Origin of the sequence: Vibrio sp. 10N.286.51.B11 (assembly GCF_041469245.1) — a bacterium.
Taxonomy (GTDB): domain Bacteria; phylum Pseudomonadota; class Gammaproteobacteria; order Enterobacterales; family Vibrionaceae; genus Vibrio; species Vibrio crassostreae_C.
Genome location: NZ_JBFRKI010000032.1, coordinates 1 through 52,959, shown reverse-complemented (window position 1 = coordinate 52,959; position 52,959 = coordinate 1). Strand labels below are relative to the sequence as shown.

Below are 52,959 nucleotides of genomic sequence, written 5' to 3'. Positions count from 1 at the left end.
ATTTTCCGGATTGGTATTACTCAACATAAACAACACCCTAAACAACGCCCATAAAAAAACGCGAACATTGAGATTCAATATTCGCGCTTATTCGATTTCTATGACAGAAAGAACTTAACCCACGAGACGCCTTTTTATAAAGCGACTCATGTTCGTTGCTCTTTCAATATCTCAGAAAAGATTACTTCTGAGGAGCTGGCTTAGAACGGCTTCGAGACGGTTTGTTTGTCGAAGGTTTGTTGCTTGTCGGCTTATTTGACGACTTGCTTGGGCCGTAGCTACCGCCGTAACCAGACTTCTTAGGTTTGCCTGCAGGTTTACCCGCGTTGTTTGGCTTACCAGTACCGTTAGATTTACCCGCACCGCTTGGTTTGCTCAGAGTGTTCTGAGCACCTGCGTTATTTGCAGCAGGTTTATTGCCCGCACTACCGCGCTTAAAGTTGCTGCCGTTGTTTCTTACTGACTTATCTTCACCTGTCGCAGCTGAATTGTTTTCAGCCGGTTTCTTTCCAGATGTTGGTTTACGCTTTGGCGCCGAACCATTGCCAGCTACATGACGCTTGTTCTTACCTGCTGGCTTGTGCCCGCGAGCGTTATCACCAGAGCGTTGACCATCAGCATGCTCACGTGGCTGTTTTGCTTTCTTCTGTTTCTTAGGCTTGATTGGACGTGAATCCAAGCGAGACTCAGGTAACTTGTTTACTGGAGAGAAACCTTCCAGTTCACGACGCTCTAGCACTTGTTGAATAAGGCGTTCAATACCGAACAGCTCACCCACTTCATCCGCACAAACCAATGAAATCGCTTTACCTACTTCACCAGCACGGCCAGTACGACCGATACGGTGTACATAGTCTTCTGATACATGAGGAAGATCGAAGTTAACTACTTGAGGCAGTTGTGGGATATCGATACCACGAGCAGCGATATCAGTTGCAACAAGTACTCGTACCTTACCTGTTTTGAAGTTCTCTAAGGCTTTAGTACGTGCACCTTGGCTCTTGTTGCCATGAATAGGTGCAGCAGTGATGTCTTGCTCTTCAAGGAAGCGAGCAAGCTTATTAGCACCGTGTTTCGTCTTGCTGAACACCAACACTTGTCGCCAATCGTTATCTTTGATTAGCTTCGCTAGCATTGCGCTTTTTTTCTTTTTGTCTACTGGGTAGATGCTTTGCTCAACCGTTTTTGCCGTCGAGTTTGCAGGGCTTACTGAAATTTCAACAGGATTGTTCACTAAGCCTTTCGCTAAGCTGCGGATATCATCAGAGAACGTCGCTGAGAACAGTAGGTTCTGACGCTTCTTAGGCAAGAAAGCTAAGATCTTACGAATATCGCGGATGAAACCCATGTCTAGCATGCGGTCCGCTTCATCTAGCACTAGGATTTCTAGTTGGTCAAAACGCACTGCATTTTGGTTGTATAGGTCAAGTAGACGACCAGGTGTTGCCACCAACACGTCACTACCTTTACGCAGTTTTTGCATCTGAGGGTTAATCTTCACACCACCAAACACTACCGTCGAAGTCAGCGGTAAGTTAATACCGTACTTCACTACGCTGCCATTCACTTGCGCAGCAAGCTCACGAGTTGGCGTTAGCACGAGCGCACGAACTTGGTTCTGACGTACGCGAGTACCTTTCGATAACATTTCAAGAATAGGTAGCGTGAAGCCTGCAGTTTTACCTGTACCTGTTTGAGCAGCGGCCATAACATCTTTGCCCGTTAGGACAGCTGGCACGGCTTTCTCTTGTATTGGTGATGGCTTATCGTAACCTTGTGCTTCAATAGCTTTAAGGATCGGTTCAGAAAGGCCAAGGGAGGTAAAACTCATAGATTATTTTCTCAGTTGAATAACATTTAGTATGAGCAACACGTTAAAAAGTGCGTTGCTTCAGCTTTTGCTCATCAAATACATTGATACGGAGCAAAGCGCGATATTCTGAGGCTTTTCCCCCCATTCAGCAACTAAATTCTAATCGCAGCTAAAATTCAACCTAGATAACTTGTCGCTTCTGTTCGTACATTTTTTCATCAGCGGCTTTGAAGAGCGCATCGACATCATTGTAGTTGTTATTGTGAATAACCCAACCCACACTGATTCTGAGATAAATAGAGTGCGCGTCGTACACAACTGGTGCCGAGCATATCGCCTTTCGTAGTTTAGTCACGATCGACGATACGTGTTGATCATCGATAATGCGTGGCAACAAGACCAAGAACTCATCACCGCCTATCCTTGCGACGATATCTGAAACACGCAGCTCACTTCTGATGCGGTTAGCACACTCAATCAATACCTGATCGCCTGCCGCGTGACCATAAGTGTCGTTGATTGCTTTAAACCCATCGAGGTCGATATTTACAACAGCAAAGGTTCTCGCTCTCTGTTTTTGAGTGGTTTTGAAGGCCTGCTTGAGGCTATACATGAAGTATCGACGATTCGGCAACATCGTTAACTCATCATGCATAGAGCGGCTATCTGCAATGCGGTAAAGGCGATAAATAGTAAAGAAAGCAAACGCCAGCACTAATATTATGGAGTAGCCCACCAGCCTTACCGCTTGGATGCGATACCAAGGCTCATCCATCAATACATGTTCGTTACCGGAGAGAGCAAGGTACCAACCCCCGTATGGAAAACTCACCTGTTCAGTGGCAAACGCATTATCGAACACATCCTGAGTACCATAAAAGACAGCGCCATCTTTCCCTGAACTGTTTGCACCACGAATTGCTAATTCATACTTGTTCTCGATCTTGCCGATTCCAACATCTTCAAACAGCTCATCTAAACCGATAACAGCACTGGAGACACCCCAATAATCTTGATTAAAAGGCGGATCTCGGAAGATCGGAGTACGTGTAATAAGGGCTTGCCCACCTTGAAACAGCTCAAAAGGACCAGCAATAAAGGTGTTGCCAAAATTACGGGCTATCTCAACAGACTCCCATTGATTTGGGTGATCACGATAATTAATACCGAGAATCTGCTCATTACCTTCCATCGGGTAAACAAAATTTAGAATGTCGTCTTTGGCGAGTCCGATAAGTCGAATATGGAAGCCATCTTGAATGATATTCTCTGCAATCTTATCCCAATTTTTTACCTCTCCATCGGGGTTGATGGTCACTAAGGTCGAGAAATTATTGAGGATATACATATCTGACACGATCGCGGCTTCAATCCGAGAACGAATAATGGATAGTTGCTTTTTTGCCTCTGAATACGATTCGTTTTTAAGAAAAGTTAATTGCTTGGCATGAAAGAACTCAATTGCGCTTACTATCGCAAGAAAAAAAAGAAAAGCTACTACTCTGGCAGACCACTGCTTGCTAGAACCACTTGGCATTTACGAACCTCTAACACTATTGTTCTATATACTGCCTTATAACGGCTCATTTCTGGCTTATTGCTCCAGTATGCCGCTAAGTCATTAAAAATCCATACTAACGTCGACTATCTATCAAATATTGAGTGATCCATCACTTCAAACTTCTTTACTAAACGAATGGTTTAATCAAAAAGGGTTAGTGAACCTTATAAAGCTTACATTGTATTGACTCAACGCTTACATTAAAGGATTCATCAATGTTATTTTACATAGACTAATAATCAGCTTGGTACCTCACGACATGAAGTTAAAAACTATCACACTGTGTACATTGCTATCAGCCTCGGTTGCCGTTCACGCACAAGAAAACGTTCAAGCGCCAACCGCAGTGAACGTTCAATCCCAAGCAGATTCGCTCAATTCTCAAGAACAATCTTTCAAGCAATCTGCAGACCTAATTCGCACCACCTACGAAAGCCAGCTTTACACCCTGCCTGCATTCAAAGAAGGTCACTACGGGCTGCGCATGTATCGTCAAACATTAGACGATAAGTATTCAGCGGCGGTGTGGAGCGACATGGCTCGAGTGGCAAGCAAGCTCAGCACCCTGTCGAATGACGTTCAAACCATGGAACAAATCGTACTCTACTCAGAGAAGCGAGTTGCATCTTATATTGGTGATAACGATGAGCGCAGTATTCGACGCTACAACATCACCAAGCACATGCCTGAATACCTTTACCTTGGTGTTGACCTTCTAGGCTCTATGGCTCGTGCTAACGAATACGGTTTAGAACACAAGAACGATGCCAAGCTACGCGAAATCATTCGTCGCTATGACTTCTCACGATACGTGACCAATGAAGACATGGTGAAAGCGTGGGCCGCTCAATTAGCGAATCAGGTTTACTGGTTGCGCCAACTGGGTGAGCAGGATGTCGTTGATGAGTTTGTCGATACCTTCAAAAAAGCGTATCCAGACGATAAAGACAAAAAACTCTCAAGCCAGCAATTCGGCAATAAGATCTATGGTATGACACACGTCATCTTCGGCGACTCAGAATATTACCAACATCAAGTAAGCGAACAAGACCATCAATGGATCTACGATTACTTTAGAGAAAACATCGATACGATTCTGCTGCGTGCGAAAGAAGATGTGATTGCTGAGGTTGGATTAACCTTCTTATTGGCAGGTTTAGAAGATGAACCAGTTCTAGAGAAAACTCGACTCGCGATTCAAGCTTCAATCGATGAGAAACAAGGCATGATCCCTTCAATTACTGGCGATTTTGACCTTGAGTACGGTGAACACCGCAACGTATTAGCAATCATGCTACTCGATTGGCAGCAAGTGAATGAAGCGCCGACTTATGAAGGCAACCCTAAGGTGTTTACTAACATCCCTTACGGACTCATTAAAAACCAACCACCGAAGAACTAGCAACATACCTAGCCTAGGTTCATCATAGAACCCAAAAAGCCTTATACCTTTCAAGGCTGCGGCTTTTTGCTGTTTACTACGTCAGTACTCGTATCAAAAGTTGTTAATATCAAAACCTGCGTAAAGATAAAAACAAAGACGACATCAAGCTCCTGACACGGCTTTGTTCATCACTATCGTAAAATCCCCTTCTGCGTAGCCCTCCGTTAAAGAGACATCATCGCAGAGCGTTTTACAGAAACGATAGACACCTTGAGGGTGATAACTCATCAAGGTATTACGCGAAGGATACTGGCTTGAGTTGAGAAGATTAAAAATCACCGTCTGATTCGCCAGTTCATACATGCGAGTAATCATGTTTGTCAGATAATCAGAATCACGAGAGATGTAGTTCAGTGAACCACTAGCGATGACAATGTCGTGCGCCTCAAGGTTCATTTTGCTCATATCACCCGCCAAAAACTGACAACGATCTTCTGTGTAGTTTTGCTTCGCCTTCTTAAGAAAGCCTGCGTGTTGGTCAACGCCGGTATAAGATTGAATACGATAGATGCTGTCGAGCAGTTCAAACAGCTCGCCATAGCCGCAACCCAAATCTAAAACACTCTTCTTTTCGAAGTCCGCCGCACGAGCGATTACTTCAAAGCGACACAATTGACTCTCTTCGCTAGTCCAACCTAAAGCTTTAGCCTTGTCGCCATTCGAGCGGTTAGTTTGTTTCCGATGATAGCGATACACCTTCCAACGATCGAGCCAGTGCATTCAAATCAGCCCTACTTCAATGAACATCAGCACACCTTGATAAGATTAAGCTTTAGAACTTGAAGAAAAGAGCCCACCGATTTTATAACCGATCGCATAGCAAACCACGGCGACAGTAACAAACACCAATGCCGAGAAGAAATACGCTACAGACGCTGCGACACCAGCCCCCCACACCACGCTGAACACCAAACCGAGATAAGCCTCTTTTGGCCACTGGTAGATAGGAAACTGAGCGCCGCCAGCAATTAGGTAAACCATCGCAAACAAGCCAATGAAGGTAACAATAAGACCGATGAGAACGCGAATGTTCATGGAGAGACCCTTGATTAATTTAGCTTGGTTGCCATTGTTCCTAATCGAAAGCGGATATGCTTAGTCGGAACCGAATATTCTCAATCGAAATCGAATGTTCTTAATCGAAGCCGAATGTTATTAATCGCAACCTGATGATATTCAAGTATATCGGATAAAAGGAACTGGCTCTATTACTCTTCCGAGTGAGCTTTTACTCACGATAGACAAATCACAGTCGACGGCCAAAACCTGATTTCGCCTGATTAACAGGCACAAAAAAGCGGACACCCTCCTTACGTTAACTCCGTAAGTAAAGTGTCCGCTTTAACTGAATATAGCTTAAAGCAGGATGAAAATACCCGCTAAGCATGCACTCATTAGGTTTGCTAGCGTACCAGCAGCTACAGCTTTCAAACCTAAGTTTGCAACTTCAGCACGGCGCTCTGGTGCCATAACACCGATTGAACCTAACTGAATCGCGATAGAACCAATGTTAGCAAAGCCACATAGAGCAAAAGTCACGATCACTTGGCTGTGTTCAGATAACAGAGCTTTGTTCTCAACGAAGTCGATAAAAGCAACAAACTCGTTCATAACGATCTTCTGACCGATGTAAGAACCTGCCATCAATACTTCATCACTCGGGATACCGATCAGCCATGCAAGAGGCGAGAACAGGTAACCGAAGATAGCTTGCAGCGTAATGCCCGCAAAACCGAACGTTTCACCTAGGCTTTCTAGGCCAGTGTTGACCATCGCAATCACACTCACGAAGGCAACCAACATTGTACCAACCGCTACTGCAACCTTCATACCGTTCATCGCGCCGCTTGCCAATGCATCAATCACGTTGCTTTGGTCAGCTTTATCGAGCTCAATGTGGTCGTAGTCACTTGGTGTGCTGCGCTCAGGAACAATGATCTTCGCCATTAACAGGCTACCCGGAGCCGCCATAAAGCTTGCAGCGATAAGGTATTTAAGCTCAACACCAAGGCCAGCATAACCACCAAGTACACTACCCGCTACCGACGCCATACCACCTGCCATTACAGCAAACAGTTCCGAACGAGTCATAGACTTTAAAAAGGGACGAATAAGAAGAGGAGACTCACCCTGAGAAAGGAAGATATTACCTGTAGCAACCAGAGATTCAGCTTTACTTGTACCCAGCAGTTTTTGCACCGCTCCGCCCAAGATTTGAATCACTTTTTGCATAACGCCTAAGTAATAAAGCGCAGAAATCAAAGCACTGAAGAAGATAATGATTGGAAGCACGCGAACCGCGAAAATGAAGCCTTCAGTAGCAAGGTCACCGAAAAGGAATGCGATACCAACGTCTGCAAAACCAAGCAGGCTAGAAACACCATTACTTAGGCTTGTTAGCGCCAATTGTCCCCATGGGAAATACAAGACTAAGGCTGCAAAACCGATTTGAAGTAATAGTGCACGAGAGACCGTTTTCCAGTTAATTGAAGAACGACTTTCAGATAACAGGTACGCGCAAGCAATCAGTGCAAGAACACCGACAAAACCAAATAGAATATTCATAATGTGTCCTAGTAACCCTTAAAGAGTGAACATGAGCCAAGCAAATGACATCAAAGGAACAGGACAAAGAACCGCAAGCAAAACGCTACGCGATGAAGGAGCTAACAGGGTTAGCGAATGTAACAACGAGTTGTTCATGTAAAAAATCACCTTATACAAGCAGTGGAACGTAGCTGGTCCGGTCCGTGGGGTCATTCACATATCCATGTGACGGCTTGTATTGGCTAAGCACCGGCTTAAAACCGGAAAAGAAGTATAAACAGTTAAGTGAGACTTTCATCACATTTTTTGACGCAAACGATCGCGCGGTCATAAAGCGTACAAATCGAACTACTTCTCGCAATAATTAATTTTTCCAGCAAGAAATAATGCAAAAAAACCATCATTAAAATAAAAAGCCACAGAGTGTGGCTTTTTCAAAATATGAGATCAAAGTGGGAATAACTAGTTTAGCAGGGCACTTTTCACTTCAGCATCTCGGAATATCTCTTCAAAACGCTGTTTGTAGATCAGTTGCATCTCATTGATGATTGCACCACCATCAGGTACATCATTCTCGCCTTGGAAATTTTTGCTGAGTAGCTTATTACCAGCTTCATCATAGATAATCACATTAACGTTGTACCAAGAGTTATCCGTAAATGCGTGGAAGTCATACTTCCACTCATTCAAGACAAACATCATCGATTTGTTGTCGAATGCTTTCATCTGCTCAGCAACCTTGGTGATATCCTCTTCAGGCGTCGTCTCAACCGACTCAACAGCTACTTGCTGTTTTTTCAAGCCTGCGACCAATCTGTCAGTCAAAAATTGAGACATTGGCTGCTGTGTCGCCGTGTTGTAGGTATAAGGAATACCTAACGAACTGCGAATAATTCCCTCAAATTTTGGCTCTTTATCATGATCGAGAACGTATGGTCTCTTATCGATTACAGCGACGGTCAACGCTTTTTCCTGTGGAACTTCATTGAGTTGAGGCGCACTTTGTTCTGCTGTTAATACCGTTGCACAACCAGAAAGCCCTAACGATACTGCAGCGAGCAGTAAACTGACGAGTTTTTTCATAGATTTACCTATCTTATTGTTTTGAATAGGCTGTTCTAACAAAAATCGACTTAATGAGTAAACATTCATAAAATCAATATTTTACATAATTGTTATTTATATAAATTCGCTCACACATCGGGTTAAATTTATTGAGTCATCAGTCAATAACAAGGGTTTGTAACGGAACGTTATGAAATGAACAGATTATGTTCAAGCTATCAAGCAAAAGCACAAGGACATCGGCGCGTACTATGTTCTGGCACCAAAAATTGCGATGCCTCATGCTCGCCCTGAAGATGGTGTGAACGAAGCATCACTGCAAGTAACGGTATTCAAAAAGGGTGTTGATTTAGAGTCAGAAGACAACGGTGACGTTTACCTTTCGATTACTCTGGCGGCGATGGACTCAGATAGCCACATCCATACGATTATGGCGCTATCAGAGTTGTTCCAAAATGATAATGACATTGATGCCATCATCGCAGCGGAAACTGAGCAAGCGATCATCGAGATCTTAAAGCGATACTAATCTCGATCTAAAAATCCTGATAAGCCCCCATTAAAAAAAGCGATAGCCTCGGCTATCGCTTTTCTGTTTCTGGTGTTTAGTCATTTCGACCGAGTATGAGTTTAGGCGTCACACCTCGAAAGCATTCAGTGGCGTTAAAACGCGTACATTCGTTTGTCTGTCGATAATTCAAAGCAATATTGCGCGTGTTTATTAAGGCACTCAAACACTTCTCGATCCAACTTAAAGTTATCAACGTGGTCCCTCAAAATAGCGAGAGTCTCTTCTAACGTCATGCCTCCACGATAAGGTCGAGACTGAGTTAGCGCTTGAAACACATCCACCACAGCAACAATTCGACTGGGTTGATCCAACTCTTCCGCCGTTTTTCCCATTGGGTAACCCGAACCATCTAACCTTTCATGGTGATTAGATGCCCACTGACAAACCTGAGGTGAACTGAACAACTCCTGCAATGCGAATCGAGTGTCCGTTGCATGGCGTTTAATACAGCAATACTCTTCTTCAGTGAGTAAATCCGGCTTATGCAGAATGTCATTAGGGGTTTGCAGTTTACCGATATCATGGACTAACCCAGCCAGATAGAGTTTGCGCTGAGTGGTGTAGGAATAACCCAGCTGTTTGGCGAGGTATTCTGAAAGCTGCCCAACCTTTAAAGAGTGCTTAAAGGTAAACGAACTTTTGGTATCAACAACATTGGCGATAAACTCGGCAAAGGCCACCGTCTCATCCAGCGACATTTGCTGGGAGAAAAATGGCACAGGTTCAAAGTTATCCCTCATGTTCTCGATGTATGGAATCTCCATAGAAAACCAGAAGTCATCCAAATCAACCAACTCGCACATGTGTTGCACAAGGTTGGTTTCGAACATCTCATCCGCTTGTTCAGTCAAACGTTCAATGATGCTCGCTTTGCCATCTGGTGTTAGGTTTCCATAACGATCAGAAGAGGTTATGCCGTATAGATAATCGACTCTATCGGCAAGCATCACGATGGCAGCTAGTTCTCTTTCTAACTCGCCGATATGAATAGCCCTTAGCTCAGACCACGGAGTATGGTGATAAAGAACCGGCTTAGCAAATATAGAAAGAACTGGGCACTCTTTTAAGATTTGGTAGCCCTTTTGACAATGGTGATAGCTTGAGTCAGGTACAAACCCAGACGTTAAACTGAGCTGTTCATCAATTTGCGAGACACCACAGTCGTGAATCAAGCCTAACGAAAACGCGAGCTGCGCTTGCTCTTCTTCCCACCCCACACTCAGAGCACATCGATACGCGATATAGCCCACTCTCTGTCCATGATTTTTACTTTCGAAACCGACGTTATCAAGCGCCTTAGCAATACCGAATAGAGCCTTCCTTAAGTCCACGGTCACGTCCTGGCAATGTTGATTCATTATTTAAACCTAGCATTTTTATATTTTTTATATATTTAGGCCGCTAATACTAATGCATAGCTAATGATTATATACACAACTATTGTAAGGTTTAATGAGTTTCGTGATAGAACCAACGTATCACGAAAAATCCGTGCTACAAATGGTTGCATATTAAAAATCATGCGACATTATAGCCTGCCGACTAAGATTCGCTTAAATAAGCAGCCATAAGAAAAGGAAAGACATGTTTAAAACGGTTATCGACAACGAACTCTCCATCGCATTGGTTGAAGAGAGCTTCGCTTCTCACTACGCGGAAATCTCACAAAGCCAGAATGAGTACCTAAGTCAATGGCTCGTGTGGCCGCCACATTGTAAAACCGAGCAAGACTTTAGGATCTTCATCCAACGCTCGCTACACGATTATGCGGAAGGGAAAAGCATGACCTGTGCGATCGTGTATCAAGACAAGGTCGTCGGTAACTGCAGTTTCAATACTATTGATCATGATAAGCAAAAGGTGACGATAGGTTATTGGTTATCTGAGACATACCAAGGAAAGGGGATTGTGACGCGCGTTGTCCAGAAGCTGATTGATGTTGCTTTCAATGAGTTAGATATGGAAAAGGTAGAGATATCAGCCGCAACCGGTAACCAAAGCAGCCGCAAGGTTTGTGAGCGCTTACATTTCACGTTAGAAGGTATTATAACTCGTAACGAGAACTTGAATGGCCGCATCGTAGACCACGCTATTTATGGACTTCATCGCTCTAAGCTCTAAGCTCTAAGCTCTAAGCTCTAAGCTCTAAGCTCTAGGCTCTAGGCTCTAGGCTCTAGGCAGTAGTACTAAGAAGTCACTAGCTTGTAAATCGGAATATGAAAAAGCCACGGTATTAGTCCGTGGCTTTGTTATTTGACGAGCCTGAAGAGTTCTTAAAGCTACAGTTTATGCGATCTTAGGAATCACGATACTGAACTTGGCACCACCATGGTTGCTGTCGTCGATTTTGATATCCCAAGAAAGTTTTTAGCCGCCGATAGAGCAATCGCGAGGCCCAACCCCAATCCACCGTTGGTCGACGTTCTGCTTGAGTCTAGTCGAGAGAACGGAAGGAATACCTCATCACGCCTATTCTCTGGTATTCCAGAACCATTGTCTTCAATCACCACCAGCCAGTTTTCTGAGTTCTCATCCAGCGTCATCCACACTTTGTCTTGTGTGTAATTACCCGCATTCTTGAGAACGTTATCGAACACCAAGCGTGCCATTGAGCAATCACACTTAATCTTGCACTCTAGCTGTACCTTAGATTCAAAGGTGGCATTGTCTAGTTTCGAGTAACGAATTCGGTCTAGGCAATACTCACGAAGATCGGAGGTCACTTTAACGAGCTCAAAGAAAGAGTTATCCATGACATTCAACTTCGACAGCATGATGATTTCTGACGTGAGCTCGTTGATATCCTCAATGTAGGTATCAATGTCATCGAAAAGAACCTGATGATTATCGGGGGCTCCCCTTCTTAGGATATCGGTCGCCAGTTGAATACGACTTAGCGGAGTTCGTACTTCGTGTGGGATAGCTTGAGCGAAAATATGACTTTGTTTTACTTTGCTTTCGATCTCTTCAGCCATGAAGTTAAAACTGCTGGCCAAATCAGAAACAGGATGGATGTCGTCCATGTCAGATCGAGTACTAAGCTTGCCCTTACCAAACTGTTTCTGCTTCTCGACGAGCAACTCTATTCTTTCTTGAAAACGCCTCACAGGTAAGTAAACACTTGCTCCAATCGCCACAATCACAGCCAACAACAGCCCTAACAAAAAGTGTCGTTCTGAGTCTTCGTACCATTCAATGTCAGGAGAGAAAAAGTCCCCTACCTCACTGAACCCAAAACTGAATTTAGAGTTTGGTAGCTGAAACACGGTCGAATAGAGGTTGTCATCACTTAGATATATCGGCACACCGTTTAAGGTTGTGTATAACTCACATTGTTGGCAAGGCGCCTCGCCCGACCAATTCTCCAACAGGCGTAAATTGAAGATATAAAATTGTTGGTAGCCTGTTCTATCGAGCTCTTTATAGAGTGAGTTTTCTTGATTGTGTTGACGAACATACTGCTCCGCAAAGTAGATGCCATCATTGAGGAAGGTTTCGATCTCGGTGCGTCGCATGTACCCCTCACCAAGGTTCAAGAACAAAAATATCGTTGCCGACATCCCAGTCACAATCCCAAGGTATAAGCGAGCAAACATCGAAACCGAGCGAAGCTTCGTAGCAATGAACTTACGCAACCAGCATGTACCCCTTGTTGCGAACCGTACGAATCAACTGTTTGTCTTTTGCGTGAATGCGCAGCTTTCGGCGTAACCCAGACACGCGCATATCAATCGAGCGGTCGTTGAACGCGTAATCTATCCCTCTAAATAACTGACAGCACTGGTCTCGAGTCACGACCTGACAGATGTTATTAACGAGAAGGTTTAAGATTTCAAATTCAGCAGAAGTAAGCTTGAGGTTTTGGCCGTAGAGCGTGGCACTTTGAGCAGAGCTGTTGATTACAATATCGCACTGTTTTTCAGCCGTAGTTTCTTGCGCAGTTTTTACGGGAGTCGCTCGACGCAATAACGCTTCAATTCGCGCTAACAAGGCATGGCCACGAATCGGTTTGGCAACGTAATCGTCCGCACCAAATTTAAACAAGCTGACCTCGCTCATTTCATCGGCGGAAGCCGTTAGCACTAAAATCATTCCATTGTAAAACTCACGGGCTTGACGGCAAATTTGCGCGCCGCTCATCCCTGGAAGCATCAAGTCCAACAGCACTAAATCAGGTTCAATACTACGGATCGCTTCAAGTGCCAAGTTCCCTTCATGAACAACGCTAACATTGTAACCTTCAGCTTCGAGGTAAAGCGTCGTTAGACGAGCTATCTCTTGGTCATCTTCAACAATGAGCACTTTGGTTTTCGACATTCCTATCACCAGTATTTATTAAAAGCGAAGGCAGTATATATACTGATCATAGATCATCAATATTGGAATCAGAGCCCTACATTTACCGTACGCAAAACATAGTAATCACTTTTGTACATACACGTTTACAGAATAGAGAACCAACAACCGGTGCGCCTTGGTTTATCAAGGTTTCCTCCTTCAGAGCACACCATTTTGATGTGCAAGGAAAGTGGCTCTTTGATAAAAGCGAACTGCTGCTAAACCTAACCTGTACAACAAAGCAAAAAGAGAAGCTGATAAAAGCCAGATACAACGCAGAACACGACTGTTTAACGGAGCTTTATAATCGCAGTGGGATCAGCAACCTTCTAGAAACCAGCATTGCCTATCGCTCACCGTTTGAATTGATGTTTGTCGACCTTGATGGCTTCAAATTAGTTAATGACACTTATGGGCACACTGTCGGAGACCAACGACTCAAACAGGTTGGTGAACGCCTTAAACAGTTGGTTGATGAGAAATGCATGATAGGGCGATTTGGTGGCGACGAATTCATTGTGATTGCCCACACCTGCCGAAATCAAAATATCCCACTACTTTGCTCTCGCATCATTGATGCCTTAAACCGAAGTTTCCATATCAGAGGCATCGGCAGTTTATCTGTCGGTTGCAGCATAGGTACCGCGCATTTCCCTGATAACGCGGTTGACCAAGAAACATTGCTAAAGCAAGCGGGTATGGCGATGCATCTTGCAAAAGCGAATGGTCGAAACCGCTTCCAAACGTTTACCCCAGACTTAGCACAAACCCTGCATCGCAAAGTAGAGATCCGCCATCGACTGGCACGCGCCATAGAAAACGACGATCTCAACCTTCACTATCAACCGATCATGAACACCAACAGCGACAAGGTGAAAGGGTTTGAAGCCTTGCTTCGATGGTCAGACAAAGAGCTAGGTAACATAGGCCCTGATGAGTTTATTAGCTTAGCGGAGGAGACGGGGCAGATTGTACCGCTCGGGAAATGGGTTCTGAACTCTGCACTCAAACAGCTATCGATATGGCAACGTGAGTTTGATAGTGAGTTGATGATGAGTATCAATATTTCGAGTATTCAGATGCACGCGACCTTTGCCGAGCAGCTATTAGCAATGTTGAACTTCTACAATATCCAACCTCAAAGCATCGCCCTTGAGATCACCGAATCTTCCATGATCTTCAAGCATGGTGAAGTCAGGCAAGCGTTAAGCGATATTTCTAAATTGGGCGTAGAGCTTCACCTTGATGACTTTGGCACAGGCTACTCGTCACTGTCGATGTTGCATGACTTACCGATTAGCACCGTGAAACTCGATAAAAGCTTCGTCCACGGTTCACACAAAGGGAGCAAAGCGATTGTCCAAGCCACCCATGCTATCTGTGAAAAATTGGGGCTAAAAGTGGTTGCTGAAGGTGTCGAAACCGAAACGCAAAAAGCGTTCTTAATCGATTGTGGATACCAGTATCTTCAGGGATTTTTATTTAGTAAACCAATTCCCTCAAATGAAGTCGAAAGTCAGTTTTTGAATGGTCGACAATCCTACAATTAAAGACTTATTTATCAATAAATTAAGTCGTTTGAATGCTTCCTAAACAATCGGCTGCTGTGGGTGTGTACGCTTACGTATGCTTACATAGCGTTTAACAGTAAGAGGAAATAATTAAGCTATTGTTTATAAAGAAAATTACTTAGCAATTCACACAATAAAACACCAAACCATTATACCCACTAACTGTAATGACTTTGGTATTTAGATTACCCTCATTCCGTCCCTTTAGCAGAGCAAATAATCGGTAACCATGAACAGACAAAACGGCTTCACTCTTTTAGAACTCATCATCTCTGTATTAATTTTAGCGATCGTTTCGGCGACAGCTATGGTCAAGTTCTTAGACGTTCAAGGAAGTGCTCGGGCGAGTAAAATACATGATGTGGCTGGTAACCTTCGCACGGGTATCGATATGATCTACGCGAAGTCAGCGATTGCTGGCGTTGAGGATGAGTGCAACTATGTTGAAAAGACGGAGATTGAGACCTACTACGTTTGTCATGGTTACCCAATCGCCTATGTTGACTCACTAAGAAGACTGCTCAATATCGACGCAACAGAGCTTCATGTCATCAACAAAGAAGTAGACTCTGGCAGCAATGCAGAAAGAGTAGCCGCCATCTCTTTCGACACCGAAAACTACACCTATTCGCCAGAAGGAGACTTTTGTCAGGTGCTTTATCAGCCAGAAAAAGAACCACAGATCGTGGTGCTTGATGGTGCATGTTAAATACTCAACGATTGCACGCTTCCATAGTTAACACAAAGCCACCGCAACAGATCTTTGAATATCATGTGGTTACGCTAACATTTGCTCAAAAATAACACTAATTGATCTAACTTGTTGCTGCTTATACTTTTAGGCAGTGCTCATGGTATAACACCAACCTCATTCATATCTTATTTTCATCACTAGCCGATTAATATTTACATAGACACATATTTGATACATATGTCAATAATAATTCAATTAAAATTCTTTAATCAACACATCATGATAAAAATCATCCTTTCCCTATTTTAAATATCCCACCTTAAAGTTTAATTATTTAAATTTCGTAACAGAATAAATTAAAGTCAATCATTCAACAAATATAATTAATTCTATCATTGATTACTTTAATTAAATCACCAAAACAATACGCCACATAAATTATATTAATATCACATAAAATGACATAATTTAATTTTATCATGAAAAATTCTGATAAATCTCACGCATCGATAAACCGAATGAATACCATCAGAAGCTACATTAGAAACCTCTAAATCCAGTCGCTAAACCTACCGCGTAGAAGCTGTGAAATGGATAAATACCAAAACAAATGGATAAATCCCCCTTACCCCTTGTAAATCATTGGCTTTCATTTATAAATTCAACTTTTGGGTGAACATCTCCATAACCTTTCATTAAAGCCCAAATTCTGCGATTAGTATCAACATCTTAAGAGGAAATGGTGACATTTTGGTTATATTATTTAGATCGAACTCTTGTGTTGAATGACAATCCCAGCCATCACATATCCATCACACAAATATAATAACTATCGCTTAGGAGTTGAGCTATGCACTGTTCTTTCAATATAAATAACAATAATGAGAGCTTGCAACTGATCTACAATGAAGAAAAAATATACATAAAAAGAGACAGTAATAAGATATCAGAGGAAACTCTTAATAGTAAAGAGAGTTTTGTTTTCAAATACCTTATTGAACACTCGTCAATATCAAACCCTCAATCTGCACGAGATGTTGAAGAATCTTTTAAATTACACTTTGACGAAGAGTTTAGCTTATACGCGTTAAAAAATATTATTGCTTCTATAAGAAAGAAATATCGAAGCTTATGTAAGAAAGCGAAGGTAGATAATAATAGCGAACTTATCTCTAACCTTTATAAGGTAGGTTACTTTATCGATCTCGATAAAAGCTCAACCAACCGTATCGCACCTAAGTACGACATCAACCAGTTCAAGCCCAGCCAGTTCGAGATGTTGAAACTGATGTTCAACACCTATCATCGAGAGCTGATTAAGGCTCTGATAGCCGTGTTCACCATCTCTTCCTTTTTCCTATTCGTTGTCTACTTTTCCCAAATCCTTTATACGACGAAGATTGCGAATGAATACAGTGAGAACACCAAACACATTGCCGCAGAAGTCATGGACTACGGTTGCGATAGCCACGGGGCTGTGCACTCGCTAAGGCACTCGCTCAACCTTGATTCTGTCGTCATGACCACACCTTATGACTCCTGCTATATCTCTAAAACACGTTCTAAGATGATAGAGCTCAATCAATTAGACGACTTCTACGATAGTGCTGACTTTGCCTATTCACGCTTCATGGATACCGAGCACGATATTGAGATGGTTGCTCGAATATCTAAACGATCTATCGAAGCTCGATACAAGAACTCACTATTGCCTCTATTAGTCGATTCGATTTCCATCCAGAAGAATGGTTACCACATCTTAAACCTTGGCGAAGAGAGTAAATCTATCTATCAAACCTCCCTACCAACGGGTGCAACCATCACCTTCTACAGTGACGACATTGTTGCACTATGGATTGCGCTTTCTCTGATACTCGCCACCCTGCTTTATCGCTCCTATATTCTGGGTTTCGTGATCTACCTGTTTCGTTGGAAACACATCTCCTTTGAAGAAGAGCCGATCATCAACACCGAAGACAACTGCGTTCTCTACTACGAGTTGTTATCTCGTGTGCGTAACGTTGGCGTTTTAAGCTTCATCAACACCATGAGACGCACCAATTTACTCACCTTTCATACTATTTTACTCATCGAGACAGTCAGAAAAGCGAAGTTAAACAACAGCCATGAGATCTATGGTGTCAACGTGTGCCCAAGTGCTTTGGTAGGGTCGAACTTCGCAAGGCTCAGAGAGCATTTAACCGCGATGGAAGCGAATGAGTTTGTCGTCGAGATTACTGAATATTCGAACATTGGCTATGGGTGTGAGGTTATCGATAACATTAAGGATATCAAAAAGCTTGGTATCACTATCGCTCTGGATGACTTTGGTACGGGCAATAACAACATCGAAATCATCAATGTTATCTCTCCGGCCTATCTAAAACTGGATCGTTGCTTTGTTAAGGATATCGAGTCAGGAGAGCATCATCAGGGTGTATTGCTCAATATCTCGGAGATTGGACGCCTATCAAATATCACAATGATTTATGAAGGTGTCGAGACGCGTAGGCAGCAATATATCTTGTGTCAATTAGGCTACAACTTACATCAAGGTTACCTATATAGCCGGCCTAATGACTCAAAGGAGCAATAGGCCCAGCCTAATAGAAATCTTGATCAGCAACCATTCCCTATTCAAATAATCATCGCTTATACAGCTGCTTGAGAGCCCACAAGGATGTAGGCTTCAAGTGCCCTCCCCACCAAACGTGCTTTATCTAAACATTAAAATACCCGATGCACTTTCATAAAATCCTTGCCAACTCGAATAAATAGGTTAGTGTTATACACATGTATATCACCATGCAGTTTTAATTATGACCGAATGGAAAGACGACCAGCCGATCTTTAGGCAGCTTGCCGCCAAGATCAGTGACCAAATTCTTCAGGGTGTTTGGCTAGAGCTACAAGCATTGCCCTCTGTGCGTGCGGTTGCCGCCGATCTCAAGATCAACCACCTTACTGTCATGAAAAGCTACCAGTTACTGGTGGATGAAGGCTTGGTAGAGAAAAAACGCGGCCAAGGCATGTATGTGGCCGAAGGGGCACTTCAAAAATTGAAAGAGTCCGCACACCAATCATTCATCAACACACAGATCCCAGCCATCGCTGAGACGCTAAGCATCATTGATATGAGTGTCGAAGAACTCGTGAAACAGCTAGCACAACATATAAAGGACAAGTCATGAGTACTTTACTTTCCGTGAAAAACGTAACCAAAACCTATTCAAATCAAGTGGGTGTCGAGAACATCAGCTTTGAGTTAAAACCGGGGCAAGTGCTTGGACTGCTGGGCCACAATGGCGCAGGTAAATCGACTCTGATCAAATCACTGCTTGGTGGACACAACTATCAAGGTGAGATTGAAGTAAACGGCTACCACCCTATCCACCAGCACGCAGAGCTCATGCAGCACTTGTCGTACATCTCAGATGTTAACGTGTTACCAGAGTGGATGACGGTTAAACAACTGCTTCGATACACACAAGGTGTGCACCCTAGCTTCAACAAGCAAAAAGCAGAACAGACATTAAGCAGCACCAACATCAAGCTCTCTTCGACTATCAAGCAGCTTTCTAAGGGAATGAAGGTACAACTTCACCTTGCGATCATCATCGCGACTGACACCCAAGTGTTGATCTTAGATGAGCCTACACTTGGCCTAGATTTACTGTACCGCGATACTTTTTATCGCCATCTACTTGAGTGGTTCCACGACGGCGAACGCGCCATGATCATTGCAAGCCATGAGGTTTCAGAGATTGAACATTTATTAACGGATGTTCTGATTTTAAAACAAGGCCATTGTGTGCTGCAAAAGAGCATGGAAGACATCGAAAGCGACTATTTCATTATTGAAGTCGCAAACAACCATTCAAGCGAGATTCAGAAACTCAACCCACTGACCTCACAATCAGGGCTAGGCACTACTAAGTGGTTATTGGAAGGTCAATACAAAGCGCAAGTTGAATCACTGGGTAACATCTATAACGTTGGTCTCGCAGATCTATTCCTTGCAACACAGACGGAGAAGGCATAATGCATCCAAGTTTTTACATGCTAGAAAAAGAACTCATCGAGCACAAAATTAACACTCGATTGCCTCTGTTTGTCGCGTTATGTGGTTTCTTACTGTTCGTTAGTCTGTTCTTCAATGGCGCAGCGCAGCATGAGTTTTTCTTCGAAATGCAAGTGAACGGTGACGTGAGCGACATCCACAGAGAGTTCGCACAAGACCTCAACTCAGTGATCTACTTTGGCGCGGGCCTTATTTCACTGATCCTATCAACGCTTTACATCCCTAAAACGCTGCGTAAAGAGCGCCAAGAAGGCAGTTCGATGTTTTGGAGAAGTATGCCGGTATCTAACGCAATGACTCACGGTGTGAAACTCGGCTTCGGTTTAGTGGTGATTCCGGCTATCTGTGCATTGTTAGTACTGTTCGCAGATTTTCTATTCTGGATATTGAACGTCTCAAGTGAACAACAACTGGCGCTATTGGTTGAACAACAATCTCTGTTTTATGTGCTGAGCAACTGGGTCGTGTTTTTTGGACGAATGATGTTAGTTGCACTGGTTTTATTGCCACTGGCAACCGTCACTCTAGCGATTTCGCAGCTGGTAAACTCTCCATTGCTTGTCATTTTCATCTCAAGCTATGCGATTAAGTTCCTCTCTGTCGCAGTGTTTGGGTTCTATGGCATCAATGACTTCCTAACTCTCATCGCGTCATTACCAATGAATGTACTCATAGCAAGCAACCCATTAAGTGCGATTGCAGAAGCGCCGATTTTATCTTTAGGTATTTACGCACTGATCGGTGTTGGTGGCTATCTACTGAGCCTAAAGCTAAATAGAACGGACGATGTGAGCTTAAAGACGCTGTTCCAACGTTAGAGTCTATCCTAAGCACGAGCCTTTATCGGGCAGTCACATCAGATATCAAAATCTAAATCAAAGCTTCTGAGAAATCGGGAGCTTTTTTATTATCAAGACGTTAACGAGTACAGGGATGCGATAACAAGGAACAAGGAACAAGGAACAAGGAACAAGGAACAAGGAACAAGCTTTAGTTTGGGGTAACAGGTTTAACAAACGAAGATAAACTTAGAGGAGGTATTAATGAGCTGACATTGAATTGCATTGTTGTTAATGCCTGCCAGCTCTTTGGGGATGATTTCTTTAGTCGCCGACCAGATGAAGGTCCTTGAGAGTGCTAATGAAATCGATTTGTTGCGTTTTACATTTGATTAAGCTTTTCAGCTTTTTTTTATCTTAAAGCTTTACGATTTAAAGCTTATTTCTTTGAAGCTTCTTTCGCTGTGTCTTTCCAGTATTGGATGCGAACGCGATGAAGCTGTGCTCTTCTCATTTTTTTCATAAGGGATATTTCCTTTTCTTTAACTGCTCTTCATGAGCTATTTTTATTGCCAACCATTCGAATCTAACGGTGTTTGATGTCCAGATCAATGATACAAATCACAAAATTTATAGAGTTTTGAGTACCATTTACATCAAAGTATGACCTAGATATCAACTATGGCTCAATTCAATCCTATGAGCCGCTCTTCAAAATTAAGGTTAGTTCTCTCAGATGACAAATTCATTTCAGTATCAATACAGTTCAATGATACTAATTTAATAGACCGGACCAACGCGGATTTAGTTCCAACGTCTTATTTTTTATTGCTCACATCGCCCCTAAAGTTACGCTGTAACCAACAATGTATTCAATGTGAACAATTAATCGCCACATTAGCCTATACGTCACAACATCAAAATGGGATTATGTTTGTAACGGGTAAAGCTTTTTATAGAAAAAAGCCGTAGTGGACAAAATTAAATAGACGTAATTAAATGGACGTAATTATGAGTAAAGTAATTCTGCAAGGGCATATTCTAGTGCCAGACAACGACCTAAAAGCCGTCACACAAGCCTTGATTGTACACAAAGAACTGACACTGGAAGAACCTGGTTGTATCGTGTTTCGAGTCAGTCAAAGCACGCTTCAACCTAATCGCTTTGAAGTGTATGAAGAATTCACTAGCCGAGAAGCATTCGAAGCGCACCAACAGCGAGTCAAAGCCTCTGAATGGGGTGAAATCTCCCAGAACGTGACACGTCACTACCAAGTCACCGACGTTCCGACATCATAATGATACATCCGCTAGCCAACCACATCGTCACGTTGATCAAACAAGATCCCTTACGAATGCAGGTTTTAGACTGTGTCGCTCACCTGGATTTGCCGCAGTGCTATGTTGCTGCGGGCTTTGTGAGAAACCTCGTTTGGGATCACCTACATGGTTATGCCTCCCCGACTCCACTCAATGATATTGATGTGATCTACTTTGATCCCATTGATACCTCTTACGAATCGGATCTTCGATACGAGGCTCAGCTTAAACAACGGTTACCTGAATTGAATTGGCAAGTTCGCAATCAAGCCAACATGCACACCAGAAATGGGGATGAGTCTTACCAAAGCTCATTGGATGCGATGAGTTACTGGCCAGAGAAAGAGACCGCAGTGGCCGTAAAGCAAAGCCTCAATGGAGACATCGAATGTATTTCGTCTTTTGGTTTAGAGAGTTTGTTTGATTTGCAAATCACACCCAACCCAAAGCGTAACCGAGATATCTTTGATCAAAGAGTACAATCCAAGAACTGGCTGACCCAGTGGTCCAAGTTAACGATGAGTCACAGTTAACTAGCTTTCGAATTCAAAGCTAAAACCATTGACTAAAAGCCCAATCAGATCGAACATGCCCCCACTTGTTAGCTTATTAATTTATTAGCTTAGTAACTAATCAACTCATCAACCGCACGCGACCACTAACTGCTGCGCTCTCTCGTCATACTGAGTAACGACCATGAACCAACAATACATGCAGCAAGCTCTTGAAGCTTCGCGCCAAGCCCTACCCGATTGCCAACCAAACCCGCCAGTAGGGTGTGTTTTGGTGAAAGACGATAAGGTGGTGTCTGTTGGATACACGCAAAAAGTCGGCGGAAACCACGCCGAGGTTGAAGCACTCAATAACTATAACGACAAAACGGACGGAACAATGGAAGGGGTTACCGCTTACGTAACTTTAGAGCCATGTTCGTTTGTCGGCAGAACACCCGCTTGCGCCAATACATTGGTTAAAGCAGGTGTAAAACACGTAGTCGTGGCGATGCTAGACCCAGACCCTCGTAATAATGGTCGTGGAGTTGCCATCCTTGAATCGCACGGCGTGAAGGTGGATGTGGGGTTATGCCAAGCGCAAGTGAGCGCCTTTTTAACCCCTTACCTTGGTAAGTCCTAGATCTTAAACAGCCAGTATTAGTTCAATTTCACTCGATAAAGCGGATTGACTGGCTTATCGACAAAATACGACCAAATATGATCGTAGACGGCATGTTGGTTGGGGAACGGCGCTAACGCTTTTGCTTCTTCTAAATTACACCAGCGGTACTCGGTGTGTTCGTCATTCAGTTCAATCGCTTGGTTGGGTGGGCATAGCACCGCAAACACAGGGATTAGCTGAATCACATTCACGTGCGCCTCATAAAACTGCTCCAGAAACTGCGCGTTATACAAAGCTTCCACTTTAATTTGGGTCTCTTCTTCAAACTCGCGCACGATAGCCTGCCAGCCTGTTTCACCCGCTTCAATCGAGCCTGCGACGTGACACCAAAACTCACCTTTAACACGCTTCATTAATAGCATTTTCATTTGTCCGTCGCTCTCTGAAATAGCGACACCGGAAACAATCGAAGTATTGAGTGGAATCATAACGTTACCTTAGTTTTAATAAGAGGGCGGCAAGGCTACCACCCTTGGTTTGTTAGATTGTCTTCTATGATTAAAAACGAGAAGTTACTCATCAATTAATGGCGTTCAAGCCATAACTCATGGGTTCAGTGTTAACCATCTAGCTTAGCTATCCTGTAATAGAACCATTTCTTATTTGAGGCGTATTTCGATAAAGAGTAGAATCGCCGCCTTGTACTGTGTTTAAAGCCTTTAAACATACACAGTAGACTCACAACCATTTATCACCACGATATAAGTATTAATACGACTATGCACTCATCAAAACCAACGCACGACTCAGAAAACAGCCATACTCCTGAGCATTGCTTCACTCGTTTTCAACAGCCGATCGAGTCATATTCGTTGCCTGAGCGTTTCACATTCCCGTTCTACTACGAACCGCACCCACTGTGTGAAATAGCCTCTCATCAGCTTCAACAATATCTAGAAACACAAACCGACTGGCAGCATGACTTCGGACTAGATTCTGACGCTGGTCGCGGCAAAATGTTTGGTGTGTTACTGGTGAAAAGCCCAGAAGGTGAATTGGGTTACTTCTCTGCTTTCTCTGGAAAAATCGCAGACCAAAACCTACTGCCTCACTTTGTGCCGCCCGTATTCGACATGTTGAGCAGCGATAGCTTTTTCCATCAAGACACAGCCGACATGATGGCTGTAAATGCGAAATTTAAAGCGCTGCAAGCAAACGCTGAATACCTTGAATTGTGTGAACAGTTAGCACAACAGAAAACACAGGCAGAACAGGAGATCGAAGCGCAACGTTTGTTGATTATAGAAGGCCGAAAAACACGTAAAGAACAACGCGAACAAGGTAAAAAAAACCTTGATGAACAAGCCTTCGAACAACTGAATAATGAGCTTAACAAGGCCAGTGTTGCTGACAAGAACCAGCAGAAGTACCTAAAGCTCAACTGGGAACAGATCCTAAACGAGTTACAAATCAAAGTTGATGTGTTCACTAATCAATTAGCTGAACTCAAAGAGCAAAGAGCACTCCTTTCTCATCAGCTTCAGCACAAACTGTTTTCACAATACGCTTTCCAGAATGCGGAAGGAAACATTGAGGATCTGAACCAAATCTTTGAAGACACGCCAAACAAGATACCACCAGCAGGTTCTGGCGAGTGTGCCGCACCCAAGCTTTTGCAATACGCGTATTTAAACGGTTACACACCATTGGCACTGGCCGAATTTTGGTGGGGTCGATCACCGAAATCGGAAATCCGTAAACACAAGAAATACTACGCGTCTTGCCAAAGTAAGTGTGTACCGATTTTAGGTCACATGATGAAAGGCTTAGAAGTCGATCCCAACCCATTGCTAGAGAACCCAGCAGAAGGCAAAGAGCTGGATATTCTGTTCCAAGATGAGCACATCGTGGTAGTACACAAGCCAGCAGGTTTTCTATCCGTGCCGGGTAAAACCATCAAAGATTCCGCCTACACACGTGTTCAAGAAATGCATCCCGATGTTGAAGGCCCATTTGTGATTCATCGCTTAGACATGGCGACCTCTGGCATTCTGATATTTGCTTTAACACGACGTGCGAACAAAAGCTTACAGAAGCAGTTCATTACTCGTGAAGTTGAGAAGCGATATGTCGCAATGATTGAAGGTGTGCTAGACCAAGATGAAGGCTATATTCGACTGCCATTGCGTGGCGACTTGTATGACCGCCCTCGTCAAATTGTCTGCTTCGAACACGGCAAGCCAGCAGAAACCAAATGGGAAGTGATTGAGCGAAACGGGCAAACCACTAAGGTTTACCTGCATCCTAAAACAGGGCGTACACACCAGTTGCGTGTTCACTGTTCACACCAAGAAGGCCTTAACATGCCTATCGTCGGTGACGGCTTGTATGGCAATAAAGCCGACCGATTGCACTTACACGCAGAAAGACTTGCGCTGCACCACCCAGTCACCAAAGAGTGGATGGAATTCCAGTTCGACGCTGAATTCTAAAATCTCTCATTAGTAGCGAGCTTTGATAAGGAGTCACAACCGCTTGTGGCTCCTACCTCTTTTGGGTATATCTCCACGCTTATTGCACTACATCAAGATTCACTTTGTTGTGAAGAGTAGCATGCCCACCTTCTTCTCTCCTTGAGGCCTTTGATATGTCATCAGCTGCTTTGAATTTACACCACAACACACAAACTTCTTCTTTGATAACTGCGCAAGCACCAAGCTTGAAACCACTAGCAACCAAGAAGCCTAATCTAAATTTGGCAATGCTAAGCTTAATTGAAGAAGTTAAAAACGAACTCCCACTTTACGAATCGGAGACGTTTATCTGTGGGCCAAAAGGAAACTGCTCGGGTTGCTCGAAGAAGCTACTAGAGATGGTCGACAGTGAGTTGATGTACTGGGAGCACAGTATTTCCATTGGCCAAGGCCCGAACTTCGAAGAACTGCGCCGTTTTGGTAAGCTTTGCAGCAGTGTTAGACGCGGTTTAGAGCGTAACGGTTTAGTCGAAAAACGGCCAAAGAAAAGATAACAAGCCAAGCCGATAACCAATACAATGTGTCGTTGGCGATTACAAGCTACCCTGCTACTAACTGATTGAACTCGTTAGCTATAAAAGTAATAATGTTTTGTAATACAATTCAGTGCGCAGACCGACTTCGTAGATTCGAACTCATAGAGATAAGTTCATCGATACTTTCACTATATTCTCGAACGACTCTATCCTTCTTGTCTGACGTGCCTTAGCCTTCTGTATATCAATATCACATCAATTAGAAACCTATCTTGGACAACGGAGAGCGACCTTGAAGAGACCACAACCAGTACTGGGAAAGACCGGTATGCTATTTTTTCTCGTCATAATAAGTGCTTTCCCTCCATTGACCATCGACCTTTACTTACCTGCGCTTCCGCAGATGGTCGAGGTGTTTAATACTGACCGATCAATGGTCAACCTAACCCTGAGCAGCTACTTCGTTACTTACGCCATCGGTCTTTTGTTCTGGGGGCCGCTCAGCGAAAAATTTGGTCGTAAGCCGATCCTATTAATTGGATTAGCGGGTTATATGGTCGCGAGCATATTGTGTGCGATGACCAATAGCATCGAACAGTTAATTGGCGCTCGTGTATTCCAAGCCTTTGCTGGCAGTGCTATCACCGTTATCGCTACCGCCATTGTCAAAGATCTTTATGACGGCCGAGAACGTGAAAAGATCATGGCGACTATCATGTCACTGGTGATCATCGCACCAATGGTTGCGCCTGTGTTTGGCGCCTTTTTACTGAAAATTGCTTCTTGGCGAATGATGTTTGTCACGCTCGCCATTTTTGGTGCATTTGCGTCAGTATTAGCTTGCTGCTACCGAGAAACACTCGAAAACAAGTACCAAGGTTCTATATTCCGCTCATGGGGAAGAATGGGCGTGGTCATGAAAAACCGCTCGTTCGTCAAGCTGCTGGTCATTTTCTCTATCATACCGATGGCGTTAATGGGCTTTCTTGCGGCGGGTTCTTATATCTACATCGATCACTTTGGATTGACCGAACAACAGTTTAGCTACGCGTTCGCATTCAATGCACTGTGCGCCTCATTTGGTCCAACAATTTACATGAAGTTGTCCTACCGAATGCCGGTTCAAAAGGTCATCTCAGGATGTTTTGCTTTATTGGCGCTTGCGGGCATCTTCACCCTAACCATTGGCGACCTGTCCCCTTGGTTCTTTATGTTCATCGCTGCTCCAGCAACATTAATGGCGATCATCATGCGAGTACCGGGCACCAACTTAATGTTGAATCAACAAGATCATGACACGGGCTCTGCCGTCGCACTGATTCAGTTCTTCAGCATGATTTGTGGTTCGCTTGGCATGGTATTAGTTTCAATACGCCCAGAGTCACTGATTGAAAACCTAGGCTTTATCCAATTATCCATCGGTACGCTTGGTGGCCTGATGTGGCTAATGGTTAGAAACAAAGAGTTCGTGACTAAGAAGCTGAATTAAAGCTCTCAAGCCTAATTGTCATTCACACTACAATAAACTTGAAAACCACTATAACGAAATTAGAAACCGTCTACTTAGGCGGTTTTCTTGTATTTGAAGACGTACATTGAATTTTCAAGCCATGAGTTTCATGCACAAAAAAGCTCCTATTAAGGAGCCTTCTTATTAGAGCCAGTGATCACTCAGTTTGGTCAATTACTACTAAGCGTTAGCCACTTTACGCGCTGGGTGTTTAATAAACACAGCGACTACAGCCACGATTGCAAGCGCGAAACAGTAGTAAGAGTTAGACACGATCTCTAGCGGCGATAGGTTAAACACAGAGCCCAATAGCAATACCTGAGCACCGTAAGGCAATACGCCTTGAATCACACACGAGAAAATATCCAATAAGCTTGCAGAGCGGCGTGGAGATACATCGTTCTCTTCAGCTAATTGGCGAGCCACACTACCAGAAACAATGATTGCTACGGTGTTGTTTGCCGTACATAGGTTCACCATTGATACCAAGCCTGCAATGCCTAGCTCACTTGCGCGGCCATTCGCTTGCTTAGAGTGAGAAGAACCAAATGCACGAATCAAACCGCTCACTAAGTTAGTCAGAAATGCTAATCCACCTTGGCGACGCATCAGCTCACTCAAACCACCAATCAGCATCGACAGTAAGAAGATCTCTTGCATGTTGCCAAAGCCTGCGTAGATATCTTGAGCGTAATCCGTCATACCGTAGTTCTCAATAGAACCTAGGCTCACTCCACCCGCTAGCAAGATACCAATCGTCAACACAACGAACACATTCATGCCCGATACCGCAAGGATTAGGATAGTGATGTACGGAAGGACTTTCAGCCATTCAATTGGGCCTGTTTCAGGAACTTGAGTTGCTGTACTGTTGAAAGCAAAGATAACAATCGCGATAAGTGCAGCAGGAAGTGCTATACGGATGTTCTCTTTAAACTTGTCTCTCATCTCACAGCCTTGCGAGCGAGTCGCGGCAATCGTGGTATCTGAGATGATAGAAAGGTTGTCACCAAACATAGCGCCACTTAGCACTACGCCAGCGGTTAGAGGAATACTCATACCAGCTGAGTCAGCAATGCCTAGTGCAACAGGAGCAACCGCAGCGATAGTACCCATAGAGGTGCCCATTGCTGTCGCAATGAACGCCGAAATAAGGAAGATGCCCGGTAGGATCATGCTCGTTGGGATAGCCGATAGACCAAGGTTTACCGTCGCGTCCACGCCACCAGAAGCTTTAGCCACAGCAGCAAAAGCACCCGCCAATAGGTAGATCATACACATTGCGATAATGTCTTTGTGACCCACGCCACCTAAGAACTGCTCAATCGCACGGTTCAATTTATCTTTGCTCAATAGCAACGCTAACATCACAGCAGGCAGAGCCGCAATCGGAGCTGGAAGTTGATAGAAAGCAAAATCGACGCCTTGTAGCGACAGGTATGTACCCACGCCAATAAACAGCGCAAGGAAAACGATCAGAGGGATAAGCGCCACTGCAGAAGGGGCAATTACCGCGTTAGAATTTTTTGAATTGGACATGGAACGACAACACAATAGAACAGGAAGGTGAGCAGACTAATGTCACACTTAGAACTTGTCAACGTCTAGACGTCTAAACGCCTAATTTAATGCAAAGTAATAAGAACCCTATTGAGCATCACGTAATAAAAAAGGCTATTTACTCATCAGTAAACAGCCTTTCGATAACAGATAGTGCGCCGCTAGAAGTTAGCGTTTCTGCTTGAACGTTACTTGGTATTCACCAATGCCTTCGTAGTGGAAGGTCGTTGGTTTATCGAATTCCATTTCCACGATACCGCAGTAAGAGCCCGTGATAATGGCTTCACCCGCTTGGAAATCAACACCACGACGTGTCATGTAGTTAATCAGCCAGTAAATTGGGCTTGGTGGCAGTGTATTCGGGTGCTTACCGTCGAATGCTTGAACTTGCTCGCCTTGAGTCACTTCAATACTGATCTCTGCAGAAGTGAACGCTTTTTCGCGATCAATCTCAGAGCCAATAAATAGACCTTGGTTTACTAGGCCATCGGCCAGCTTTTCATAGAACTCAGCGCCGCTGTCATCCGCAAAACGAGACTGCATTAACTCAAGTGCCATGTGGCAAGAACCAATCGCTTCGTTGATTTGCTCTTCGCTGTAGCCTTCTTGGCTTGCAGGCAGGCTCTTAGCAAGCGTAAATGCGATTTCAGGCTCAACGCGTACTACGCCGTTGTCAGCAAACAGTTCACAAACTTCGCCTTGTTGAACGCTGCCCGAGAAGATTGGCGCAACAACAAACTTGTCTTCAGCCAGAGGAAGTAAGCACTTCCAACCGCCGACTTTATCGCTTTTCAAATCGATCATTGAAGATTGGATCTTTAGCGCATCTTCCAAGTTATTCGGACGGTACTGTTCGTCCAATCTTGGTGCTTTGGTGCCAGCAACACGACGACTCAACAGTTCTTCAGCTGCTTGTTTAAATACATTTGTCATATAATACCACCTTTAGTTTTATGACCAGTATAATATCGGATTTCTTAAAGCTTGAATAGACAATTCAACAACGGTGCTACACCGAAAATTCAGCCATCAATTTTCGCATATTCTAGACGCAAACAACTGAAACTATTTTGATTTAAATGTAAAAAAGCCAGTAATTTGATTACTGACTTTTCGATGTATTACTGATGTTCAGGCTTTACTGCCCTTTCAACGTCTTCTTCAAATTCTGCATGAAGTTTCTGAAGTGAGGCATGAAATCAACAAACAGAGGGTGTTTTCTATCTTGCATCATCAATGGGCCTAACAAGCGAATGCTCACTCCTAGTCGCGCTGCTGATTGCTCGTCTAAGCCGCTGTCATGTTTGATCTTCTCAACAATCGCGAACATATCTTCTCTGTCTTCAATTTCAAACTGCATGGTTTGAAGTTCACGATCTTCTTTGATGTTCACTTCTTCGATAGTGATACGGTAGTTATTGTGTTTGCCTGTGAATGCTTTCATTTGGACCTCCTAAAATGCTTAAAAAGTGTTTTGGTTAGCTCTTCATGAATCGTTCGAGCTTAGGTTTAACCGTCATCGACATCACGACCATGATCGCAAGGCCAATGGGAAGTGCGGCAATAAATCCATTAAACCATCCACTGGTAAACGCCGATGTATCCGAAAATCCAATGTTATTTGCCGCTGTTACAAATGCCATCATGGACTCCATTATGAATGCCATGATCAGTCCTACGATCAGGTTGCGAACTTTCTCGCTATAAGTTGTGAACACTCTAGCAACGGCTTTGGTGACTAAAGCCATCATCACCGTGCCCATTGGCATCATGATCACGACAACAAGGGCTAACGAAGAAAGCCAGTTGCCAATAAATTCCTCGCCGAATCCGACATTCATGTAAGTCATCACAGCCGTTAAACTGCCGCCAATCGTCAGCATTAAGCTCATCATGACCAAAACTTTGTATAAAACCGGTGTGCCTTTTTGCTCAGGAAGAGTTGGCGTTAGAGTTGCTTGAATCGTCATATCTATTTCCTGTCTTGAATTTACGAACAATTAAGTTGATAATGTCAACTATAAATACAATAGTTGATAATGTCAACTATATTTCTAAGGATAGTTTATGTCTGATAACACATCGCTAGAATCAATCTTTCGTCTAGTGCACTCTTTGAAACGTCAAATGAGCGAACAGATTGAGAGCTTAGACTCAGAGATCGCACCTATGAACATTCGTGTCATGAAGATCATTACTAAGAAGTCTCCATGTACCGCTATCGATATCGCACACTTCCTAGATCGTGATAAAGCACAGGTCACTCGGCTCATTAATGCCTTGATCAATCAGGAACTTGTGAAGAAGTCTCCGAACCCGGAAGACAAGCGCAGCCAGTTATTGGTTCTGACTGATAAGGGTCAAGAGATCATGAGTAAGGTCTCGGATATCGATCGAGACATGCTGAAGAGAATGACCAAAGGCATGGCCGAAGACGAGTTAGAACAATTCAGAAAAATTGCGAAGAAAATGGCGCAGAACTTAGAAAGCTGATCTTAAAAATAAAACTAAAAAACGCCACCGAATCGTAAGATCGGTGGCGTTTCGTGTATAAGTTGGGTTGTACAGCTTAGTGGTTTAGCTATGTCTATTTGGATGACAGCTCTAATTCGATGCTAGTTTCCACCATGCCTGAACAGGTACAGGCTCTGAGATCACCAAACGTTCACCCATCACCGGGCTTACCATTTGTACATCTCGCTCTTTGCTTATCGCCAGTGCTTGTTCCATTGGGTCTTGCCAATCATGCATAGAAAGGTCGAAGGTACTGTTGTGGATTGGCATCATCACCTTACCTTGCAGATCAATGTGTGCCTGAACACTCTGTTCTGGGAACATATGAATATCCGCCCAAAGTGAGTTATACGCACCCGTTTCAACCATGGTTAAATCAAACGGCCCAAAACGGTCGCCAATCTCTTTAAAGCCATTGAAGTAACCAGAATCACCGCTAAAGAAGACTTTCTTGTCTGAAGCGTTAATAACCCAACTGCCCCACAGTGTTTGGTCACGATCAAGCAAGCCACGACCAGAGAAATGCTGTGTCGGTGTCAACGTGAACTCAATGTCTGAGGCCGTTGCCGATTCCCACCAGTTCAATTCGATGATCTTCTCTTTATCCACGCCCCACTTTTCCAACAGTGCGCCCACTCTTAATGGCACTAAGAACGTCCCTACTTTGTCGGCTAATACCTTCACGGCACCTTTGTCTAAATGGTCGTAGTGATCATGGCTGATCACTACCACATCGATGTCAGGTAGATCTTGCAGTGAGATTGGGGTTGGGTGAAAGCGCTTTGGCCCCATCCATTGCACTGGTGATGCTCGATCACTGAACACAGGGTCAGTCATCACTAGCTTGCCATCTAGCTTCATCATCACACTTGAGTGACCTAAGCGGTACGCAACGTCTTCTGTCTCTTCGATCAATTGCTCGGCTGTCATCGGAATCAAAGGCAATGCAGCACGTGGCACTGGCTCATTTCTTTCCACGGTTACATACGCTTTCAAGATTGAAAAAATATCAGACATGCCCGATTTGTACTCTAACTCACTGTTAGCAAACTTCTTTGGAAGCTTATCTAGATTGTCATTTGATTGTGAACCTGTGCTTACGATAGCGACCACGGCAAGTACTCCTAAAATCGGTAATAGATATTTTTTCATTGGTATCTCTTTAACCGTTGGGATAGACCCAACACATAAACTACACCGACTAGTTTATATGCCAAAACCAAAAAGTAAACCACCGAGTGTAATTTTTAATTTATCTAGACGTAAGCGTGTCAAAGTCGATTTTGGAAAAACCAATTTTGGCAACGAGTTAACTTAGTTATTTAGCTAGTAAGAAAGGTTAATCAGCAGACCATACATTCTTGAAATCTGGCCATCCCCAGTTGGTAATGGCCACGTTTTTCAAAATGCCTTGAAAACGCACGGTTTGTAGGTGATGGAACATAGGCACTAGCCAATAATCAGAAATCAACGTCGATGCAACAGGCTCCAACTCTGCCAAGTAATTCGGCAGTTCAACTGAGGCTTTGTGATGATCTAAGCGCTGTTTAAGCCAATCACTGTTCATCTCTCCGAGCGCGGAATGCAATACAGGGTCATTCATCAACCACGAGAACAGCGAAGATGGCGCATTATCATCGAGATTCAGGTTACACAATACCAAATCTTCTTTTAAATCGCCCCGCTGAGAAAGCAGCGCCAACTCTCGAAAGCTATAGGTGTTCACTTCAACTTCCACTCCATGTCGTTTAAGGATGTCCGACACGCAAATCGCACACCGATAAAGGGCATAGTAGTTATATACCGCAATGCTCAATTTCTTAGGCAACTCGCTCTCTCTGGAAGGCGTTCGATACAGCTTCTGCCAACTTGGCAATATGTTCTGAGCCAAAGAGACACTGAATAATCCTTGGTTTTGCTCCAGTTGCGCCAAAATAGCCTGAGGGTTTGCAAGGGCTGATAGGTACTTACGTTGCTCGTCGCTTAACGGATTCACTGCTGAGTTTTGATTGAACAGAACAAACAAACAACCATCTTCGATTCGACTACGAAGCCCGTCAGTTTCAGCCGAGACTAGCTCAGTGTCGCTTTTCCCTAATTGGTGAAAACAGGCGGAGTCTTCATAAGGTGACACCTGCATCTGGCTATCATCGAATCGAGCACTACCTGTCATCGACTCTTCAAACTGCCAAATAGTCACTTCATCGGTTAAAGAGCGACACCCGTAAAAGTGTTCGAATGCCGAGAGCTTGATGCGCTCACTATTGGTTTCAACCACTCTGAAAGGGCCAGTACCGATCACAGCATGAGACATTGAGCTCAATGGTAATGGTTCACGCATCACTTGCTCGGCGGGTTGAATCGAATACTTAACACCAGCAAGCAACCCCGCAAAACCTGTGTCCGCTTGGGTTAATTTAAAACTGATCCTTAATGGCTGCTCACTGTAGATGGAAGCGACATGATCTAACTCAGCTTGATAGAAAGGCAGAGCTTGTAGAGCAGTAAACAAAGCAACCAGCTGCTTGGCATCTACTGGCTGACCATCATGAAAAGTCAGACCGGGGCGCAGATAGAAAGTCCAAACCAGTTGCTCTGTGTCATATTCCCAATGGTGAGCTAATTCAGGCTTTAACTCACCTTTACCATTACACGTCACTAGGCAGCTAAAAACCTGTCTTATCAAAAATCGTTCGCTACTGCGGTGTATATGGTGCGGAAACAAATCCTCAAACTTACGCTTATAGGTTAATTGAACGTGCAGCAGCCCTTCACGCATGGTCGCGCCGGAAGTTTCTTGCAGTAAAGAACCAAACACAGCGCGGTCATTATCCAATATGGAAAGTGCTTTTTCGTACTTGCCCTGCTCTATCAGTTTACTTGCAACATGCTGCGCCAACTCTGAATTGCTAAAACGCAGTGTTAAGTTAGAGCGTTGATTCCTGCCAACTTTTGGCTCCCACACCACCCATTCAGCTTGATGCATCTTACCAAGTAAGGTTCGAGCGTGACGCAAGCTTGTAAACAGCATATCCGCTACTTCGGCTAGGGTGACTGAATGAGAAATGTTTGGCTCGAACGACTCTAGCCGCGTGTAGTAACGCATCATGTTTAGATCAGACAAATAATGAACCTTTTAAAGATAGCTCTTCCTAATTAAGCCCATTATAAAACACATTCATCAAAAAGTAGTGTAATGCGACCAAAACAGGAACAACCAATAAAAATAACATCTGTTTTTTAGTTCCTCTTAATTATCCATAATGAACGGGTCAGCAACAAACCATAGGTTGTAAATAAAGCCTAACCAGAGAGAGTAATGACCATGAGAAAATACTATCTTAACAAGCTAAAAAGCACCTGCAGTAAGCTCGAAAGAGAAGCACTACGAACACTTTTAGATCTATGTAACTGGCGTTATTAGTACACTTTTTAGCACCGAGTAAACGCGAGTTGGGTACAACCTAATATGCTCCTACCCCCAATATGAGTTAGGTCTCAACTCGCTTTTCCATTCCAATTCCCCTCTCAAGCCTGCTGTACCAATAGCTCACACAATCGATAAATTTCCGTTGTCGACTCGACAAATTTAATTCGTTTTCTTAGTTGAACGAAAAGCCTTAAGGTTCGCCCCGAAGCAAGCAAGGAGCCTCAGAAAAAACTGAAAGCTCAGCTAACAACTAATTTATTTGCAGTTACCAATCAGGTATTAACTAAGGAAACGCCATGCGTATCGCAATTCTTTCTCGCAACGAAAATCTATACTCTACCGCTCGTCTAAAGCAGGCTGGAGAAGCACGTGGTCATCAGGTCGATGTTATCGACACGTTGCACTGTGATATAGATATCGCGAGTAACAATCCGAAGATTCGCTACATGGGTGAAGAGCTACCTCAATACGATGCTGTTATTCCACGTATTGGCGCTTCCATTACCTTTTACGGAACTGCGGTTGTTCGCCAATTTGAAATGATGGGCACTTTTTGTATCAATGAGTCAGTAGCAATCAGTCGCTCTCGCGACAAACTGCGCTCACTACAACTGTTGTCTCGTAAAGGTATTGGCTTACCAAAAACAGGTTTCGCTAGCCGCCCAGACAAGATTCAAGACCTGATCAAAAACGTAGGCGGCGCGCCACTTGTGATCAAGCTTCTTGAAGGCACTCAAGGTATCGGCGTTGTACTAGCAGAAACAAACAAAGCAGCAGAAAGCGTTATCGAAGCGTTCATGGGCCTAAAAGCGAACATCTTGGTTCAAGAGTTCATTGAAGAAGCAAATGGCGCAGACATCCGCTGTTTTGTTGTTGGCAACAAAGTAATTGCTGCAATGAAGCGTCAAGCTGGTGAAGGTGAATTCCGCTCTAACCTGCACCGTGGCGGCACTGCTCAGCTGGTTAAACTAACCAAAGAAGAGCGCGCAACAGCAATCAATGCAGCGAAAATCATGGGATTAAACCTATGTGGTGTAGATATCCTACAATCTAAGAACGGCCCAGTAGTAATGGAAGTAAACTCTTCTCCAGGCCTAGAAGGCATCGAGAAAGCAACGGGTAAAGATGTAGCAGACATGATTTTCGAATTCATCGAGAAGAATGCAAAACCAAACGCTAACCGTACTCGTGGCAAGGGCTGATTGAATACCGATAACTCATGATTGGAAAGAAAATGAACAATAAAATGATCATAGGGAATACCGAAGCACTTTGCTTACCAGAGTTAGGGATAACTGGACTACATACACGTGTTGATACAGGGGCTAAAACCTCTTCTCTACACGTAGACAATCTACTATGTGTTAAATCAAATGGTGAGAAATTCGTAGAGTTCGACCTTCACCCAGACGTTTATCACCTAGAAGAGACGGTGCGCTGCAAGGCGAAACTGAAAACAAGTAAGAAAATTAAATCATCTAACGGCGAAGTTGAACACCGTTGCGTGATTGAAACCATGCTAAGAATCGGTGGCCAACAATGGCCGATCGATATCACGCTAAGCAACCGTCAAGACATGACTTACATGATGTTGCTTGGACGTCAAGGCATGAGTGACAAAGTGATTGTTGACCCTGCGGGTGAATTCCTGCTGACTCACTAATCCGAGTCATCGTAACCGCTCCACAGGTTATAACTAAAGCTACTCACAACGATATAAGGCCAGTCTCATGACTGGCCTTATTGCTATCTATTTTTCTATTTCTACTTTCAGCTCTGAATACACGACTTTGCATTCAGACTTCTGATCTATTTCTTCGATTTACCATGAGATTGAAAACCAAATCGCCCAATCGATAAAAGTAATTTCTTGGTTTTGATTTTCGTCACTCGCCAATGTGTAACAGGCCTTCTTGGGGCACTCATCAGCAGGTGTTCAAAAGCCTTCTGACTGAAATCGACTTGCCCACCATGCGCCACCAGCAAGGTATCGAGCTGCATGTCATAGATACGAGATACCGACTCTCGGTACTTATTCGGATGAAAGATAGGGAAAGGCGGAATCAGCTTCGTTTTCACTTCCACCATGAGGTCTGCCACATAGGCAACGCTGTGAGATGGGCAATAAACCGAAAGATCTCTGTCGGTGTGGCCCGGGGTTTCTAGAACCAACCAATCATCAAAACCCGGAATGCTCTCACCATCCGACAGTTTGTAGTCCGGCTTTAACTTTCTTGAATACCACAAGTTCGCTTTCGGCTTTCCTAAGCGGTTTGCCATCCATCTTGCCAATGCTAGATCGGTCAAATGCATCAAGATACCATCGATACCGTGATACCAATCCTTATCTCGGTTTGCTGCCACCAAGTTACAGCTCGTGAGCTTTCTGAGCTTGTGCGCTGCCCCTGCATGGTCAGGATGCATGTGTGTCACCACAACCGTGTGGAGATCAGAAAAATCACGCATAAGTTCGGTTTCAATGAAAGTCTTCAAATGCGGGATGTCGGCTCGACATGCGCCATCAAGCAACAGTAATTTGTCCGGATACTCGACCAAATACATGTCTTGGATATAGCCTTTAATGGTATGCAGTTGCAAACCCACTCCTTGTGATAATTCAACTGGTCAGACCTACACCATAGCAAACCCATATTGATTTGTAACAAATTTGTTAACTATGAAGTCACATCAAAGTACCATGCTCTTCCGCTCTTTTATCGTGACGACAAAATACGTGATTTGTTGACCTAAGTTATTAGGACTATATATGCGCCTCTAATTTATTGTCTGAGTGCTATACATGAACCAACTAATCGATGCTCTTTCCACCCAAGGCTACTTTGTTTGGGATGACTTCTTAACGCATGAAGAAGTGGTGGCATTGAGGGATTGCATTCCAGAGAACTGGAAAAAGGCTAGGATTGGCCGTAACGATGAAGTAACGCGAGAGTCGACCATTCGTAGCGACAAAATTCAGTGGGTACACCGCGACATGGGTGAGCCTGCTTCTCTGTTCCTAGATAAAATGGAGCAGATTCGTTTAGAAGCAAACAAAGCGTTCTTTTTGGGTCTCTTCGAGTACGAAGCGCACTTTGCTAAATACGAAAAAGGCGACTTCTACCAAAAGCACTTAGACTGCTTCAAAGGCAATGAGAACCGCCGTCTGACTACCGTGTTCTACATGAATGACGAGTGGACAGAAGAAGACGCAGGTGAGCTTGTAGTTTACGACCTACAAGACAATCACATCGCAACCATTCCGCCAAAATCAGGTCGTCTGTTTGTGTTCTTATCTGAGCAGTTCCCACACGAAGTTCTGCCAACCAACACAGAACGATTCAGTATCGCAGGTTGGTTCCGTATCAACGGCGTGAAAGACAACCAACTCGATATCGCACACTAAAGCGAGGTTCGGGTCAAAGCCTCATCTCATCCAAAGCCTCTCCACTCGAGAGGCTTTTCCTCTTAGTACTGCTAGGAAAGTACTAAGAGGAAAATATCACTTTTATGAGCCGAATCCTGTGTAGAGACTCTTGCCCAGCAATTACTCTGGCGTATTCGGGAAAACTGATATTTAATAAATATTTACGATGCGCATTCAAGAAGGATTAATTATGTCGTCTATCATCGTAGGTCATCGGGGTGTAGCAGGTACTCACCCAGAAAATACCAAAGCAAGCATTGAACAAGCGGCTAAACTCGGCTTGAAATGGATTGAAGTTGATATTCAGCCCACTCAGGATGACCAACTGGTCGTTTGTCACGATCACACGCTTGAGCGCTGCAGCGATGGCAAGGGTCGAGTTGATGAACACACCCTTGCTGAACTGCGTCAGCTCGATTTTGGCAGTTGGAAGTCTGAGCAGTTCGCTGGAGAAAAAATACTGACGTTGGAAGAGTTACTCACACTTGTTGAGCAGCATGATCTTAGCGTCAACCTCGAAATCAAAGTCGACAGTCGACATCAAGCGCCTCATGTCGTTGATTTGCTGCATACCGAGTTGATTCGTTCAAATCTAGACACCGACAGAGTGCTGCTTTCAAGTTTCAGCCATCAAGTGGTTTCTGAAATGGCTCTTCACCTGCCGAGATACCGCGTAGGTGTGATCACAGAGCAGCTGACTCAAGCCGACTTGATGTTGATTGACGAGGTTAAAGCGTTCAGCTGTCACATGAACTACGAGCATGTGAATCAGAGCGATCTTGATACACTCAGTGAAGCAAATATTCAAACTTGGTGCTACACAGTAAACGATCCCTCTCACTTCAAATTCATCTCAAAAGTAGATGCCGTATTCACTGATCTTCCGAATCAATTTACCTCTATAAATTGACCAAGCGAATACTGCAAAAACAACCCCGAGAGACTTTAAAATTAACTCTCGGGAAACCTTAAAATTAGGTAGCAAACACAAGTGAGTAGGAGTACATTCCGCTACTCACTTGGTTTCATTAGCTCGATCTATTTAGACAGCTTCATTGGTTACTTAATTTATGGATCTCATTTTTAGTCCAACCTTCCCAATTTTGGGTGCAATCTTCATTTTCGCCGCTATTGTTCGTGGCTTCTCAGGTTTCGGTTTCACCTTAGTGGCATTGCCATTAAGTGCGTTATTCGAGCCTGTTATCGAACTGGTTCCCGTCTTCATGTTGATCGATCTCCTAGGCAATGTTCAATTACTGCCTAAAGTTCGAAAGCACGTTAACTGGCGCTGGGTTTTAAAGGTGTTTATCCCTTGTTTTGCCTTCACACCAGTCGGCCTACTTCTGCTTAAATCCGTTAGCCAAGACACGATCATCTTGATCATCAGTGCCTTCATTTTTGCGTCTGCGCTTATGATCTATAAAGGCTTCCAGTACAAAAGCGAACCTAGATTTGCTCCCTATATTCTAGGCAGCCTTGCAGGTGTAATGAACGGCGCGGCTTCGATGTCAGGACCTCCAATTGGCACTCATGCATTGGCAAGCCCAGTCGCTCCGCACATTGCTAGAGCCGGACTGATAGCCTTCTTTGTATTGGCTGATTCCACTGCGTTTGTTTCGGCATCTATCGCTGGGTTAGTCGACCGCGATGTAGTTTGGCTGACTCTCGCGCTTCTACCAAGCAGCATGTTTGGCGGTTATGTGGGTTCTAAACTGTTCGAAAGATTTGGTGGAGCGAAGTTTAAGCCAGTCACCATTGCATTGCTGATTGTGATTGCAATATTCAGTGCAGGTCGAGTCTTACTGTAACGGCTTTAGCGTTTAATTTTGGACGTTGCTTTTACGAATTGGTTTCGCGAATTGATTGCGCTAATTGACTGCGGAAAGTGATTAAGAAAACTGGGTACCAATGACTACCATTCGATATGGATAGGGGTACCCATTTTTACAAGTTGGAGAAACTCATCCATATCTTGATTGGTTAACGCGATACAGCCATCCGTCCAATCAAAACTTTGAATAAAGCTCGGCGAACGACGCTCGCCGTTTTTGATGCCATGGATTTTGATGTTTCCTCCAGGATCTACATCATTTTGCTCTGCCCATTGCATATCCGAAGGTTGCGGATAGTTAATATGTACTGAGCGATAAAAGTCCGACTCTTCCATCACATAATCGAGCTGGTATTCCCCTTCCGGCGTTCGGTTGTCCCCTTCAAAGCGTTTATGCCCTTTCGGTTGTTTGCCTAGCGCAATACGAAACTCCTGAATCACCTCTTCACCTTTTAGCAGATACATCCTACGTTTCGATTTATCGACTTTAACTAACGTAACCACTTGCGACAGCGAATCTATCTCAGATGCGCTATCCGGTACGTTGTAAAACTGTCGAGAGGAACTTTGAGGTGGACGTTTCGATGACCCTTGAGAAAACTGAGCTACCTTTTCATCAGGGCTACTGTTAAGAACATCATCCACAATAATCACATGCTCGGAGTTTGAGCTCGTGGAAGAGGTTGAGTTAGATGAAGACGTTGAGACACGTTGAGAATGAGCCGGTGCAGACTCGAATACGATGGTTTCGATAGCGGTCGCGTCAGAGACTATTTTCTCGACCACGACTTGCTCAGCATTCGCGTTCGAAGCCACAAACAGTAAACACAGTGATAAAGGCAGAAACAGACGCACCTTTAGATCTCCTCAAAACGCATGGACATGGTTCGTGACTGAGTTTCCATTCCTAACGACTCATAGAAACCCTGAGCTTGTTGGTTAAACTCCATTACCTCCAACCTAAGTTCTATCGCTCCTCTCGCCTGCGCCCATTGATTAAAAGACTTCATTAACGCTCGACCAGCACCTTGGCTCTGAACCTGATCGTTCACCACAATCGTATTGACCCTTGCCACCTTGTGCGGCTGAATAAAACTGACCCCTTTGTTCTGCGTTACCTTACCCGCTAAAAAACCAACGACTTGCTTGTCATCGACTGCAACCAAGAAAGCGCCAAGTGGGTCAAGCATCAAACCTAACCAATACTCTTCACTGTCGGCCAAGCCTTGTGACGCTGGTGCAAATACCATAGGCGCACCAAGATGATGTTGACGGTTTATCTGCTCAGAGAGCGCTAAGATCGCGTTAATATCAGTTACCTTGGCCGTCCGGATTTGCATATCATCACCTTGTTTGAATTCAATAACACCTTAGCAAAAATGGCTTAGTTGTGCACCGTTACACTGGTCAACTCAGACGCTCTGTGAAGGCTGAACATTAATATTAGGCACTATGTTTAGGGAAATTGTTCCGTAAATCTCAGGCACATTGCCAGCCGTTGAGTGCTACTATCTCTGCAGAATCAATATACTAACGACGACTAACGACTGGATACCTATATGATTAAGTTTGCTGTAATTGGAACCAATTGGATTACACAAAAGTTTGTTCAAGCTGCGCACGAATCTCAATCGATGCAACTTGCTGCGGTTTACTCTCGAAATCTAGACAGCGCGGCACAGTTCGCCCAAGAATTTGACGTTGAAACCACGTATGACTCACTCGACGCATTGGCCAATGACAACACTGTAGAAGCCGTGTACATCGCTTCCCCTAACTCACTGCATTGCGAGCAATCTATCTTCATGATGGAACACGGCAAGCATGTTATCTGTGAAAAGCCGGTTGCATCAAATATTGATGAAGCAACACGCATGTTCGAAGTCGCTGAGAAAAACGGTGTGGTGCTGTTTGAGGCGTATAAATCTCAATTCCTACCGAACTTTAAGCAAGTTCAACTTGGGTTAGAAAAGATTGGCAAGGTACATAAAGCACACATCAACTACTGCCAGTATTCATCGCGCTACCAAAAGTACCTAAACGGCGAGAACCCAAATACCTTCAACCCAGCTTTTTCTAACGGCTCATTGGTCGATATTGGCTTTTACTGTGTTGCCGCGACAGTCGCGCTATTTGGCAAACCTGAAAACGCACAGGCTTCTGCAAAGCTACTTGATTCAGGTGTCGATGCTCATGGCTGTGCGATCTTCCAATACCCTGAGTTTGATGTGACCCTTGCGCACTCCAAAGTCAGCGACTCTTATGCGCCAAGCGAGATCCAAGGTGAATTAGGGGCGATCATCATCGATCACATCGCTGAATGTACTGACGTTAAGATCCGCTACCGCGATGGCACGGTAGAAAACCTTACTCAAGCACAAAGCGAAAACTCCATGAGTTACGAAGCGCAGGCCTTTGCTAGCTGCATTGCTGGCGACAACGCAACACAAGCGCAGGCCCAACTGCGCGCTTTAACGGTTGCGAAGTTAATTACAGAGATGCGCCAACAAGTTGGTGTAGTGTATCCAGCGGATAAATAACGTCACAGCGTAAGTTAACAAACTGATTTTTAATACATAATTATTTATACATAACTGAATTTAATCTTTACGACAAATAACCGGATTAGTTGATTGAGGTCCCATCTGTTTAAATCCGCGTTCGATATCTATCGTATTTATTTAATTTATTGAAGGTGTGTAAAGTGTTTTCAGTTGATGATCGCGTTGTAGCAACAAAAGGTGTTGAACTAGGTGAAATGGTAGTAACTGGCCTAAGTGCTGGTGGCGGCTACGTTCACGTTACAACGGTAGAAGGCGCAATGACGCTTACTTACCCAGCGCAAGATCTTAAAAAAGCATAGTTTAACCACTCTGCCCTTTTAGTAGTCACTCTACTAAAGGTAACAAAATTGAGGCTTTGGCTGACTTCACTCTTCTGCATTAGAGTAAGCAGCCAGAGCCTTTTTTATGCCTGTAATTTACCCACTAGCTTTCTCATTCGCTTACTCGTTACAATAAAACCGCACTCAACTGACAATAGAATTAGGCAACGAGTTTCTACACTAAGTGCTTATTCCCATCGTTCTCTTGATATCCCCGAGCACTTAATCGCAGTGAATAGTTCTTGTTAACAAAGGCTTATTGTCTGCGAAAGTTTCTGGTACATTAGCATCATCTTATACTAAGAAAGACCCGAATGAGGGAAGCTATGAAGCTTTACATTTACGATCACTGCCCTTTCTGTGCAAGAGTCTCCTACATTGCTCAATCGCTAGGCTTGAACATTGAGCTTGTTTCTGTCGATTATGATGATGCCCAAACCCTTATCGATCTGATCGGTAAAAAGATGGTACCCGTCTTACAAAAAGACGATGGCTCTATCATGGCAGAGAGCCTAGATATCATCGCGTACTTCATGGACTTGAAATCAAGCGATGAGCAGCGTGTGCCATCTGAGCAAGTGACTGTGTTCCAAACTCGCGCATTCCCTCTTACTCAACAGATTGGACGCCCACGTTGGTGGAACCTCGACTTGGCTGAATATCGCTCTGCTGGAGCCAAAGAAGCTTGGCGTGCCAGTAAAGAGACCGAAGGTTTTAACTTTGAAGAACTGTTAGAAAAGACGCCTCAGTTCGTTCAACTGATTAACCCATTACTGAAAGATGCCGAACTCTTACTGGATCTAGAGAATGGTGAGTCATCACTGCCTCTAGTCGATCAAGCGGTGTATTTCTCGATGCTTCGTGGCTTTTGCGTAGAACCAAGCATCACATGGCCACCAGCACTTGAACGCTGGTTAGAAAAGAAAAGTGAAACGCTAAAGCTGTCTTTACTTCGCTAGAAAGCTATCTCGATTAAGAAAGCAAGCTCTGATTAAGAAAACAAGCTCTGACTCGCAAGCGACTACAACGAGCACAAACAAAAAATCGAAGCTCTCAGGTGTAAACTGCGAGCTTCGATTTTCTTTTATCTGGCCATTCTATTTCTCTAAGGCTTTGTCTTACAGCAGACGCCTTCTCAAACCTGTTCGCTCCAAGATTCGTGTCGAAATTTCTTCAACCGATAGTGAAGAGGTGTTGATGTAAGGTATCGCTTCTCGACGGAACATCGCCTCTACCGTTTGCAATTCATACAAACATTGTGAGTCACTGGCGTATTCGCTGCCTGCTAAGCGGTTCTCACGAATTTCAGTGAGCCTTTCTGCATCAATGGTCAAACCAAACAGCTTATGTCGGTAAATCTCAAACTCTGGCAACAGCTTTAAGCGTGCCAAGTCATCGTGGATAAATGGGTAGTTTGCTACGCGTAAGCCAAACTGCATCGCCATATACAAACTTGTTGGTGTTTTGCCACTTCGAGAAACACCCAACAAGATGATGTCGGCTTCTTCCAGCCCTTTTAGCGTGATGCCATCATCATGCGCGAGCGTGTACTCAATCGCAGCAATACGGTCGAAATACTTCACCGAGTCCTTGTTTACACTGCGTGAGCGCTGCAACTTAGGAACAGGCGCCATCTGAATGTCATCCTGTACTTTCTGCACGATGCTCTCTAACACGTCATAACAGTGCGCGGGCGCTTCTAGCAATTTGGTTTTGATATCAGGTATCACAATCGAAAAGAACACTAGCGGTTCTAATCCGGTATCACGATACGAAATTTCAATCTCTTTTAATAAATCAGAAAGTTTGTCCTCACTTTCCACAAACGGAAAGGTTTTTTCATTGGCTTTAAAAGGGAATTGACCTAGAACAACATGCCCTAAAGTCTCACATGTTATGGCCGTTCCATCAGAAACATAGAATACATCACGACTTTGAATATCAATTTGCATTTTTTATTTAATGTTTAAAATTATTTTGAGTAGGATGGTAACCATAATATAGATAATAAAACCCTGCTGACTATTACGTCCCCCACAGCTTTAGAAAATAATTTACATTTTTTTAAACTGACACGTAATCGTTTGCCTTTAGATCCCTACAATGCTTGCTATGTTTCTGGAGAAATAAATGCAAAATAATACCCTATGGTTCAATGGCCTATCCATGGAAGATGTCGACAAAGTCGGCGGTAAGAACGCCTCACTGGGCGAGATGGTTTCTAACCTGTCCAATGCTGGTGTTTCTGTACCTAATGGTTTTGCTACCACCTCTTATGCGTTTAACGACTTTCTTGACTACAAAGGTCTTGATGAGCGCATCCACCAACTACTTGATGAACTTGATGTTGAAGACGTTGACGCACTGCGTAAGACAGGTGCAACGATTCGACAATGGGTTCTAGACGCACCCTTCCCAGAATCACTAGAGCAAGACATCCGTGATAACTACCGCGAGCTAATCGAAGACAACGAAGAATTGTCTGTAGCTGTGCGTTCATCTGCAACCGCAGAAGACCTTCCAGATGCTTCATTCGCAGGCCAGCAAGAAACCTTCCTTAACGTGAAAGGCATCGACGCGGTACTCGAAGCAACCAAGCACGTTTACGCGTCACTGTTTAACGACCGCGCTATCTCTTACCGTGTACACCAAGGCTTTGACCACCGTGGCATTTCATTGTCTGCGGGTATCCAGCGCATGGTTCGCTCAGACAAAGCCTCTTCAGGTGTGATGTTCACGCTTGATACTGAGTCTGGCTTCGACCAAGTGGTATTCATCACCTCTTCTTGGGGCTTGGGTGAAATGGTTGTACAGGGCGCAGTGAACCCAGACGAGTTCTACGTTCACAAGCCAATGTTAGAAGCGGGTCACTACCCAATCGTTAAAAAGACGTTTGGTTCTAAGTTGATCAAGATGATCTACTCGACCAATCAAGAAATCGGCAAGCAAGTCGATATCATCGACACCGACACTCAAGAGCGTAACGAGTTCTCACTCAACGATGAAGAGATCAAAGAGCTAGCAAAACAAGCGATGATCATCGAGAAGCACTACCAACGTCCAATGGACATTGAGTGGGCGAAAGATGGCATCGACGGCAAGCTTTACATCGTTCAGGCTCGCCCAGAAACCGTATGTTCTCAAAGCGATCAAAACGTTATCGAGCGTTACGAGCTAAACAATAAGGCGGATGTCTTGGTTGAAGGCCGCGCTATCGGTCAGCGTATCGGCTCTGGCCCTGTTCGCTTGGTTGATTCTCTAGACCAAATGTCACTGGTTCAAGAAGGCGACGTGCTGGTAACTGACATGACAGACCCAGACTGGGAACCTGTGATGAAGAAAGCGTCTGCGATTGTGACTAACCGTGGTGGCCGTACTTGTCACGCTGCGATCATTGCTCGTGAGCTAGGCATTCCAGCAATCGTTGGTTGTGGCAGCGCAACAAGCAGCCTAAACGATGGCGATACCGTGACAGTGTCATGTTCAGAAGGCGAAACAGGCTACGTTTACAACGGCGAACTCGATTTTGAAATCAAACGTTCTGAGGTTGATGAGCTACCAATGCTACCAACCAAAGTAATGATGAACGTGGGTAACCCAGATCGTGCCTTCGACTTTGCACAAATCCCGAACGAAGGTGTTGGCCTTGCTCGTCTAGAATTCATCATCAACAAGATGATCGGTATTCACCCTAAAGCGCTGCTTAACTTCGATGCACAAACGGATGAGCTAAAAGCGGAAATCAACGAACGTATTCGTGGCTACAAAGATCCTATCGATTTCTACGTAAGCAAATTAACAGAAGGCATCGCGACTATCGCTTCTGCATTCTGGCCTAAGCGTGTGATCGTACGTATGTCTGACTTTAAGTCGAACGAGTACAGCAACCTAGTCGGCGGTAAAACGTTTGAACCGCATGAAGAGAACCCAATGCTGGGCTTCCGTGGTGCATCTCGTTACATCTCACCAGTATTCGAAGACTGTTTCGAGCTAGAAACTCAAGCGATCAAACGCGTTCGCAACGAAATGGGCCTTAAGAACGTTGAAATCATGATCCCATTCGTTCGCACGCCAAGCGAAGCGGCATCGGTTATCGACATTCTGGCTAAATTCGACCTTCGCCGTGGCGACCAAGGTCTGAAAGTGATCATGATGTGTGAGCTACCATCGAACGCAATCTTGGCTGATGAGTTCTTGAAGTACTTCGATGGCTTCTCTATCGGCTCAAACGACATGACGCAACTGACACTTGGCCTCGACCGAGATTCAGGCGATGTGGCACACCTCTTCGATGAGCGTAACCCAGCCGTGAAAGCAATGCTGAAAATGGCGATCGATGCAGCAACCAAAGCGGGTAAATACGTGGGCATTTGTGGCCAAGGCCCATCTGACCATGACGACCTAGCAGAGTGGTTAATGGAGCAAGGCATCAGCTCTGTTTCACTAAACCCGGATACGGTTATCGATACGTGGTTGAAGCTAGGTAACGTTGCTAATAAATAAGTACCGTTTTACGCAGTACCTAAACGACAAAAGCCAGTCACATTGACTGGCTTTTTTAGGTTCTTTCCAAATTAGCTGGCTAGAGCGCTAGAAGTAGTATCTCACACCAACCCAAGCTTCGGTTTGCCAACCATTCGGCATTGGCACACCTTTCACATCAACATCCGCTTTGGTAATGTCATAGCGCGTATTCAACCACCAAGTTCTTGCAGTGTTCATCGGCACATTTAACGATGTTTTAAATGAGAAGTTTTGCATGTCGATATCATCACCAGAAAGATCTTGCCACTCAGGAACCAAAGACACATAAGCGCCAGAGTCACCGAGATGCTTCGCGGTAATCAAACCAAGCGAGTATCCCGTTAAATCATCTTTAGATGAAGTGACGCCAGGGATCTCCATACTACCAGTCATCAGTCCTGCTCTTGGAAATACCAGGAATCCACCGGTATAAGCTGGATTAATCGCAACAACACCGCCAACCGACAATAAGTCATTTTTAATACTGTTGCGCGTATTAATATAATCTAATGAAAGACCCACTTTAGGCGTAGCTTTCGTCCCTGTTTCAAAGACGTGGAAGTACTGAATTCTAGAGTTGCTGTACTCTGTACCGAATTTGTCTGGATCGCGAAGCGCTGTGTTGCTTTCATCGACAAACGTCCCTTCGGCCAGTAGGGCAAACTGCTGACCGTTTTCTAAACCGCCAGAAACTTGCCCTTGAAATTGGATATCTGAACTACCATTCAGCATCAATGCAGCTTGAGTATAAACTTTAGTGACATCAGCAGGATCGATAACACGTTCGGAATCTGAATCGGCATGTGCAGGAAGGGCTAGACCTAAACTCAACGGGATTAATAGAGCAAACTTTTTCATTATATCTCTCGAAAGTCGTTTGCTTCCTCCTTGAAGCCTGGAACATCCTGTTAGGTAATAAATAGATTACTTGTCAGCAAGTAGTTTTGCTGCCGAACGCATTAGTGCAGGGCCTTTATTCTCACCAAAACCTGAGTGGTATGGGTTGGTTGAGAACATCACACCCACAAAGTCACGTGCAGGATCGATGTAAATAAATTGGCCTAGGTTGCCACTTTTCGACATTGCACCGTCATTGAAAATGAAATCAAATTGGTATGCGTTGTAGTCTGCTTTTTCGTTGTATGCGTGCAGTGAACTGCTCTCTTTGCTAGTACCTACGAATGCTTTTGGATCACCGCCGTTGCGGATACGATCAATCACAGCTTGTGACACCACTGGCTCATCAGCCACCGCTTTCCAGCTAGGTGTAAATAGTGTTCCCCAGCGAGCCATGTCTTCTACCGTTGATGAAACCAAGCCAACCGCGATCGCCATGCCATCTGGCGTCAAGTTGAATTGCATTGGTTGACGTGCGTGCACTTTTGACCAAACACGATCTTCGAATACTTGAGTCCAAGTTTTGTTCTCAACGTTTTCAACTAACTTAGTCAGCACCATGGTGTTGATAGATGCGTAACGGAAATGGTCACCGGCTTTTTCACCTTCCAGTTTCTGTGCACCTTGAGCCACTTCCATCCAAGTTTCCATTTCACCCGTTTTTGCACGAGGTGAGTTAAACGATGCCGCAAAGAAACGCACCACATCAGAGTCTGGGTTCAAGATAGACTCTAATGTCTCTTCATTGTCTAGCGCGGTCGACATGTTCAGAACTTGGTGTACTGTGATGCCATCCCAGTTCGTTCCTTTCAATTCAGAAACATACTCAGCGATCTCTTTTTCAGGGTCGACTTTGCCCTCTTCCACTAACATTGCGATCACTGTGCCAACCGTCGTTTTTGCTGTAGATGCCCAAACGTGCGTATCTGTCGGCTTCATACCTGGGTAAGCTTCGTAAACGATCTCCCCTTTGTGAATCAACATAAAGCCTTGGGTACGGAACTGTTCATCCGCCAAGTACTCATCCATTGTCAACTGACCTTTGCTTTCAGTATCAACTTTCAGTGCAGCGAGTCGTGGGTCGATATTTTTGACTAAAGGCTTGTACTCTTCGTTTGGAGCCGCCAGTGCCGTTGGTAGAAACTCACTCATGTGCATGTTGTAGTAAACGCTGTGGTCGCCGCCCATCTGCCAATGAAAGTTATTGAATAACTCACGAGCTGAGTCAGTAAAACTTGGGGTAAATGCTGTGCTCGCCTCTTTCACGGTCAAGGTAACTTGAGCACCTTCAACTTTCAGAGCTTCTTCAACTGGGTTTGCTGCAAGAGCAAATGATGATGGGGTCGCTAACGATACTAGAACGGCAATGTGTTTAAGTTTCATAATTGTTCTCCTGTTTGGGTTAGGAAAAGTATAGGGAGATGCGCTACACTTAATTAGGTCACTTGATGACATTTAATGGTAGGCACAAAACAATGAAAGCATCATCGAACACCACCAGCATACTGCTCACTTCGACCAGTAACATTGCTCCATATATTCAGTATTGTGACAAACATAGACTGGATTGGCGCACCGTCGCCGTTGCGTGCGGTCTACCCATTGAACTGACACAATCCAATCAATGGCTTCCTACACAAGACGTGATTCGCTTCATTCATGGCCTTGAGCGTAAGTTTGGCTATTCGATAGGGATTGAGGTTGGACGTAAGGCCTCTCTAGAGCAATTGTCACCTGAGCTAGACCGAAAAATTGAACAATGCACTTCTCTCGAGCAAGCGGTACGCTGCTTGATTACTGAAATATCGACCTTAAGTAATCACGTCACCATATGGACGGAAAAAAGCGATGGATTGTGGTGGCTGTGTCATCGAAGTTGCTATCACCCATCGACCTCAGGTTTTGAACAAGCAGAATGGTTTCGCGCCCTGACCGTGATTAGCCTATGCCGTAAGTTCATTGACAGTCGCTGGCAACCATCACACGCCAAGTTGGTCTCTAAGAACAACAGCGCACGTAAATTACCTAAGCATTTCTTTGATTCTGATATTCAGTTTGAAGAGCAATACGGTGCGTTCTCGATTCCGCTGCCCGATGATTATCGTGCCATTTCAGAACGAAATAGTACCCAAGATTGGCATCACGCTGTCGAGATATTAATAGACACCTATGCGACTCTACCTTGGTTCAATATTGAGTGGTTTGCGACCATGCTCGGCATGACAAAACGAACGCTGCAGAGAAACCTGAAGAGCAAAAACATTCTCTTTAAACAAGCCAAAGAACAAGTTCGGGAAGCTAAAGCAAAACAGCTACTTGAAGAGACCAACCTTTCTGTTCAAGACATCAGTTGGCAAGTGGGTTACAGCGACTTGAGTAATTTCAATCGTGCATTCAAAGGTTGGGTTGGAGTCACGCCACCAAGTTATCGGGATAAAGCGAAACATTAGAAATAGTCGAATGGAAAACCTTTAGACCCAATCCGCTAATATAAAACTCAGAAACAAGATACGACACCTTAAATTTCAATAAGCGAACGCATAAAGTTACATTGTACAATGCTCACATACCGATGAAACTGTGCAAAGGTAATATCGATAGATTTAATGACATTTATTGGTATCGAGCTAACGTTACGTTATCCTTTACGCAATTCTTCATTGAGTGGATTGTCACTACGACAAACCTACCTTCAAGACTGATAAGAGTGTTATGAATTCTACGACCGCAACTCCCTCGCCTTCTCTTGGCCGACAACTCTATACAATGACATGGCCAATGCTGTTTGGGGTGCTCTCCCTGATGAGCTTCCAACTTGTAGACAGTGCTTTTATTGGCCAGTTAGGCGTACTGCCGCTCGCGGTTCAAGGCTTCACGCTACCAATTCAGATGATCATTATCGGGATTCAAGTCGGACTAGGCATCGCGACAACGGCTGTGATCGCGAGAGCTATTGGGGCTAACGAGATACGCTATGCCAAACAGCTCGGCGGATTAGTCGTTGCGATGGGCAGTGTGAGTGTCGCGCTGTTCTCGGTCATCATCTATCTGTTGCGTGGTCCTATTTTACAACTCCTCGATGCACCACCGACGGTACTGCCGATCATTGATTATTACTGGATCTATTGGCTGGTAAGCTCTTGGACAGGCGCACTGCTCTACTTTTTCTACAGTGTGTGTCGTGCCAATGGTAATACCATGCTGCCCGGTTCGATGATGATCGCGACCAGCATCATCAACTTGATATTGGACCCGATTTTCATATTCACGCTCGACATGGGCATCAACGGAGCCGCGATTGCGACCATCTTGGCGTTCGGTGCGGGTATCTTTATCGTTGGTCCTAAGGTAACTAAGAAGCATTGGATGACATTCGACTGGCACGATCTTGATATCGGCAAGAGTATTCGTTCTATAGGAAACATCATGGGGCCTGCGATGATCAGTCAGCTACTGCCACCAGCCTCTTCGATGCTCGCCACCAAACTGCTTGCAGGCTACGGCACAGCAGCCGTTGCAGCTTGGGCGCTAGGTTCACGTTTTGAGTTCTTTTCGATTGTTGCAGTGCTTGCTCTGACTATGTCGATGCCACCTATGATTGGCCGAATGTTGGGAGAAAAGAACCTAAGGAACATACGTAGTCTTGTGAAGATTGCCGTGATGTTTGTATTAGGATTCCAATTGGTGATCGCACTGGTAACTTGGATGTTCTCTGGCGGGTTGGCAAATCTCATGACCAGCGAAGACGAAGTCTCGACCATTTTGAACTACCACTTACTTATCGTTCCTATCAGTTTAGGGCCGTTGGGTATCTGTATGCTGATGGTTTCTATCTCGAATGCGCTTGGTAAGTCTTATACTGCCTTAACGATATCAGCACTGCGCCTGTTCGCCTTCTTCTTGCCTTGCTTGTGGATTGGTTCGCAGCTTGCTGGTATTGAAGGCCTGTTCTGGGGTGCCATGGTGGGTAATGTGCTTGCCGGTACATGTGCTTGGTTTATGTACCAACGCGCACTTGGGCAAGTCGAGGCTAAGCTTTCTAATTAATCAGTTAGCGAACTAAACGGCTTGCCAGCTAAACCGCTATAAAGTTATTAAACGAAAAAGCAGCCACTTAGGCTGCTTTTTTAGTTTCAGACTTAAAATATATTGGGGTTAGACTTGCTCAAAGTAAGCCAAAAACTCACCGCAATCTTTTTGGAATGGTGGCAATATTTCTGCTAGTGTTTCATCATCCCAATGCCACCATTCAAAGCTTTCTAATCGCACGGCATAGCTAGGAGCATCAAACCGAGGACGCAGTTGCCAAACGCAATCGAGTATGGCGGTACGCCTTAAGCAGCGGTTGCCAACGAAAACAATCAACATAAATGAGTTAATCATTCCATTGTATCAAAGTACTTCACCAGCCTAAAACTGCAGTACTTCAGTTTCATTCGGGACCATTTTAAAAGGAAGTTATACCAATTAAAGTA

47 protein-coding genes and 3 pseudogenes are annotated in these 52,959 nt (G+C 44.2%); 27 read left to right on the top strand and 23 right to left on the bottom strand.

Annotation, left to right across the window (positions count from 1 at the left end; genetic code table 11):
• Positions 1–181: 181 nt before the first annotated feature.
• Positions 182–1,831, bottom strand: coding sequence for a DEAD/DEAH box helicase (locus AB4154_RS16450; RefSeq protein WP_372123590.1), 1,650 nt, complete (start codon positions 1,829–1,831; stop codon positions 182–184).
• A gap of 163 nt (positions 1,832–1,994) precedes the next feature.
• Positions 1,995–3,350, bottom strand: coding sequence for a diguanylate cyclase (locus AB4154_RS16445; protein ID WP_372123588.1), 1,356 nt, complete (start codon positions 3,348–3,350; stop codon positions 1,995–1,997).
• 283 nt (positions 3,351–3,633) lie between these two features.
• Here AB4154_RS16445 and AB4154_RS16440 point away from each other — a divergent pair, with 283 nt between their 5' ends.
• Positions 3,634–4,776 carry a DUF3541 domain-containing protein gene (locus AB4154_RS16440; RefSeq protein WP_372123586.1) on the top strand — a complete coding sequence of 381 codons (1,143 nt, stop codon included), beginning with the start codon at positions 3,634–3,636 and terminating at the stop codon, positions 4,774–4,776.
• A 144-nt stretch (positions 4,777–4,920) separates the two neighbouring features.
• Here the strand turns inward: AB4154_RS16440 and AB4154_RS16435 are convergent, their stop codons facing one another.
• From AB4154_RS16435 to AB4154_RS16420, 4 genes are all read right to left on the bottom strand, one after another.
• Positions 4,921–5,538: a class I SAM-dependent methyltransferase gene (locus AB4154_RS16435; RefSeq protein ID WP_017064868.1), complete on the bottom strand. Its 618-nt coding sequence runs from the start codon at positions 5,536–5,538 to the stop codon at positions 4,921–4,923.
• Positions 5,539–5,583: 45 nt separating this feature from the next.
• Complete coding sequence (locus AB4154_RS16430) at positions 5,584–5,853, bottom strand: hypothetical protein (RefSeq protein WP_017064869.1); 270 nt, start codon at positions 5,851–5,853, stop codon at positions 5,584–5,586.
• Between the two features lie 321 nt (positions 5,854–6,174).
• Positions 6,175–7,383 carry a NupC/NupG family nucleoside CNT transporter gene (locus AB4154_RS16425; RefSeq protein ID WP_017060598.1) on the bottom strand — a complete coding sequence of 403 codons (1,209 nt, stop codon included), beginning with the start codon at positions 7,381–7,383 and terminating at the stop codon, positions 6,175–6,177.
• A 444-nt stretch (positions 7,384–7,827) separates the two neighbouring features.
• Positions 7,828–8,448 carry a hypothetical protein gene (locus AB4154_RS16420; protein WP_017060596.1) on the bottom strand — a complete coding sequence of 207 codons (621 nt, stop codon included), beginning with the start codon at positions 8,446–8,448 and terminating at the stop codon, positions 7,828–7,830.
• Positions 8,449–8,635: 187 nt separating this feature from the next.
• On the opposite strand from AB4154_RS16420, the pseudogene AB4154_RS16415 reads away from it, so the two are divergent.
• Positions 8,636–8,959: pseudogene (locus AB4154_RS16415) on the top strand (PTS sugar transporter subunit IIA); the annotation flags it as partial.
• Between the two features lie 134 nt (positions 8,960–9,093).
• Here AB4154_RS16415 and AB4154_RS16410 read toward each other — a convergent pair.
• Entirely contained in the window at positions 9,094–10,359 is a 1,266-nt protein-coding gene (locus AB4154_RS16410; RefSeq protein ID WP_372123584.1) for an HD-GYP domain-containing protein, read from the bottom strand.
• A gap of 226 nt (positions 10,360–10,585) precedes the next feature.
• On the opposite strand from AB4154_RS16410, the gene AB4154_RS16405 reads away from it, so the two are divergent.
• Positions 10,586–11,122: a GNAT family N-acetyltransferase gene (locus AB4154_RS16405; RefSeq protein WP_017069226.1), complete on the top strand. Its 537-nt coding sequence runs from the start codon at positions 10,586–10,588 to the stop codon at positions 11,120–11,122.
• Positions 11,123–11,287: 165 nt separating this feature from the next.
• On the opposite strand, the pseudogene AB4154_RS16400 reads toward AB4154_RS16405, so the two are convergent.
• Positions 11,288–12,636, bottom strand: a pseudogene (locus AB4154_RS16400) (sensor histidine kinase).
• Positions 12,629–13,318: a response regulator transcription factor gene (locus AB4154_RS16395; RefSeq protein WP_017060591.1), complete on the bottom strand. Its 690-nt coding sequence runs from the start codon at positions 13,316–13,318 to the stop codon at positions 12,629–12,631. Before AB4154_RS16395 ends, AB4154_RS16400 begins: the two are co-directional and overlap by 8 nt.
• 182 nt (positions 13,319–13,500) lie before the next feature.
• On the opposite strand from AB4154_RS16395, the pseudogene AB4154_RS16390 reads away from it, so the two are divergent.
• The 9 genes and pseudogenes from AB4154_RS16390 to AB4154_RS16350 form a co-directional block, all read left to right on the top strand.
• Positions 13,501–14,889 (top strand): annotated as a pseudogene (locus AB4154_RS16390) (putative bifunctional diguanylate cyclase/phosphodiesterase); the annotation flags it as partial.
• Positions 14,890–15,139: 250 nt separating this feature from the next.
• Complete coding sequence (locus AB4154_RS16385; protein WP_017060589.1) at positions 15,140–15,619, top strand: type II secretion system protein; 480 nt, start codon at positions 15,140–15,142, stop codon at positions 15,617–15,619.
• Positions 15,620–16,454: 835 nt separating this feature from the next.
• Positions 16,455–18,200, top strand: a complete 1,746-nt coding sequence (locus AB4154_RS16380) for an EAL domain-containing protein (protein ID WP_372123582.1) — start codon at positions 16,455–16,457, stop codon at positions 18,198–18,200.
• 223 nt (positions 18,201–18,423) lie between these two features.
• Complete coding sequence (locus AB4154_RS16375) at positions 18,424–18,795, top strand: GntR family transcriptional regulator (RefSeq protein WP_017060587.1); 372 nt, start codon at positions 18,424–18,426, stop codon at positions 18,793–18,795.
• Positions 18,792–19,646: an ABC transporter ATP-binding protein gene (locus AB4154_RS16370; RefSeq protein WP_017072200.1), complete on the top strand. Its 855-nt coding sequence runs from the start codon at positions 18,792–18,794 to the stop codon at positions 19,644–19,646. Before AB4154_RS16375 ends, AB4154_RS16370 begins: the two co-directional genes overlap by 4 nt.
• Complete coding sequence (locus tag AB4154_RS16365; protein WP_372123580.1) at positions 19,646–20,503, top strand: hypothetical protein; 858 nt, start codon at positions 19,646–19,648, stop codon at positions 20,501–20,503. The genes AB4154_RS16370 and AB4154_RS16365 overlap by 1 nt, the downstream gene beginning before the upstream one ends.
• Before the next feature lie 972 nt (positions 20,504–21,475).
• Positions 21,476–21,763: a putative quinol monooxygenase gene (locus AB4154_RS16360; protein ID WP_102555884.1), complete on the top strand. Its 288-nt coding sequence runs from the start codon at positions 21,476–21,478 to the stop codon at positions 21,761–21,763.
• Positions 21,763–22,317 (top strand): nucleotidyltransferase family protein, encoded by a 555-nt coding sequence (locus tag AB4154_RS16355; RefSeq protein WP_372123576.1) that lies wholly within the window; start codon positions 21,763–21,765, stop codon positions 22,315–22,317. The genes AB4154_RS16360 and AB4154_RS16355 overlap by 1 nt, the downstream gene beginning before the upstream one ends.
• 163 nt (positions 22,318–22,480) lie before the next feature.
• Entirely contained in the window at positions 22,481–22,918 is a 438-nt protein-coding gene (locus AB4154_RS16350; protein ID WP_371725209.1) for a bifunctional diaminohydroxyphosphoribosylaminopyrimidine deaminase/5-amino-6-(5-phosphoribosylamino)uracil reductase RibD, read from the top strand.
• A gap of 17 nt (positions 22,919–22,935) precedes the next feature.
• On the opposite strand, the gene AB4154_RS16345 is transcribed toward AB4154_RS16350, so the two are convergent.
• Positions 22,936–23,388, bottom strand: coding sequence for an NUDIX pyrophosphatase (locus AB4154_RS16345; RefSeq protein WP_017060581.1), 453 nt, complete (start codon positions 23,386–23,388; stop codon positions 22,936–22,938).
• Between the two features lie 291 nt (positions 23,389–23,679).
• Here AB4154_RS16345 and AB4154_RS16340 point away from each other — a divergent pair, with 291 nt between their 5' ends.
• The 3 genes from AB4154_RS16340 (at position 23,680) to AB4154_RS16330 (ending at position 27,399) form a co-directional block, all read left to right on the top strand.
• Complete coding sequence (locus tag AB4154_RS16340) at positions 23,680–25,392, top strand: pseudouridine synthase (protein WP_372123574.1); 1,713 nt, start codon at positions 23,680–23,682, stop codon at positions 25,390–25,392.
• 155 nt (positions 25,393–25,547) lie between these two features.
• Positions 25,548–25,928, top strand: a complete 381-nt coding sequence (locus AB4154_RS16335; protein ID WP_004729929.1) for a hypothetical protein — start codon at positions 25,548–25,550, stop codon at positions 25,926–25,928.
• A gap of 310 nt (positions 25,929–26,238) precedes the next feature.
• Positions 26,239–27,399: a multidrug effflux MFS transporter gene (locus AB4154_RS16330; protein ID WP_059019065.1), complete on the top strand. Its 1,161-nt coding sequence runs from the start codon at positions 26,239–26,241 to the stop codon at positions 27,397–27,399.
• 201 nt (positions 27,400–27,600) lie between these two features.
• Here the strand turns inward: AB4154_RS16330 and AB4154_RS16325 are convergent, their stop codons facing one another.
• The 4 genes from AB4154_RS16325 to AB4154_RS16310 all read right to left on the bottom strand — a co-directional run bounded on the left by AB4154_RS16325 (position 27,601) and on the right by AB4154_RS16310 (position 30,950).
• A complete protein-coding gene (locus AB4154_RS16325) occupies positions 27,601–28,959 on the bottom strand; it encodes a Na+/H+ antiporter NhaC family protein (protein ID WP_136973830.1) in 1,359 nt (452 codons plus the stop codon).
• 189 nt (positions 28,960–29,148) lie between these two features.
• On the bottom strand, positions 29,149–29,913 hold the full coding sequence (locus AB4154_RS16320) for a hydratase (RefSeq protein WP_017060576.1): 765 nt from the start codon (positions 29,911–29,913) through the stop codon (positions 29,149–29,151).
• A gap of 205 nt (positions 29,914–30,118) precedes the next feature.
• On the bottom strand, positions 30,119–30,424 hold the full coding sequence (locus tag AB4154_RS16315) for a DUF3861 domain-containing protein (protein ID WP_017060575.1): 306 nt from the start codon (positions 30,422–30,424) through the stop codon (positions 30,119–30,121).
• Between the two features lie 34 nt (positions 30,425–30,458).
• Positions 30,459–30,950 (bottom strand): DUF2798 domain-containing protein, encoded by a 492-nt coding sequence (locus tag AB4154_RS16310; protein ID WP_017081271.1) that lies wholly within the window; start codon positions 30,948–30,950, stop codon positions 30,459–30,461.
• Positions 30,951–31,047: 97 nt separating this feature from the next.
• Here AB4154_RS16310 and AB4154_RS16305 point away from each other — a divergent pair, with 97 nt between their 5' ends.
• Positions 31,048–31,473, top strand: a complete 426-nt coding sequence (locus AB4154_RS16305; protein ID WP_017060573.1) for a MarR family winged helix-turn-helix transcriptional regulator — start codon at positions 31,048–31,050, stop codon at positions 31,471–31,473.
• A gap of 111 nt (positions 31,474–31,584) precedes the next feature.
• On the opposite strand, the gene AB4154_RS16300 is transcribed toward AB4154_RS16305, so the two are convergent.
• Both AB4154_RS16300 and AB4154_RS16295 read right to left on the bottom strand, forming a co-directional pair.
• Positions 31,585–32,646 (bottom strand): MBL fold metallo-hydrolase, encoded by a 1,062-nt coding sequence (locus AB4154_RS16300; protein WP_029235615.1) that lies wholly within the window; start codon positions 32,644–32,646, stop codon positions 31,585–31,587.
• Positions 32,647–32,833: 187 nt separating this feature from the next.
• Complete coding sequence (locus tag AB4154_RS16295) at positions 32,834–34,618, bottom strand: SgrR family transcriptional regulator (protein WP_372123571.1); 1,785 nt, start codon at positions 34,616–34,618, stop codon at positions 32,834–32,836.
• A gap of 602 nt (positions 34,619–35,220) precedes the next feature.
• On the opposite strand from AB4154_RS16295, the gene rimK reads away from it, so the two are divergent.
• A complete protein-coding gene (rimK, locus tag AB4154_RS16290) occupies positions 35,221–36,126 on the top strand; it encodes a 30S ribosomal protein S6--L-glutamate ligase (protein WP_004740040.1) in 906 nt (301 codons plus the stop codon).
• A 32-nt stretch (positions 36,127–36,158) separates the two neighbouring features.
• On the top strand, positions 36,159–36,587 hold the full coding sequence (locus tag AB4154_RS16285) for a RimK/LysX family protein (RefSeq protein WP_004740039.1): 429 nt from the start codon (positions 36,159–36,161) through the stop codon (positions 36,585–36,587).
• A 146-nt stretch (positions 36,588–36,733) separates the two neighbouring features.
• Here AB4154_RS16285 and AB4154_RS16280 read toward each other — a convergent pair whose 3' ends face one another.
• Complete coding sequence (locus AB4154_RS16280) at positions 36,734–37,522, bottom strand: MBL fold metallo-hydrolase (protein WP_372123569.1); 789 nt, start codon at positions 37,520–37,522, stop codon at positions 36,734–36,736.
• Between the two features lie 202 nt (positions 37,523–37,724).
• Here AB4154_RS16280 and AB4154_RS16275 point away from each other — a divergent pair, with 202 nt between their 5' ends.
• The 3 genes from AB4154_RS16275 to AB4154_RS16265 all read left to right on the top strand — a co-directional run bounded on the left by AB4154_RS16275 (position 37,725) and on the right by AB4154_RS16265 (position 40,156).
• On the top strand, positions 37,725–38,327 hold the full coding sequence (locus AB4154_RS16275) for a 2OG-Fe(II) oxygenase (protein ID WP_105057954.1): 603 nt from the start codon (positions 37,725–37,727) through the stop codon (positions 38,325–38,327).
• Between the two features lie 211 nt (positions 38,328–38,538).
• The gene (locus AB4154_RS16270) at positions 38,539–39,258 is read left to right on the top strand and encodes a glycerophosphodiester phosphodiesterase family protein (protein WP_372123567.1); all 720 of its coding nucleotides are present in this window, start codon (positions 38,539–38,541) and stop codon (positions 39,256–39,258) included.
• A gap of 160 nt (positions 39,259–39,418) precedes the next feature.
• Entirely contained in the window at positions 39,419–40,156 is a 738-nt protein-coding gene (locus tag AB4154_RS16265) for a sulfite exporter TauE/SafE family protein (RefSeq protein WP_050645840.1), read from the top strand.
• A gap of 104 nt (positions 40,157–40,260) precedes the next feature.
• On the opposite strand, the gene AB4154_RS16260 is transcribed toward AB4154_RS16265, so the two are convergent.
• Together AB4154_RS16260 and AB4154_RS16255 are read right to left on the bottom strand one after the other, a co-directional pair.
• A complete protein-coding gene (locus AB4154_RS16260) occupies positions 40,261–41,034 on the bottom strand; it encodes a murein L,D-transpeptidase family protein (RefSeq protein ID WP_017064906.1) in 774 nt (257 codons plus the stop codon).
• Between the two features lie 2 nt (positions 41,035–41,036).
• On the bottom strand, positions 41,037–41,519 hold the full coding sequence (locus tag AB4154_RS16255; protein ID WP_065584882.1) for a GNAT family N-acetyltransferase: 483 nt from the start codon (positions 41,517–41,519) through the stop codon (positions 41,037–41,039).
• A gap of 219 nt (positions 41,520–41,738) precedes the next feature.
• Here AB4154_RS16255 and AB4154_RS16250 point away from each other — a divergent pair, with 219 nt between their 5' ends.
• The 3 genes from AB4154_RS16250 (at position 41,739) to grxB (ending at position 44,022) form a co-directional block, all read left to right on the top strand.
• Positions 41,739–42,719 carry a Gfo/Idh/MocA family protein gene (locus AB4154_RS16250; RefSeq protein ID WP_017060561.1) on the top strand — a complete coding sequence of 327 codons (981 nt, stop codon included), beginning with the start codon at positions 41,739–41,741 and terminating at the stop codon, positions 42,717–42,719.
• Between the two features lie 164 nt (positions 42,720–42,883).
• On the top strand, positions 42,884–43,042 hold the full coding sequence (locus AB4154_RS16245; protein WP_004733064.1) for a hypothetical protein: 159 nt from the start codon (positions 42,884–42,886) through the stop codon (positions 43,040–43,042).
• A 347-nt stretch (positions 43,043–43,389) separates the two neighbouring features.
• Positions 43,390–44,022, top strand: coding sequence for a glutaredoxin 2 (grxB, locus tag AB4154_RS16240; protein ID WP_102394180.1), 633 nt, complete (start codon positions 43,390–43,392; stop codon positions 44,020–44,022).
• 159 nt (positions 44,023–44,181) lie between these two features.
• Here the strand turns inward: grxB and AB4154_RS16235 are convergent, their stop codons facing one another.
• The gene (locus tag AB4154_RS16235) at positions 44,182–45,015 is read right to left on the bottom strand and encodes a pyruvate, water dikinase regulatory protein (protein WP_017060559.1); all 834 of its coding nucleotides are present in this window, start codon (positions 45,013–45,015) and stop codon (positions 44,182–44,184) included.
• 178 nt (positions 45,016–45,193) lie between these two features.
• Between AB4154_RS16235 and ppsA the strand changes: the two genes are divergently transcribed.
• Positions 45,194–47,566, top strand: coding sequence for a phosphoenolpyruvate synthase (ppsA, locus tag AB4154_RS16230; protein ID WP_372123565.1), 2,373 nt, complete (start codon positions 45,194–45,196; stop codon positions 47,564–47,566).
• Between the two features lie 87 nt (positions 47,567–47,653).
• On the opposite strand, the gene AB4154_RS16225 is transcribed toward ppsA, so the two are convergent.
• Together AB4154_RS16225 and AB4154_RS16220 are read right to left on the bottom strand one after the other, a co-directional pair.
• Positions 47,654–48,445, bottom strand: a complete 792-nt coding sequence (locus AB4154_RS16225) for a hypothetical protein (RefSeq protein WP_017060557.1) — start codon at positions 48,443–48,445, stop codon at positions 47,654–47,656.
• Between the two features lie 66 nt (positions 48,446–48,511).
• Complete coding sequence (locus tag AB4154_RS16220; protein ID WP_017060556.1) at positions 48,512–49,867, bottom strand: serine hydrolase; 1,356 nt, start codon at positions 49,865–49,867, stop codon at positions 48,512–48,514.
• A gap of 92 nt (positions 49,868–49,959) precedes the next feature.
• On the opposite strand from AB4154_RS16220, the gene AB4154_RS16215 reads away from it, so the two are divergent.
• Together AB4154_RS16215 and AB4154_RS16210 are read left to right on the top strand one after the other, a co-directional pair.
• Entirely contained in the window at positions 49,960–50,934 is a 975-nt protein-coding gene (locus AB4154_RS16215; RefSeq protein WP_017071579.1) for an AraC family transcriptional regulator, read from the top strand.
• 262 nt (positions 50,935–51,196) lie between these two features.
• Positions 51,197–52,531, top strand: coding sequence for an MATE family efflux transporter (locus tag AB4154_RS16210; protein ID WP_372123563.1), 1,335 nt, complete (start codon positions 51,197–51,199; stop codon positions 52,529–52,531).
• A gap of 108 nt (positions 52,532–52,639) precedes the next feature.
• On the opposite strand, the gene AB4154_RS16205 is transcribed toward AB4154_RS16210, so the two are convergent.
• On the bottom strand, positions 52,640–52,867 hold the full coding sequence (locus AB4154_RS16205; protein WP_372123561.1) for a phosphonate metabolism protein: 228 nt from the start codon (positions 52,865–52,867) through the stop codon (positions 52,640–52,642).
• Between the last annotated feature and the right edge of the window lie 92 nt (positions 52,868–52,959).

What these genes read in the sequence shown, in the direction of transcription:
- grxB (WP_102394180.1), top strand. Translation starts at nt 43,390, where the DNA reads ATGAAGCTTTACATTTACGATCACTGCCCTTTCTGTGCAAGAGTCTCC.
- AB4154_RS16340 (WP_372123574.1), top strand. Translation starts at nt 23,680, where the DNA reads ATGCACTCATCAAAACCAACGCACGACTCAGAAAACAGCCATACTCCT.
- AB4154_RS16410 (WP_372123584.1), bottom strand. Translation starts at nt 10,359, where the DNA reads ATGAATCAACATTGCCAGGACGTGACCGTGGACTTAAGGAAGGCTCTA.
- AB4154_RS16345 (WP_017060581.1), bottom strand. Translation starts at nt 23,388, where the DNA reads ATGATTCCACTCAATACTTCGATTGTTTCCGGTGTCGCTATTTCAGAG.
- AB4154_RS16265 (WP_050645840.1), top strand. Translation starts at nt 39,419, where the DNA reads ATGGATCTCATTTTTAGTCCAACCTTCCCAATTTTGGGTGCAATCTTC.
- AB4154_RS16250 (WP_017060561.1), top strand. Translation starts at nt 41,739, where the DNA reads ATGATTAAGTTTGCTGTAATTGGAACCAATTGGATTACACAAAAGTTT.
- AB4154_RS16395 (WP_017060591.1), bottom strand. Translation starts at nt 13,318, where the DNA reads ATGTCGAAAACCAAAGTGCTCATTGTTGAAGATGACCAAGAGATAGCT.
- AB4154_RS16315 (WP_017060575.1), bottom strand. Translation starts at nt 30,424, where the DNA reads ATGAAAGCATTCACAGGCAAACACAATAACTACCGTATCACTATCGAA.
- AB4154_RS16375 (WP_017060587.1), top strand. Translation starts at nt 18,424, where the DNA reads ATGACCGAATGGAAAGACGACCAGCCGATCTTTAGGCAGCTTGCCGCC.
- AB4154_RS16205 (WP_372123561.1), bottom strand. Translation starts at nt 52,867, where the DNA reads ATGATTAACTCATTTATGTTGATTGTTTTCGTTGGCAACCGCTGCTTA.
- AB4154_RS16435 (WP_017064868.1), bottom strand. Translation starts at nt 5,538, where the DNA reads ATGCACTGGCTCGATCGTTGGAAGGTGTATCGCTATCATCGGAAACAA.
- AB4154_RS16335 (WP_004729929.1), top strand. Translation starts at nt 25,548, where the DNA reads ATGTCATCAGCTGCTTTGAATTTACACCACAACACACAAACTTCTTCT.
- AB4154_RS16420 (WP_017060596.1), bottom strand. Translation starts at nt 8,448, where the DNA reads ATGAAAAAACTCGTCAGTTTACTGCTCGCTGCAGTATCGTTAGGGCTT.
- AB4154_RS16225 (WP_017060557.1), bottom strand. Translation starts at nt 48,445, where the DNA reads ATGAAAAAGTTTGCTCTATTAATCCCGTTGAGTTTAGGTCTAGCCCTT.
- AB4154_RS16425 (WP_017060598.1), bottom strand. Translation starts at nt 7,383, where the DNA reads ATGAATATTCTATTTGGTTTTGTCGGTGTTCTTGCACTGATTGCTTGC.
- AB4154_RS16430 (WP_017064869.1), bottom strand. Translation starts at nt 5,853, where the DNA reads ATGAACATTCGCGTTCTCATCGGTCTTATTGTTACCTTCATTGGCTTG.
- AB4154_RS16405 (WP_017069226.1), top strand. Translation starts at nt 10,586, where the DNA reads ATGTTTAAAACGGTTATCGACAACGAACTCTCCATCGCATTGGTTGAA.
- AB4154_RS16320 (WP_017060576.1), bottom strand. Translation starts at nt 29,913, where the DNA reads ATGACAAATGTATTTAAACAAGCAGCTGAAGAACTGTTGAGTCGTCGT.
- AB4154_RS16220 (WP_017060556.1), bottom strand. Translation starts at nt 49,867, where the DNA reads ATGAAACTTAAACACATTGCCGTTCTAGTATCGTTAGCGACCCCATCA.
- AB4154_RS16300 (WP_029235615.1), bottom strand. Translation starts at nt 32,646, where the DNA reads ATGAAAAAATATCTATTACCGATTTTAGGAGTACTTGCCGTGGTCGCT.
- AB4154_RS16325 (WP_136973830.1), bottom strand. Translation starts at nt 28,959, where the DNA reads ATGTCCAATTCAAAAAATTCTAACGCGGTAATTGCCCCTTCTGCAGTG.
- AB4154_RS16270 (WP_372123567.1), top strand. Translation starts at nt 38,539, where the DNA reads ATGTCGTCTATCATCGTAGGTCATCGGGGTGTAGCAGGTACTCACCCA.
- AB4154_RS16350 (WP_371725209.1), top strand. Translation starts at nt 22,481, where the DNA reads ATGAACCAACAATACATGCAGCAAGCTCTTGAAGCTTCGCGCCAAGCC.
- rimK (WP_004740040.1), top strand. Translation starts at nt 35,221, where the DNA reads ATGCGTATCGCAATTCTTTCTCGCAACGAAAATCTATACTCTACCGCT.
- AB4154_RS16360 (WP_102555884.1), top strand. Translation starts at nt 21,476, where the DNA reads ATGAGTAAAGTAATTCTGCAAGGGCATATTCTAGTGCCAGACAACGAC.
- AB4154_RS16310 (WP_017081271.1), bottom strand. Translation starts at nt 30,950, where the DNA reads ATGACGATTCAAGCAACTCTAACGCCAACTCTTCCTGAGCAAAAAGGC.
- AB4154_RS16330 (WP_059019065.1), top strand. Translation starts at nt 26,239, where the DNA reads ATGCTATTTTTTCTCGTCATAATAAGTGCTTTCCCTCCATTGACCATC.
- AB4154_RS16445 (WP_372123588.1), bottom strand. Translation starts at nt 3,350, where the DNA reads ATGCCAAGTGGTTCTAGCAAGCAGTGGTCTGCCAGAGTAGTAGCTTTT.
- AB4154_RS16355 (WP_372123576.1), top strand. Translation starts at nt 21,763, where the DNA reads ATGATACATCCGCTAGCCAACCACATCGTCACGTTGATCAAACAAGAT.
- AB4154_RS16450 (WP_372123590.1), bottom strand. Translation starts at nt 1,831, where the DNA reads ATGAGTTTTACCTCCCTTGGCCTTTCTGAACCGATCCTTAAAGCTATT.
- AB4154_RS16440 (WP_372123586.1), top strand. Translation starts at nt 3,634, where the DNA reads ATGAAGTTAAAAACTATCACACTGTGTACATTGCTATCAGCCTCGGTT.
- AB4154_RS16305 (WP_017060573.1), top strand. Translation starts at nt 31,048, where the DNA reads ATGTCTGATAACACATCGCTAGAATCAATCTTTCGTCTAGTGCACTCT.
- AB4154_RS16215 (WP_017071579.1), top strand. Translation starts at nt 49,960, where the DNA reads ATGAAAGCATCATCGAACACCACCAGCATACTGCTCACTTCGACCAGT.
- AB4154_RS16255 (WP_065584882.1), bottom strand. Translation starts at nt 41,519, where the DNA reads ATGCAAATCCGGACGGCCAAGGTAACTGATATTAACGCGATCTTAGCG.
- ppsA (WP_372123565.1), top strand. Translation starts at nt 45,194, where the DNA reads ATGCAAAATAATACCCTATGGTTCAATGGCCTATCCATGGAAGATGTC.
- AB4154_RS16285 (WP_004740039.1), top strand. Translation starts at nt 36,159, where the DNA reads ATGAACAATAAAATGATCATAGGGAATACCGAAGCACTTTGCTTACCA.
- AB4154_RS16370 (WP_017072200.1), top strand. Translation starts at nt 18,792, where the DNA reads ATGAGTACTTTACTTTCCGTGAAAAACGTAACCAAAACCTATTCAAAT.
- AB4154_RS16210 (WP_372123563.1), top strand. Translation starts at nt 51,197, where the DNA reads ATGAATTCTACGACCGCAACTCCCTCGCCTTCTCTTGGCCGACAACTC.
- AB4154_RS16385 (WP_017060589.1), top strand. Translation starts at nt 15,140, where the DNA reads ATGAACAGACAAAACGGCTTCACTCTTTTAGAACTCATCATCTCTGTA.
- AB4154_RS16380 (WP_372123582.1), top strand. Translation starts at nt 16,455, where the DNA reads ATGCACTGTTCTTTCAATATAAATAACAATAATGAGAGCTTGCAACTG.
- AB4154_RS16365 (WP_372123580.1), top strand. Translation starts at nt 19,646, where the DNA reads ATGCATCCAAGTTTTTACATGCTAGAAAAAGAACTCATCGAGCACAAA.
- AB4154_RS16275 (WP_105057954.1), top strand. Translation starts at nt 37,725, where the DNA reads ATGAACCAACTAATCGATGCTCTTTCCACCCAAGGCTACTTTGTTTGG.
- AB4154_RS16235 (WP_017060559.1), bottom strand. Translation starts at nt 45,015, where the DNA reads ATGCAAATTGATATTCAAAGTCGTGATGTATTCTATGTTTCTGATGGA.